52 protein-coding genes (2 of these 52 cut by a window edge) are annotated in these 57136 nt (G+C 64.3%); 25 read left to right on the top strand and 27 right to left on the bottom strand.

All coding sequences use genetic code 11. From position 1 onward, the window contains the following. Positions 1 to 978, top strand: the 3' portion of a protein-coding gene (locus SPICUR_RS02505) for a DEAD/DEAH box helicase (protein ID WP_023365729.1). 333 nt of this gene lie to the left of the window's left edge; only the last 978 of its 1311 coding nucleotides appear in the window; its start codon lies beyond the left edge, outside the window; the stop codon is at positions 976 to 978. Here the strand turns inward: SPICUR_RS02505 and SPICUR_RS02500 are convergent. Genes SPICUR_RS02500 through SPICUR_RS02490 form a run of 3 tightly spaced genes read right to left on the bottom strand, consistent with a single transcriptional unit; the run spans position 969 to position 6117 of the window. Next, on the bottom strand, positions 969 to 3974 hold the full coding sequence (locus SPICUR_RS02500) for a translocation/assembly module TamB domain-containing protein (RefSeq protein ID WP_023365727.1): 3006 nt from the start codon (positions 3972 to 3974) through the stop codon (positions 969 to 971). The two genes, SPICUR_RS02505 and SPICUR_RS02500, sit on opposite strands and share 10 nt — an antisense overlap. After that, positions 3974 to 5707, bottom strand: coding sequence for an autotransporter assembly complex protein TamA (locus SPICUR_RS02495; RefSeq protein ID WP_023365725.1), 1734 nt, complete (start codon positions 5705 to 5707; stop codon positions 3974 to 3976). Before SPICUR_RS02495 ends, SPICUR_RS02500 begins: the two co-directional genes overlap by 1 nt. 14 nt (positions 5708 to 5721) lie before the next feature. Then, the gene (locus SPICUR_RS02490) at positions 5722 to 6117 is read right to left on the bottom strand and encodes a TraR/DksA family transcriptional regulator (protein ID WP_023365723.1); all 396 of its coding nucleotides are present in this window, start codon (positions 6115 to 6117) and stop codon (positions 5722 to 5724) included. Between the two features lie 68 nt (positions 6118 to 6185). Here SPICUR_RS02490 and SPICUR_RS02485 point away from each other — a divergent pair, with 68 nt between their 5' ends. After that, a complete protein-coding gene (locus tag SPICUR_RS02485) occupies positions 6186 to 7730 on the top strand; it encodes a bifunctional GNAT family N-acetyltransferase/carbon-nitrogen hydrolase family protein (protein WP_023365721.1) in 1545 nt (514 codons plus the stop codon). Here the strand turns inward: SPICUR_RS02485 and SPICUR_RS02480 are convergent, their stop codons facing one another. Further along, positions 7731 to 8936, bottom strand: coding sequence for a pyridoxal phosphate-dependent aminotransferase (locus SPICUR_RS02480; RefSeq protein ID WP_023365719.1), 1206 nt, complete (start codon positions 8934 to 8936; stop codon positions 7731 to 7733). Positions 8937 to 9107: 171 nt separating this feature from the next. On the opposite strand from SPICUR_RS02480, the gene SPICUR_RS02475 reads away from it, so the two are divergent. Both SPICUR_RS02475 and SPICUR_RS02470 read left to right on the top strand, forming a co-directional pair. Then, positions 9108 to 10088, top strand: coding sequence for a D-2-hydroxyacid dehydrogenase (locus SPICUR_RS02475; RefSeq protein WP_023365717.1), 981 nt, complete (start codon positions 9108 to 9110; stop codon positions 10086 to 10088). Between the two features lie 33 nt (positions 10089 to 10121). Further along, positions 10122 to 11561 (top strand): NAD-dependent succinate-semialdehyde dehydrogenase, encoded by a 1440-nt coding sequence (locus tag SPICUR_RS02470; protein ID WP_023365715.1) that lies wholly within the window; start codon positions 10122 to 10124, stop codon positions 11559 to 11561. On the opposite strand, the gene SPICUR_RS02465 is transcribed toward SPICUR_RS02470, so the two are convergent. Next, positions 11530 to 12798 (bottom strand): MFS transporter, encoded by a 1269-nt coding sequence (locus SPICUR_RS02465; RefSeq protein ID WP_023365713.1) that lies wholly within the window; start codon positions 12796 to 12798, stop codon positions 11530 to 11532. The two genes, SPICUR_RS02470 and SPICUR_RS02465, sit on opposite strands and share 32 nt — an antisense overlap. Before the next feature lie 75 nt (positions 12799 to 12873). Then, positions 12874 to 14175, bottom strand: coding sequence for an aspartate aminotransferase family protein (locus SPICUR_RS02460; RefSeq protein WP_023365711.1), 1302 nt, complete (start codon positions 14173 to 14175; stop codon positions 12874 to 12876). 127 nt (positions 14176 to 14302) lie between these two features. Between SPICUR_RS02460 and sufT the strand changes: the two genes are divergently transcribed. Then, complete coding sequence (gene sufT, locus SPICUR_RS02455) at positions 14303 to 14854, top strand: putative Fe-S cluster assembly protein SufT (RefSeq protein WP_023365709.1); 552 nt, start codon at positions 14303 to 14305, stop codon at positions 14852 to 14854. Between the two features lie 10 nt (positions 14855 to 14864). Here sufT and fnr read toward each other — a convergent pair whose 3' ends face one another. From fnr to glyA, 9 genes are all read right to left on the bottom strand, one after another. Continuing rightward, positions 14865 to 15617, bottom strand: coding sequence for a fumarate/nitrate reduction transcriptional regulator Fnr (gene fnr / locus SPICUR_RS02450; RefSeq protein WP_023365707.1), 753 nt, complete (start codon positions 15615 to 15617; stop codon positions 14865 to 14867). 65 nt (positions 15618 to 15682) lie between these two features. Next, complete coding sequence (thiL, locus tag SPICUR_RS02445) at positions 15683 to 16642, bottom strand: thiamine-phosphate kinase (RefSeq protein WP_023365705.1); 960 nt, start codon at positions 16640 to 16642, stop codon at positions 15683 to 15685. An 11-nt stretch (positions 16643 to 16653) separates the two neighbouring features. Then, the gene (gene nusB, locus SPICUR_RS02440) at positions 16654 to 17106 is read right to left on the bottom strand and encodes a transcription antitermination factor NusB (protein WP_076742128.1); all 453 of its coding nucleotides are present in this window, start codon (positions 17104 to 17106) and stop codon (positions 16654 to 16656) included. Then, positions 17103 to 17564, bottom strand: a complete 462-nt coding sequence (gene ribH, locus SPICUR_RS02435) for a 6,7-dimethyl-8-ribityllumazine synthase (RefSeq protein ID WP_023365701.1) — start codon at positions 17562 to 17564, stop codon at positions 17103 to 17105. The genes nusB and ribH overlap by 4 nt, the downstream gene beginning before the upstream one ends. Positions 17565 to 17632: 68 nt before the next feature. After that, positions 17633 to 18787 (bottom strand): bifunctional 3,4-dihydroxy-2-butanone-4-phosphate synthase/GTP cyclohydrolase II, encoded by a 1155-nt coding sequence (locus tag SPICUR_RS02430; RefSeq protein ID WP_023365699.1) that lies wholly within the window; start codon positions 18785 to 18787, stop codon positions 17633 to 17635. 2 nt (positions 18788 to 18789) lie between these two features. Then, positions 18790 to 19446 carry a riboflavin synthase gene (locus SPICUR_RS02425; RefSeq protein ID WP_023365697.1) on the bottom strand — a complete coding sequence of 219 codons (657 nt, stop codon included), beginning with the start codon at positions 19444 to 19446 and terminating at the stop codon, positions 18790 to 18792. Beyond that, the gene (gene ribD / locus SPICUR_RS02420; protein ID WP_023365696.1) at positions 19447 to 20565 is read right to left on the bottom strand and encodes a bifunctional diaminohydroxyphosphoribosylaminopyrimidine deaminase/5-amino-6-(5-phosphoribosylamino)uracil reductase RibD; all 1119 of its coding nucleotides are present in this window, start codon (positions 20563 to 20565) and stop codon (positions 19447 to 19449) included. Next, the gene (gene nrdR, locus SPICUR_RS02415) at positions 20562 to 21047 is read right to left on the bottom strand and encodes a transcriptional regulator NrdR (protein ID WP_023365694.1); all 486 of its coding nucleotides are present in this window, start codon (positions 21045 to 21047) and stop codon (positions 20562 to 20564) included. Before nrdR ends, ribD begins: the two co-directional genes overlap by 4 nt. Before the next feature lie 9 nt (positions 21048 to 21056). Further along, positions 21057 to 22322 carry a serine hydroxymethyltransferase gene (gene glyA / locus SPICUR_RS02410; protein WP_023365692.1) on the bottom strand — a complete coding sequence of 422 codons (1266 nt, stop codon included), beginning with the start codon at positions 22320 to 22322 and terminating at the stop codon, positions 21057 to 21059. A 115-nt stretch (positions 22323 to 22437) separates the two neighbouring features. Here glyA and ettA point away from each other — a divergent pair, with 115 nt between their 5' ends. Continuing rightward, on the top strand, positions 22438 to 24105 hold the full coding sequence (gene ettA, locus SPICUR_RS02405) for an energy-dependent translational throttle protein EttA (RefSeq protein WP_041381602.1): 1668 nt from the start codon (positions 22438 to 22440) through the stop codon (positions 24103 to 24105). Next, complete coding sequence (purU, locus tag SPICUR_RS02400) at positions 24105 to 24974, top strand: formyltetrahydrofolate deformylase (protein ID WP_023365688.1); 870 nt, start codon at positions 24105 to 24107, stop codon at positions 24972 to 24974. Before ettA ends, purU begins: the two co-directional genes overlap by 1 nt. On the opposite strand, the gene SPICUR_RS02395 is transcribed toward purU, so the two are convergent. Together SPICUR_RS02395 and SPICUR_RS02390 are read right to left on the bottom strand one after the other, a co-directional pair. Further along, positions 24967 to 25770: a M48 family metallopeptidase gene (locus SPICUR_RS02395; RefSeq protein ID WP_041381600.1), complete on the bottom strand. Its 804-nt coding sequence runs from the start codon at positions 25768 to 25770 to the stop codon at positions 24967 to 24969. The genes purU and SPICUR_RS02395 overlap by 8 nt on opposite strands. Next, the gene (locus SPICUR_RS02390) at positions 25760 to 26119 is read right to left on the bottom strand and encodes a hypothetical protein (protein WP_023365684.1); all 360 of its coding nucleotides are present in this window, start codon (positions 26117 to 26119) and stop codon (positions 25760 to 25762) included. The genes SPICUR_RS02395 and SPICUR_RS02390 overlap by 11 nt, the downstream gene beginning before the upstream one ends. Positions 26120 to 26184: 65 nt before the next feature. Between SPICUR_RS02390 and metH the strand changes: the two genes are divergently transcribed. From metH to SPICUR_RS02360, 5 genes are all read left to right on the top strand, one after another. After that, positions 26185 to 29886 (top strand): methionine synthase, encoded by a 3702-nt coding sequence (metH, locus tag SPICUR_RS02385; RefSeq protein WP_023365682.1) that lies wholly within the window; start codon positions 26185 to 26187, stop codon positions 29884 to 29886. A 62-nt stretch (positions 29887 to 29948) separates the two neighbouring features. Next, positions 29949 to 30530 carry an invasion associated locus B family protein gene (locus tag SPICUR_RS02380; protein ID WP_023365680.1) on the top strand — a complete coding sequence of 194 codons (582 nt, stop codon included), beginning with the start codon at positions 29949 to 29951 and terminating at the stop codon, positions 30528 to 30530. 41 nt (positions 30531 to 30571) lie between these two features. Then, positions 30572 to 30892, top strand: coding sequence for an HPF/RaiA family ribosome-associated protein (locus SPICUR_RS02375; protein ID WP_023365678.1), 321 nt, complete (start codon positions 30572 to 30574; stop codon positions 30890 to 30892). Continuing rightward, positions 30893 to 33148 (top strand): sulfotransferase, encoded by a 2256-nt coding sequence (locus tag SPICUR_RS09855; RefSeq protein WP_023365676.1) that lies wholly within the window; start codon positions 30893 to 30895, stop codon positions 33146 to 33148. It abuts the gene before it with no gap. Next, complete coding sequence (locus tag SPICUR_RS02360) at positions 33145 to 33834, top strand: DUF2334 domain-containing protein (protein WP_023365674.1); 690 nt, start codon at positions 33145 to 33147, stop codon at positions 33832 to 33834. Before SPICUR_RS09855 ends, SPICUR_RS02360 begins: the two co-directional genes overlap by 4 nt. On the opposite strand, the gene SPICUR_RS02355 is transcribed toward SPICUR_RS02360, so the two are convergent. After that, positions 33806 to 34411: a superoxide dismutase gene (locus SPICUR_RS02355; RefSeq protein ID WP_023365672.1), complete on the bottom strand. Its 606-nt coding sequence runs from the start codon at positions 34409 to 34411 to the stop codon at positions 33806 to 33808. The two genes, SPICUR_RS02360 and SPICUR_RS02355, sit on opposite strands and share 29 nt — an antisense overlap. Positions 34412 to 34571: 160 nt before the next feature. On the opposite strand from SPICUR_RS02355, the gene SPICUR_RS02350 reads away from it, so the two are divergent. The 3 genes from SPICUR_RS02350 to SPICUR_RS02340 are packed head-to-tail and all read left to right on the top strand — an operon-like array spanning position 34572 to position 36619. Continuing rightward, positions 34572 to 35144, top strand: coding sequence for an SHOCT domain-containing protein (locus SPICUR_RS02350; RefSeq protein WP_023365670.1), 573 nt, complete (start codon positions 34572 to 34574; stop codon positions 35142 to 35144). A 9-nt stretch (positions 35145 to 35153) separates the two neighbouring features. Continuing rightward, positions 35154 to 36053, top strand: coding sequence for a DMT family transporter (locus SPICUR_RS02345; RefSeq protein WP_023365668.1), 900 nt, complete (start codon positions 35154 to 35156; stop codon positions 36051 to 36053). A 32-nt stretch (positions 36054 to 36085) separates the two neighbouring features. Further along, positions 36086 to 36619 carry a DUF2058 family protein gene (locus SPICUR_RS02340; protein ID WP_023365666.1) on the top strand — a complete coding sequence of 178 codons (534 nt, stop codon included), beginning with the start codon at positions 36086 to 36088 and terminating at the stop codon, positions 36617 to 36619. 30 nt (positions 36620 to 36649) lie between these two features. Here the strand turns inward: SPICUR_RS02340 and SPICUR_RS02335 are convergent, their stop codons facing one another. Beyond that, positions 36650 to 38752: a S9 family peptidase gene (locus SPICUR_RS02335; RefSeq protein ID WP_041381598.1), complete on the bottom strand. Its 2103-nt coding sequence runs from the start codon at positions 38750 to 38752 to the stop codon at positions 36650 to 36652. Next, positions 38752 to 39645, bottom strand: a complete 894-nt coding sequence (locus tag SPICUR_RS02330; protein WP_237220346.1) for a DMT family transporter — start codon at positions 39643 to 39645, stop codon at positions 38752 to 38754. Before SPICUR_RS02330 ends, SPICUR_RS02335 begins: the two co-directional genes overlap by 1 nt. Positions 39646 to 39783: 138 nt before the next feature. Between SPICUR_RS02330 and SPICUR_RS02325 the strand changes: the two genes are divergently transcribed. From SPICUR_RS02325 to SPICUR_RS02305, 5 genes are read left to right on the top strand one after another with little or no spacing between them, the layout of a single operon-like run. Continuing rightward, a complete protein-coding gene (locus SPICUR_RS02325) occupies positions 39784 to 40263 on the top strand; it encodes an FKBP-type peptidyl-prolyl cis-trans isomerase (RefSeq protein ID WP_023365660.1) in 480 nt (159 codons plus the stop codon). A gap of 14 nt (positions 40264 to 40277) precedes the next feature. After that, on the top strand, positions 40278 to 41063 hold the full coding sequence (locus tag SPICUR_RS02320) for an ABC transporter ATP-binding protein (RefSeq protein WP_023365658.1): 786 nt from the start codon (positions 40278 to 40280) through the stop codon (positions 41061 to 41063). After that, positions 41060 to 41764, top strand: coding sequence for an ABC transporter ATP-binding protein (locus SPICUR_RS02315; protein WP_023365656.1), 705 nt, complete (start codon positions 41060 to 41062; stop codon positions 41762 to 41764). The genes SPICUR_RS02320 and SPICUR_RS02315 overlap by 4 nt, the downstream gene beginning before the upstream one ends. A gap of 6 nt (positions 41765 to 41770) precedes the next feature. Further along, entirely contained in the window at positions 41771 to 42631 is an 861-nt protein-coding gene (locus SPICUR_RS02310) for a branched-chain amino acid ABC transporter permease (protein WP_023365654.1), read from the top strand. Then, a complete protein-coding gene (locus tag SPICUR_RS02305; RefSeq protein WP_023365652.1) occupies positions 42631 to 43566 on the top strand; it encodes a branched-chain amino acid ABC transporter permease in 936 nt (311 codons plus the stop codon). The genes SPICUR_RS02310 and SPICUR_RS02305 overlap by 1 nt, the downstream gene beginning before the upstream one ends. A gap of 66 nt (positions 43567 to 43632) precedes the next feature. On the opposite strand, the gene SPICUR_RS02300 is transcribed toward SPICUR_RS02305, so the two are convergent. The 3 genes from SPICUR_RS02300 to SPICUR_RS02290 all read right to left on the bottom strand — a co-directional run bounded on the left by SPICUR_RS02300 (position 43633) and on the right by SPICUR_RS02290 (position 47221). Continuing rightward, positions 43633 to 44844: an ABC transporter substrate-binding protein gene (locus SPICUR_RS02300; RefSeq protein ID WP_023365650.1), complete on the bottom strand. Its 1212-nt coding sequence runs from the start codon at positions 44842 to 44844 to the stop codon at positions 43633 to 43635. Between the two features lie 83 nt (positions 44845 to 44927). Continuing rightward, on the bottom strand, positions 44928 to 46892 hold the full coding sequence (locus tag SPICUR_RS02295) for an ATP-binding cassette domain-containing protein (protein WP_023365648.1): 1965 nt from the start codon (positions 46890 to 46892) through the stop codon (positions 44928 to 44930). After that, on the bottom strand, positions 46889 to 47221 hold the full coding sequence (locus SPICUR_RS02290) for a putative signal transducing protein (RefSeq protein ID WP_023365646.1): 333 nt from the start codon (positions 47219 to 47221) through the stop codon (positions 46889 to 46891). The genes SPICUR_RS02295 and SPICUR_RS02290 overlap by 4 nt, the downstream gene beginning before the upstream one ends. A gap of 22 nt (positions 47222 to 47243) precedes the next feature. On the opposite strand from SPICUR_RS02290, the gene SPICUR_RS02285 reads away from it, so the two are divergent. Further along, positions 47244 to 48125 (top strand): ATP-binding protein, encoded by an 882-nt coding sequence (locus SPICUR_RS02285; protein ID WP_023365644.1) that lies wholly within the window; start codon positions 47244 to 47246, stop codon positions 48123 to 48125. Positions 48126 to 48129: 4 nt separating this feature from the next. On the opposite strand, the gene purL is transcribed toward SPICUR_RS02285, so the two are convergent. The 3 genes from purL to dapA are packed head-to-tail and all read right to left on the bottom strand — an operon-like array spanning position 48130 to position 53467. Next, entirely contained in the window at positions 48130 to 52014 is a 3885-nt protein-coding gene (purL, locus tag SPICUR_RS02280; protein ID WP_023365642.1) for a phosphoribosylformylglycinamidine synthase, read from the bottom strand. Between the two features lie 5 nt (positions 52015 to 52019). Then, a complete protein-coding gene (bamC, locus tag SPICUR_RS02275; RefSeq protein WP_023365640.1) occupies positions 52020 to 52595 on the bottom strand; it encodes an outer membrane protein assembly factor BamC in 576 nt (191 codons plus the stop codon). Beyond that, positions 52592 to 53467 carry a 4-hydroxy-tetrahydrodipicolinate synthase gene (dapA, locus tag SPICUR_RS02270; RefSeq protein ID WP_023365638.1) on the bottom strand — a complete coding sequence of 292 codons (876 nt, stop codon included), beginning with the start codon at positions 53465 to 53467 and terminating at the stop codon, positions 52592 to 52594. Before dapA ends, bamC begins: the two co-directional genes overlap by 4 nt. A gap of 137 nt (positions 53468 to 53604) precedes the next feature. On the opposite strand from dapA, the gene SPICUR_RS02265 reads away from it, so the two are divergent. Genes SPICUR_RS02265 through SPICUR_RS02255 form a run of 3 tightly spaced genes read left to right on the top strand, consistent with a single transcriptional unit; the run spans position 53605 to position 55908 of the window. After that, positions 53605 to 54138, top strand: coding sequence for a glycine cleavage system transcriptional repressor (locus SPICUR_RS02265; protein ID WP_023365636.1), 534 nt, complete (start codon positions 53605 to 53607; stop codon positions 54136 to 54138). 4 nt (positions 54139 to 54142) lie between these two features. Next, the gene (locus SPICUR_RS02260) at positions 54143 to 54619 is read left to right on the top strand and encodes a peroxiredoxin (RefSeq protein ID WP_076742127.1); all 477 of its coding nucleotides are present in this window, start codon (positions 54143 to 54145) and stop codon (positions 54617 to 54619) included. 8 nt (positions 54620 to 54627) lie between these two features. Continuing rightward, complete coding sequence (locus SPICUR_RS02255; protein ID WP_023365632.1) at positions 54628 to 55908, top strand: PhoH family protein; 1281 nt, start codon at positions 54628 to 54630, stop codon at positions 55906 to 55908. Positions 55909 to 55917: 9 nt separating this feature from the next. Here SPICUR_RS02255 and SPICUR_RS02250 read toward each other — a convergent pair whose 3' ends face one another. Further along, on the bottom strand, positions 55918 to 57018 hold the full coding sequence (locus tag SPICUR_RS02250) for an AI-2E family transporter (protein WP_023365630.1): 1101 nt from the start codon (positions 57016 to 57018) through the stop codon (positions 55918 to 55920). Positions 57019 to 57087: 69 nt separating this feature from the next. On the opposite strand from SPICUR_RS02250, the gene SPICUR_RS02245 reads away from it, so the two are divergent. Continuing rightward, positions 57088 to 57136, top strand: the 5' portion of a protein-coding gene (locus SPICUR_RS02245) for a M48 family metalloprotease (RefSeq protein WP_077176306.1). The gene runs 1442 nt beyond the window's last position; the window shows 49 of its 1491 coding nt (coding positions 1-49); its start codon is at positions 57088 to 57090; its stop codon lies beyond the right edge, outside the window.

Genomic DNA, 57136 nt, shown 5'->3' with positions numbered 1-57136 from the left:
GACTTCGCCTGTATTTACGGCGGCACGGGTTATGAGAGCCAGCGCAAGGCGCTGGAGCGCGGCACTGATATCATCATCGGTACGCCGGGTCGGGTCATCGATTTCTACAAGCAGGGCGTGTTCAGCCTCGATAACATCGAGGTCTGCGTGCTCGATGAGGCCGACCGCATGTTCGACATGGGCTTCATCGCCGACATCCGCTACCTGCTGCGGCGCATGCCAGCGCCGGACCAGCGCCTCAATATGCTGTTCTCGGCAACGCTCTCCGAGCGGGTCCGCGAGCTCGCTTACGAGCACATGAACGAGCCCGAGTCGGTCCAGATCGAATCCGACACGATCACCGCCGACCGCGTCCGCCAGACCCTCTATCATGTCGAGAACGATCAGAAGATCGGTCTGCTGATCGGTGTCCTGCGCGAGCAGGCACCGACCCGGACGCTGCTGTTCGTCAACACCAAGCGTGACGCCGACAAGGTGGCCGCCTATCTGATCGGTAACGACATCAAGGCGGCGGTCATTTCCGGTGATATCCCGCAGAACAAGCGCGAGCAGTTGCTGGAGAAATTCCAGGGGGGCGACCTGCCAATCCTCGTCGCCACTGATGTAGCGGCCCGTGGCCTGCATATCCCCGAGGTCAGTCACGTCATCAACTACGACCTGCCCCAGGATGCAGAGGACTATGTCCACCGCATCGGCCGGACGGCCCGGGCCGGCGCTGCCGGGGATGCGATCAGCTTCGCCTGCGAGACCTATGTCTACTCGCTGCCGGATATCGAGGGCTACATCGACCAGAAAATCCCCGCGGAAATGGCGCCTGCCGAGCTCATCGTCGAGGACCTCAAACCCGCGGCACGGACGAACAATCGCCGCAGTGGCAACGGCGCAAACCGCAGCCGCTCGGGCGGGAATGGCGGACGCCGGAGCGGCGGCAGTCGCAAGCGCAATGACTCAGCGCCCTCCGACGGCGATCAGTCGTAGTCGAACGAGTAGAAGACATCGAAGGCGGTCTCAGCGCCGCTGACCGCCTCCAGATACAGCTGGCTGGTGAGGTAGTAGCGCAGACTGACGGTGTTCTCCGGCTCGAAGACACCAACGCCGTAGCGCACCATCAGGTTGGGTGATAGATAGCCACTGACCGACACCTGGGCGTCGCCGCCCTGGCCGCTGGCCTCGAGCTGGAAGTCCTCGACGCCCAGATCCTCGGCCAGCGATTCACCCAGACGCCCGCCACCGAATACACCCAACGACAGGGCCGCATTGTTCAACAGCTCCTCCTCATCCGGGGAGGCCTGACCGGGTGGCCGCCCGGTCAGGAGCACCGAGAGGATGTCGGCCTGTGCCATCGCCGGGCGTGAGAACAGCTGCACCTGAGGATCATTGACCCGTCCCGTTACCCGAAGCCCGGCGACGATATCCGGTGCCTCCCGGATCGCTTCGATATCCAGCCGCGGTCGCGCCAGTGGACCGGCAAAGATCAGTCGACCCCGACGCACCTGCAACGACTGGCCATACGCTTCGTAGCTCGCGTCGATCAGGTTCAGCACGCCCTCCGCCTCGGCACCCGCGGTGCCGATCTGACGAAGACGCAGCGCGCCATCCAGCCGCCCCGTGGCACCGCGCACCGAGAATTCCACCGCATCCCCCAGCACCAGTCGCAGATCCGTCTCAAGGCTCCGGCCGCCGTCATTCGCTGCCGATGTGAGGGGCTGGCCATCGTCTCCCACCCGGACGGCATCGGGCGAGCGCCGGATGGCGCCGGCCGACGATCCGGTGGGCTCGATCCGAGCCGATGGAATGGTGACCGAGCCGGTCAGCCTCAGCGTATCCGGATTGATGGCGAGGGTGATGTCCGGCGTCACCGCCAGGCGGGCCAGGGTCCCGATACGCACATCGAGCGCCTCGCCGGTCAGGTCAACGGCGCCGTCCAGGGCGCCGGTCTGCCAGTCAAGCCGTCCATCAATAGCCCCCTGACCGTCGCCCGCCCGGAAGCCACCCTCGAGGGCTGCTACCTGGCCATCGATGTCGGCGCTGACGTTGATCTGCTCAAGCGGCAGCGCCAACGCCGCGGGAAGCAGGACGCCATCGCGCAGCCCGACCGATCCGCGAAAACGCGGCGCAGTCAGCGTGCCATCGACCGCCCCCTGGGCGCTGAGCAGCCCCTCGACACGGCGCAGTTGCGGTAGCGCCCCCGCCAGCGGCGCAATCGAGAGTCCATCGAGCCAGACCGTTCCCGTCAGGGGACGCTGCGCATCGCGCGGATCGGTCGCCACCGCAAAGCCGCCATCGCCGATCGCCGGAGACGCCAGCCCGACCCGCAGGCGTGCATTCGTCGGTCGCAGATCAGCATCGACCACGATCCGGTCATAGCGCAGCGTCAGTGGTTCATCGGCCTCGCGCTGCGGCACCTCGATGTGACTGGCCGGACTGACCAGGGTCACCCGGGCGGCGGGCCCCGTCTCGGCCTGCCACTCCAGCGTTGCTGTGCCCGTCACTGATCCGGGCAGGCGAAACCCGGCCGGCAGCCGGGGCTGCAACAGCGCGAGGGGCAACGCCGAGAGGCTGACCCGCAGTTGTGCCGCTTCCGGGCTGGCCACCAGTGGCTCGGTACAGGCGCGAACGTCCTCCCATACCCAGCAGTGACTTCCCAGACGCAGGGCATCGCGACTGACCGACAGTGATGGCGCACCCACCAGCCGAGCCTGCTCACCGTCCACGGAGACACGGGCGTCGCTCACTGCCCCCTGCCAGGCGGGTATCGCTGCATCCAGCGCACCGGTCAGATCGAGCTGCATTGAGGCCGATTCGCTATCCACGGCCAGCTCAATCCGATGATCATCGGGGCGTCCATCGATCGCGATGCGTGCGTTGCCAAGCGCCTCACCATCACGTCGCAGTCCGTCGGCCTCGAGGCTGGCCTGCCCGCCCTGACGGGTGGCCCAATCGGCTTCGAGCCGAGCACGGGTCAGTCCAATGCCTGCATATTCAATGGTATCGGCCGATACCGACGCCGTTACCGACGGCCGCAATGGATGGCCGGTGACACGGAAGCGACCCGTGAGTTCGCCACTCAGACCGGGCCAGAAGGCATCCAGCGCCGGCGCCTGCAGATCGCCCTCTACATCGATGGCATCATCGATTCGGGCATTGAGAGCAAGATGGCCCCCCGAGGCTTCAAACCGCGCATCCAGCCGCCGGGGGGCAGCCAACGCCGACAGCTCGAGCGCGAAATCCACCGAACGGGCGCCGGAGACCGAACCACTCATGGCGAGATCAGCGATCGATCCCCGCACGCGCCCCTCAACGCTCACAGCCTCGCCCGCCGTCAGCGAGGCAGCGGGACTCGCCTGCCAATCCGCGTCGACCGGCCAGTTGGCATTCAGGGTGACATCGGCCCGGAGCTCGGCCGTCCCCGCCTCACCCGCCAGGGCCAGGCGCTCAACAGTCAGTTGTTGGCCCACCAGACGGGCGCTGAGTGCGATCGAGGAGAGGCCGGCGGCCAGCGGCTGATCGCCACGCCGCAGCGCCAGGCCATTGATCGTGACACGATCGAGGCTAACGTCGACGGGGGATTGCACGACCGGCAGCGGGATATCCGCCGGGATCGCCTCAAGGGGATTGGCCTTCGGCGCCGGATCGGCGCTGGGAGGCCTGGCGTCAACCGCTGGCAGATCGAGCCGGACCCCCTCAACCGCCAACTCGTCGACACAGACACGCCAGCGCAGCAGGCACCCGGGCGTCCAGTCCAGCCTCAACGAATCCACGGCGATCTGGCGGCTGTCGCTCGCCCAACGCAGATCGGTGATCGAGACACCCTCCCACAGGCTGCCCGAGGTCACCGTGACCTGGAGAGCCGGCACCATCGCCTCGGCGCGCGCGGCAAGCCAGCGGGCGCCATCGGTGGTACTGATCAGCCAGGCGCCAGACAGTGCGGCAACCAGGACGAGCGTGATCAAAAGACTGCGTAGACGCGGCATCAGAAGGGTGGACCGATGGACAGATGGATGCGGAATGGGACGTCTTCACGGCTGACGCCCCAGGCGAAGTCGAGCCGCAGCGGACCGACCGGCGACGACCAGCGCACGCCAAACCCGGTACCGACCTCTGGATCAAAGGCATCAATCGCCTCGTAGGCGTTACCGCTATCGACAAAGCCAGCCAGCCGCCACTGCCCAGTGATCGCGTAGCTGTACTCGGCACTGGCTGTGGTGAGATAGCGGCCGCCGGTCACCTCGCCACTGGCGTCTTCCGGTCCCAGACTGCGATAGGCGAACCCGCGCACACTCTGGTCACCGCCGGCGAAAAAGCGCAGTGAGGTGGGTGTCTGGGTAAAGTCGCTGGTCGCCATGCCACCCAGATCGGCGCTCACCTCGAATCGATGGACGTCGCGCAGCGTCCGCAGCCAGGTGTTGCCCAACCGCAACCGGGCGATGTCCACATCCGAGAGCAGGTCCTCGCTGGCGACTTCCAGCGAATAGCGTTGATGATCGCCCCAGTCGGGATCGACACCGCCCCGGGAGCGGGTCCGCGAAAAGCGGATGCCCGGCAGCAGCAGGCGGCTGCGCCCGGTATCGAGGCCTGCGGTGAAACGCTCGGAGAGCGCGCGCAGCGACTGGGTCCGCGTCCAGCCGGAGGTGAATGTCTGGCGGCGCCCGACACGCAGACTGTAGCGCTCACTGCGGCTGTCCTCGATGTCCTCGTTCTGCCAGGCGGTTGTCACCGACAAGTGATCGTTGACCGGATCCGCCAGCGGGATCTCATAACGGGCGTTCAGGCCCTGACGGGCCGAAGACAGGCGAAGCTCACTGCTCAGTCGATGCCCCCGATTGTTGACATAGTGACGCTCGTAACCGAACCGCAGGCGCGGTCCCTCGTCAGTGGAGAAACCCAGTCCGGTGGTGACGGTATTGCGCTCACCGGTCACCACCTCGGCGCGGACCGGTATCCGTCCCTCGGAAGCCGCCTGACGCTGGGTCTCCACGACCGCGTCCTCGAAATAACCGCTCTCGAACAGCCGCTGGTTGAAGTCAGCCACCGCCTCGGCGGTGTAGGGCGTACCGGGCCGGAATGGCACCAGCCGCTCCAGAAACTGGCGCCGAAACGGTGAGGGTGAGAAGGTGACTTCCCCCAGCGCGTAGCGGCGGCCGGAATCCATCGCCAGGGTGGCATCCGCCCAGCCCCCGTCGGCATTGACGGCGAGCCGGGCCGTGGTAAACCGGTAATCAAAGAAGCCCCGCTGCAGCGCCTCATTGGCCATCGCCCGCTTGCTCGCCTCGTAGTCGGCATGATTGAGCGCCTCACCGCTGTGCAACGGCACGATCCCGCGGATCCGCGCCAGGCCCGGATCGTCGGCCCCTGCGCCGGTCACCTGCAGGCTGACATCACGCACCTCAACCCGTGGCCCCGGTGTCACGGTGACTGACAGGGCCCAGCCAGCGTCCACCCGGCGCAGCGTCACGTCGGCCTCCGCCTGGTAATACCCCAGTGCCTCGGCCGCGTTCTGCACCTGTTCGATGACCTTATCCCGATATAAACGCCCCGCCAGCTCCGAGTCGATGACGGTTTCAGTATCGATGTGTGCGCGGATGTTATCGGCAAGCTGACCCTCCGCCCCGGAGAGGGTGAGCTCGATCGCCGCATGGGCCGACCCGATGGTCATCATCACGCCCATCAGCACCGCAGCCAGGGTTTGATTCCGGGGCAGGAACATCCGCCCGATTCGGCTCAGAGACGTGGCGGCGGGCCTCCTGCCTGATCTTCACGAATGGCCTCGCAATCCACGCAGCGGGACGCCGAAGGCAGAGCCTGCAGTCGGGCAAAGGGGATCGGATCACCACAGTCGGCGCACCAACCGTAACCGCCCTGATGCCAGGCCCGCAGCGCCGCCTCATTGGTCCGAAGTGCCTCAATATGGCGATCGATATCGGCGTACTCGATATCGGCAAGCAGATCCACGACGGATTCGTCACCCGGATCGCGGACCCGATCGGCGATCTCCTCGGAGCGATGCAGGTCGGCGGCCAGTACCTCCCGACGGATCTCGGCCCGCAGCTCCGCCTGCTGCTGTTCCAGCGCCTCGCGGAGTTCGCGCCGCTGCTCTGCTGTCAGGTAATCGTCCATTTCCTCACTCCTCTTTCCATGGTCGCTAAGCGCTCTATCCGACACCTGTGAAATGGTATCCTCTTGCCATGAGTGAACAGGATACAAACACCGAAGAACACCACTTGCGTCTTCGCCATCTGCGGCTCTCGGATTACCCCGACGTCAAGCACATCATGGACGCCGTCTACCCGGATCTGGGCGGCGCCTGGACACGCAAGCAGTTCTCGGCGCAGATCAACCGCTTCGCCGAGGGCCAGATCTGCATCGAGGACAATGGCCGGGTCGTCGCTGGCGCCATTGCGATGATTGTCGATTACGACCGCTATGGCGACCGTCATCAGTACGACGACATCATCGGCAACGGCTATCTGACCAACCACGACCCCAACGGCGACGTGCTCTATGGCGTCGACATCTTCGTCGACCCGGAATATCGCGGCATCCGTCTCGGGCGCCGGCTCTACGATGCCCGTAAAGAGCTCTGCCGCAGCCTCAATCTACGCGCCATCGTCGCCGGTGGCCGTATGCCTGGCTACCGCTCTCATGCCAGCGACATGAAGCCGGAAGAATATATCGATCTGGTCCGGCGACGCGAGCTCTACGATCCGATCCTGTCATTCCAGCTCGCCAACGACTTTCATGTCCGTCGGGTCATCACCGCCTATCTGCCGGAGGACCAGGACTCTGAGGCCTTTGCGACACTCCTGCAGTGGGACAATATCTTCTACGAGAATGAGCGGGCGTCGCTGATCGGCGGCCGCAAGTCGACAGTGCGGGTCGGCACCGTACAGTGGCAGATGCGCCGGGTGACCAACTTCGAGGATCTGATGTCGAACATCGAGTTCTTCGTGGATGCCATGGCCGGCTACAACTCTGACTTCATCCTCTTCCCAGAGCTGTTCAATGCGCCGCTGCTCGCGCAGTTCAACCAGGAGGATCCGGCCGAAGCAATGCGCGGGCTGGCCCAGTACACCACCGAGATCGCCGATGCGATGAGCCGGATGGCAGTGTCCTACAACATCAATATCATCGCCGGCTCGATGCCGGTCTATCACGACAACACGCTTTATAATGTGGCCTACCTGTGCCGTCGCGACGGCACGATGGACACCCACTACAAACTGCATGCCACGCCGGACGAACGCTTCTACTGGGGTGTTCAGGGCGGCAATGCCCTCAAGGCCTTTGATACCGACGTCGGCCGGATCGGTATTCTCGTATGCTATGACGTCGAATTCCCCGAGGCCTGCCGGCTACTCGCCGATCAGGGCATGGAGATCCTGTTCGTACCGTTCTGGACGGATACCAAGAACGCCTACCTTCGGGTCCGGCGTTGTGCGCAGGCCCGCGCCATCGAGAACGAATGCTATGTTGCCATCACCGGCAGCGTCGGCAACCTGCCACGGGTGGAGAATATCGAGATCCAGTACTCCCAGGCGGCGGTTTTCTCACCCTCTGACTTTGCATTCCCCCATGACGGTATCGTCAGCGAGACGACTCCGAATACCGAGATGACGGTGGTGGTGGACCTGGATATGGACAAGCTCACCCAGCTCAGGGCCGAAGGGTCGGTCCAGAACGCCCGCGACCGGCGCCTGGACCTCTACCGTGTGCAGTGGCTCGACGACTGATCAGAAACTCTGTTTCGCCAGCCATGGCTGCATGCGGGCGAATGCCTCTTCGATGTTTTCCATCGAGTTGGAGAAACTGATCCGGATGGCGTTGCTGCAGGTATCCCCGAAGGCATCGCCCGGGATCACGCACACCCCGGTCTCCTCAAGCATCCGCAACGACAGATCGGTGGCGTCGGTATGCGGCGGCAGCGACGGGAAGATGTAGAACGCGCCCTGAGGAACGTACCCCGTGAGGTGCGGTGTCTCGCTGACCAGTTCCACCACCCGGTCACGACGGCGGCGATACTCCGCGTTCATGTCATCCACACAGGCCATATTGCCCTGGAGCGCGGCCACTCCAGCCCACTGCGCCGGCGTGCTTGCCACCGTGGTTGTAAACATATGGTAGCGGCGCAGCTTTTTGATCGCGCCCTGGCTGGAGATCATCCAGCCGATCCGGAAGCCCGCCATGCTGAATGTTTTCGAGAAGCTCGACACCGACATGACATGGTCGAGATCAGAGGCGCAGTTGATGACGCTGGGAAACTCCATTCCCTCATCGAGCAGGATGTGATCGTAGACCTCGTCGGCGAACACATAGACACCGCGATACGCTGCCTCCTGGACGATCGCCTCGATGGTCTCGCGCGGATAGACGGCCCCGCTCGGATTGCTCGGGGAGTTGAGCACGATCGCGAATGTGCGCATGCCAATCGCGTCGATCACCTCCTGCGGGTCGACCTGATGACCATGCTCCGGGCGCGTCGGAATCACCTTGACCTCGCCGCCGTTCATGCGGATCAGCGGCGCATACAGCAGGAACGTCGGGTCGGTGACGATGAATTGGCGACCCGGCGCCGCGGTTGCCGTCAGCGCCAGGTACATTGCCTCTGTCGCTCCCGTGGTGACGAGGAAATTATCCTCGGTCAGCGGCCGGTCATAGCGCTCACCGTAGTAGCGGGCCAGCTCACTGAGCAGTTCCGGCAGACCTGCATCCATCGTATACCCAGTCTTACCCTCGCGCAGCGCGTCGATGTTGGCATCAACGATGTGCTGCGGCGTCGGAAAGTCGGGCTGACCGATGGACAGATGGATAACGTCATCCATGCCCGCAGCGGTATTGATCATCCGCCGGATCCCGGGCATCGGAATCGCCTGCAGAGACGGACTGAAAAGCGGCGCCTCGGCCTGATCACCCTGCTCCATCTCAACCGGATTCACCATATCCCGATCCCCTTTTGCTGCGGTCTGGAAAACGTTGGACAACACACCGAAGCTATTCTTCGTCGATAGGTCGGTCAAGCCCCCTGTGGCGGCCATTTCGGGCGCAGTTGACCCGCTTGGGACCGGTGTATACCGTCCGTGCAATACGACGCTTTCGGAAAGGATCCGCGCATGACCGAGCCGCAGACACGAATTGTCGTTCTGACCGCCCCCGGCGAGGGGCTGCCGGCGGGTATGGAGCCGCTTGAGAATGAGGCCGAATTGCGCGTCGCGGAAGACATGGCCGGTCTTGAATCGGCACTGCCCGGTGCCAGAGTGCTGTGCGTGACCGACTTCCGCACCGACGCCCTTGCCGAGGCGTGGCCCGCCGCCGATCGCCTGGAGTGGATCCATGCCACCAGCGCCGGCGTTGATGCGCTCATGATTCCAGCGGTGCGTGACAGTGACATCCCCGTCACCAATGCGCGCGGTATTTTCGATCGCTGCATCGCCGAATATGTGCTCGGCCAGGTGATTGCCTTCTGCAAGGACTTTGCCGGCAACTGGCAGCTTCAGCAGGCTCATCGCTGGCAGCACCGCGAGACCGAGCCCGTGGCCGGTCAGCGGATGCTGGTCGTCGGCGCGGGGGCTATTGGGCGACGGATCGCGCGCACCTGTGGCGCCATCGGCATTGAATGCGATGGCGTCGGCCGCCGGGCACGGGCTGGTGACGAGGACTTCGCTGCCATTTATGCCCAGGCCGATCTGCTCTCGCTCCTGCCCGACTATGATTTCGTCGTCATTGCCGCGCCCCTTACCGAAGCCACCCGCGGTCTGTTCGGTGCGGCGGAGTTTGATGCCATGGCCGGGCATGCCCGACTGATCAACATCGGTCGTGGCCCGATCGTGCGGACCGAAGCGCTGGTGGACGCGCTACGGGACGGCGCGATCGACGGGGCTGCTCTGGATGTGTTCGAAGAGGAACCGCTGCCCGCGGACCATCCGCTCTGGGATCTGCCCAACGTCCACCTGTCCGCGCACATGGCTGGCGATTTCATCGGCTGGAAGAAAGCGCTGTCGGCGCAGTTTCTCGACAATTTCCGCCGCTGGCAGCGTGGCGAGGCCCTGAACAATACGGTGGACAAGGCCCAGGGCTTTGTCCCTGGAACCTGACACAGCGAACGAATCGAAACAGCGAGGCAGTTCATGATCGACTCTCACCTCCTCACCGTCTCTGGCGGCTACATCAATGGCGAATGGCAGATGGCGGACGACGGCCGGACCCTCGCCGTGACCAACCCGGTCGATCACGGCCACCTGGCGGACGTCGCTGCAATGGGGACCGATGAGACCCGACGCGCGATCGCGGCCGCCGAGGCCGCCCTGGCCCAGCCAGCCGATCTCGAGCAGCGCCGCTACTGGCTGGAGGCGATTGCCGAGGCGCTGACCCGGCATCGCGAGGAGATCGGCCGGATCCTGTGTCTCGAGCACGGCAAGCCACTGGCCGAGGCGCAGGGTGAGGCGGACTATGCCGCCGGATTTTTCCGTTATGCCGCCAGTCATATCGATGCGCTGGCCTCGCACACGCTGGATGAGCAGCCCCGCAACTGCCGCTGGCATATCCACCATCGGCCGGCGGGCGTGGTGGGACTGATCACGCCCTGGAACTTCCCCATCGGCATGATCGCCAAGAAACTCTCCTCTGCCCTCGCTGCCGACTGCGCCAGCGTGATCAAGCCGTCATCAAAGACCCCACTCACAATGATCGCACTGTTCACGCTGCTCGACCGCGAGGTCGGGCTGCCAGCCGGAAAGGCCAATCTGGTCCTCGGCTCCGCCGGTCCCGTTACCGATACGCTGTTTGATGCCGCATCGGTGCGTGTGATCAGTTTCACCGGATCCACTGAGGTGGGGCGGACGCTCATCGAGCAATCAGCGCCGGGGATCAAACGGCTGACACTGGAACTGGGCGGTAATGCCCCGTATATCATCTTCGACGACGCGGATCTTGATCATGCCGCCGATCAGCTCGTCAGCAACAAATTCCGCGGCGGCGGTCAGACCTGCGTGTGCGCCAACCGCATCTTCGTCCACCGCGATGTCTCGGCCGCCTTCGCTGAACGACTCGCCGAGCGGGTCAAGACACTGGCGATCGGTGATGGAATGGCGGCGGGCACCCAGCTGGGTCCGCTCATCGATGAGAATGCCGTGGCGAAGGTTCGCCGGCATGTCGACGATGCCCTCGCCAGGGGCGCCACACCGGTATTCCAGGGCGATGCCAGTGGACTGCCCGGGACCTTCTATCCGCCGACGGTACTGCTCGACGTGCCGGCGAATGCCGCCTGCTATCGCGAGGAGACGTTCGGGCCACTGGTCCCCATCATCACCTTTGGCGATGAGCGCGAGGTGGTCGAGATGGCCAACGACACCGATTTCGGTCTCGCTGCCTATGTCTTTACCGGCGACGAGACCCGCGGCCACCAGGTCATCAGCCGCCTTCGCTTCGGCCACGCCGCCCTCAATACCGGCAGCGGCCCTACCCCCGAGGCGCCGTTCGGCGGCATGAAACAGTCCGGCTTTGGCCGTGAAGGTGGACTCGAGGGGCTGTTCGAGTTCACCGAGACGCAGACGGTGCCGGTCGGTTAGCGGCCGCAGCCACCGGCCGCACCAGCAGGATCGCGACGGATATATAGGCCATCATCATTAGCGCAAGGGTTGGAACGTTCATACCGATATCAAGTAGAAAACCGATCAACACGGGGCCAGCGGCAGTGCCAAGCACCATCGCCCCGTGCGCCATCGCGCGGATGCCGCCCAGATGCCGGAGGCCATAGAGCTCCGGCCACAGGGCGCCCATAAGGGTCCCGGCCGTGCCGATGCACAACCCGGCGAGCCCCAGATACAGCGGTGCCGCCCAGACACCGGGGACGAACCCCACCACCGCCAGGGCAAAAAGCAGCGGCAATAGATAAAAGCCAAGCAAGCGCTGTGCACCGATTCGGTCGACCAACGGGCCACTCAGCAGCAGGGAGAGGACGTGCGTACTGGCGAATGCCGTAAACGCCGTTGAAACCAGCTCCAGGCTCCACCCCTTAGCCTCGGCGATGGGTACCTGATGGAAAAACAACGCTGTGATCAGGATAGGCGGTGCCAGCAACGCGGGCAGAATACGATAGAAGCGGCTATCGCGCAGGACCTCGGCCCGAGTCCAGTCCCGCCGTCCTGGCGCCGCGTCGAAAGACTCTTCCTCACCGGCAAGCGCATCCCCGGATCCCCTATCGCGGGACGAGTGGATCGAACGCCCCTCCATCCGGAGCAACGCGAGCGCGAGGGGCAAGGCAACAATGACGAGAACCAATGCCAGCAGCAGCCAGCTCCCGCGCCAGCCGAAGGACGCGATCAGCGCCACCACCACCATGGGCATCACCGCTTCAGCCGTCGGGAAACCAACCGTCACCATGCTGATCGCCGTGCCCCGGCCCGCCTCGATACGGCGGCCCACCGTGGTCTGCGCGACATGCACCATCAGCCCCTGCCCGCATAGGCGAAGCAGCAGAAAAGCCGGCACCAGCACCCAGGCCAACGGCGCCAGCGCAAGCAGCAGACCGCCCGCGGCTGCCCCCAGGATCACCCCAGCGGTAAACACGGGCAGCGGCAACCGATCAACGCCCCGGCCAACGCTGATCACCAGAAGCCCGCTCATGAGGGTAGCGAGCGAGTAGAGCCCGCCAAACTCGGCATTGCTGAGATCGAAGGTCGCGCGCAGCTCACCGCCGTAGAGCGAGATCAGAAACGTCTGACCATGCCCCGATAGGAAAACCATTAAAAAGCCGAACAACAGCAGGTATCGGTGGGTTCCAAGCCCCCGAACGGCCGAAATCATGCGCTAACTCCAAATGAAAAGGCCCGGGCAAAAGCCCGGGCCTGAGTTCGTGGGCTGGGATGAGCCCTGGGGTGTCTAGCCGGTATTGCGGATGGCTGCGTTCTGTTCACCGCCACCGGTCTCGACCAGTGCCGCCTCGAACTGATCCACTGCCCAGTCGATCTCCTCGGCGGTGACGATCAGCGGCGGAACCCAGCGAACCACATTACCGCCCCATGGACCGCAACGGATCATCAGCAGTCCCCGGTGCTCGCAGGCCTTGAGCATCTTCGCGCCGCGATCGCCATCCGGCTTGCCGTGGGCGTCGACGAGGTGAGTGCCGATCATCAGTCCCCGGCCGGTGATATTACCAATCTCCGGATGCCGTGACTGGACCTCTTCGAGCCGCTTGACCAGCTGCTTGCCACGATCCGCGGCGTTATCGACCAGCTTCTCGTCACGAATGACGTCAAGGGTCGCCAGGCCAGCCGCACAGGCGACCGCGTTACCGCCATAGGTCCCGCCCTGCGAGCCCGGCAGTGCCTTGCTCATCAGTTCGGCTGGCGCAGCCATGAACGACAGCTGGAAGCCACTGGCAACACCCTTGGCGGAGACCACCACGTCGGGCTCAACGCCGAAGTGCTCATAGCCCCACATCAATCCACTCCGGCCATTGCCGGACTGCACCTCATCCATGATCAAGAGGATGCCATGCTTGTTACAGCGCTCTTGCAGGCCCTGCATGAACTTGGTGTTGCCGGGGATGTAACCCGCCTCACCCTGAATGGGTTCGATGAGCATCGCCGCAGTCTCCATGGGCACGCTCTGGACCTGCAGGATGTAATCGAGTTCGCGCAGCGCGAAATCCGCCGCTTCATCCTCGCTGATGCCATACCAGTTGGTATCCGGGAACGGCGCCGTCACCACCCCACCCATCAACGGCTGGACGCCCTGACGGACGGCCGCGCTCGAGCTGGTGGTGGCCAGCGACCCCATGGTCCGACCATGGAAACAGCCCCTGAAGGCAATGATATTGGGCTTGCCGGTCGCCTGACGGGCCAGACGGATCGAGGCCTCGACCGCCTCCGTGCCCGCGTTGGAGAAGAACACGCTGTCGATGGAGTCAGGCAGCAGCTCAACGAGGCGATCGGAGAGATCCAGAATCGGCTGATGTTTCATGATCGCGTACTGGGCGTGCACGACCCGATCGATCTGATCCTTCGCCGCCTCCACCACGCGGGGGTGGCAGTGGCCGGTGCTCAACACGCCGATGCCCGACGCGAAGTCCATGTACTTGCTGCCATCCTCGGCGTAGACGTACATCCCTTGCGCGCGCTCGACCAGAATGTCACTGGACTGGCGCAGCAGCGGGGAGAGATGGTGGACGTTGTCATTCATGACACAGCCTCCTGGCTAATTAATTCATCATTCACAATACGCGAACTGGAAAACGATTTCCTCCTGGGTCGGACAGCGTCACGAGCAGTGGTATCCTCAAGCGCAGTAAAGGTAATGCGATCGGGAGATGGCGATGCAGAGTAATGAGCCGGTGATTTTCGAGCGTGACTGCGAAGCAGCACTGATTCCGGCGGGTGATAACGGCATCATCCCCCAGGGTGCCGAAGGCATGATCACGCAGGCCCTTGGCGGCAGTTATACCGTCTATATCCAGGGCAATCTGTTCCGCGTGGATGGCAAGGATGCCGATGCCATCGGCAAGGATCCCGAGCCGGCGCCGGAGTTACCGGAGAATGCCTCCGCCGACGATGTCGAACAGCTGGTCTGGGACCAGATGCGGCGCTGCTTTGATCCCGAGATCCCCATCAATGTGGTCGAGCTGGGACTCGTCTACCGCTGCGATGTCACCCTCAACGATGACGGCACGCGGTCGGTGGAGATTGACATGACGCTGACGGCGCCGGGCTGCGGCATGGGGGACATCCTTGCCTACGATGTTCGCGAGAAGGTCAAGCAGATCCCCACCATCGAGGCCGTCAGCGTGGAGATCGTCTTCGACCCGCCGTGGAGCTTCGAGATGATGTCGGAGGCGGCCAAGCTTCAGACGGGAATGATGTAACCCGCGCTGCTCAGCCCGCCTTCTGGGAGTCGCTGGCCGATCGCCCCGCCAGCGACTCAAGCGCGTCCACAGCCAGCAGCTCTACTTCGCGGCCCTCGGCGCGGATCCAGCCCTGATCCTGAAATCGCCGGAAAATCCGGCTCATCGTCTCCGGGGCGAGACCCAGATAGTTACCCAGATCACCCCGCGCCATGGAGAGTCGGAAACGGGTCGCCGACAGTCCCCGTTGACCAAACCGCTCGGAGAGGCTGAGGAGCAGAATGGCCAGACGCTCGTCAGCATTCCTGCGCGCCATTGTCAGGAGCATGTCCTGGTCGTCAGCGATCTCGCGTGACATCAACCGCAGCAGCTGGCGCTGCAGCCCAGGGATATCGGCCGCAAGATGCTCGAGCTGTTCGAAAGGCAGCTCACAGACACTGGTGGTCTCGAGGGACACCGCAGAGCACGGATGGGTCCAGCGATTGATGGCATTCAGCCCGACCAGCTCACCGGGCAGATGGAAGCCCGTCACCTGCTGATCACCGGACTCGGTCGTCGTGTAGGTCTTGAGCGACCCGGCACGGACCGCGTACAGCGCGCGGAACGCGTTACCTTCCTGATAGAGATGGGCACCGCGCTGCAGGACGGGCTGATGCTGGACGATACCATCAAGCATGCCGATATCCGCGTCGTCCAGAGACACCGGCAGGCAGAGCTGGCTCAGGCTACAGCCGGTGCAGGTCTGCTGCTGTCGGGTTACCGAGCTGTCAACCCGATCAAACATACTGGATACTCACTTTGCCCATGAGGAAGATGCTACACCCGGCTAATCGTCGTTGCCACAGCCTATCAGCGCTCGAAATGGCGATATCCAGTGGCCGCATCAGCAATCGGATGACCATCGCAGGTCATGCCCGCGCCGATGCCCACACCGCCAATGCGGCGGACCGGTGTCCGGCTGCGTCGTGCGGCGGATAATACGGCGTCGTCGGCGCTTGCGGGGGCCGTAAAGCATAGCTCGTAGTCATCGCCACCGCCGAGCTGTGCATCCACCGCCGGCGCCTCGCCAAGCCACTGGCGAAGCCGGGAGGAAGGGCGGCAGGCGAGCGTCGACAGATCGATCGCCACGTCACTGCGATCGGCAATATGGCCGGCATCGGCCGCCAGCCCATCGGAAATATCGATCGCCGCTGTGGCGATTCCCGTCAGGGCCTGCCCCAGTGCCACGCGTGGCTGCGGAGCGAGGAAGGCGCGTCGCAGTCCCCGCCAGCGCGCCTGATGGCGGTGGACTGCACTCTGCCAGACGCTCAGGCCGCCCATCGCATCACCGGGGTGTCCTGATACCCAGACCCGGTCACCGTCACGGGCTCCATCCCGGCGCAGCGGCGTGGCAGGTGCCCGACCGGTTATCTGAACACTGATGCTGAGCGGACCACGGGTGACATCGCCACCCACCACAGCCACTCCGTGGCGTGCCGCTAACGCGCCGAGACCATCGGCGAAGGCCGACACCCAGGCCTCATCGACATCCGGCAGGGTCAGGCTCAGTAACGCCCAGCATGGCTCGCCGCCCATGGCGGCGATATCGCTGAGGTTGACGGCAAGCGCACGATGACCGACCCAGTACGCACTCAGGTCACTCGGGAAATGCACGCCGTCAACGAGGGTATCGAGGGCCATGAGCAACGATTGACCCTGTGCCACCACCACGGCCGCGTCGTCACCAACGCCCAGCGTGACATCGCGCCGGTTCGCGCCGAGATGACTGAGATAGTGCCTGATCAGCGCGAACTCCGAGCGCTCGGCCATGGCTGTACCGCTCAGCGCCGGCGGCGCTTGCGCTCCTCCGCTCTCAGCGGTTGATCGCGGGCGACACGATCGAGCACACCATTGATGTATTTATGGCTCTGCTCAGCGCCGAACCCCTTGGCGAGTTCCACGGCCTGATCGATGCAGACTCGATAGGGCACCTCGAGCCGCTCCCGAAGCTCGTAGCTGCCCAGGCGCAGCAATGCCAGTTCCACGGGATCGAGGTTGGCGGCAGGACGATCCAGATAACCATCAAAGGCCGCGTCAAGCGATTCCACCTGCTCGGTCACTCCGCGGAACACTTCAGTGAAGTAATCCAGATCCATACGCCCGAGGCGATGTTCGCTGAAGAACTGACGCTGGACATCCGCCGGCTCACTACCGGTCATCTGCCACTGGTAAAGGGCCTGGAGGATGCGTCGACGCGCCCTCGCCCGCGGTCGATTCGCCTTCGGACGACTCACAGTTTACGCAGCAGGCTGACCATCTCGAGCATTGCCATCGCGGCCTCAGCGCCCTTGTTACCGGCCTTTGTGCCCGCACGCTCAATGGCCTGCTCGATGCTGTCGGTGGTCAGTACACCGAAGGACACCGGGATGTCCCGCTGCTGGCTCACCTGCCCCAGACCCTTGGTGCATTCACTGGCCACGTACTCGAAATGAGGCGTACCGCCGCGGATGACACAACCAAGCGCCACGATCCCGTCGTAGTGACCAGACCGCGCGAGGCGATCGGTGACCAGCGGCAATTCCCACGAGCCGGGCGCACGGACCAGGGTCAGCGATGCATCGTCAACCCCGTGGCGTACCAGGGTGTCGCGCGCACCGCTCACCAGAGAGTCGACGATAAAGTCATTGAATCGGGTAGCCACCAGCGCAATCCGCGCGTTGCTGGCCGTGAAATCGCCTTCGAGGGTCTTCATGCTGATTCCATTGTTTTTATCCGGGGACGCAAGCGTATACCGCCGCACGCCGACTGCAAACCGCTTCGCTATGTGGAAGTACCGCACTCGTCCGCGGTCTGGACATAGTCCACGACCTCCATGCCGAAGCCGGACAGCCCATACATGATTTTCGGCGAGGAGAGAACGCGCATCCGCCGGATCCCCAGATCAGTGAGGATCTGCGCACCGACCCCGTAGGTCCGAAGCGCTTCGCTCTCGTCTGTAACCGGCCGTGGCTCGGGAGTGATCTCGCCGCTCTGCGAGAGCACCTGGAATTCGCGCATCCGTGTCAGCACCTCCGACCGGTCGCTGGCACTGCGCAGCATGAGCAGGCAGGCCGGATCACTGCGACTGCCGGCGATTTCATCGAGCGACTGACGCAGCGACCAGGTCTGGTCAGGCGCGATCGCGCCGAACAGATCCGAGAGGGTGTTCTCAATCTGCACCCGCACCAGCGCCGGCTCTTCCGGATCGGTCTGCCCCCGCAGTAGCGCGAAATGCAGCGCCCCATCCACCACGTCCTGATACGCGTAGAGGTGGAAACGCCCATGTTCCGTGGGCAATTCACAGTCGGCGACACGCTCGACCGTGCGCTCATTATGAATCCGGTAGGCAATCAGATCGGCAACCGTACCAATCTTGATGCCATGCGCCTGCGCGAACTCCACCAGGTCATCGCGGCGGGCCATGGTGCCATCCTCATTCAGCACTTCGACAATCACTGCCGCCGGTTCAAAGCCCGCCAGACGCGCCAGATCGCAGCCCGCCTCGGTATGCCCGGCCCGCGTGAGCACGCCCCCGGGCTGGGCCATGAGCGGAAAGATATGCCCAGGCTGGACGATGTCCTCGGGCTTTGCCTGAGGTGCCACCGCTGTCTGGATCGTACGCGCCCGATCAGCCGCTGAAATCCCTGTGGTGACCCCCTGCGCGGCTTCGATGCTAAGGGTGAACTGCGTCCCCTGATGATCGCTTGAGCCGGTCACCATCAACGGCAGCCGCAACTGCTCACAGCGCTCGCGACTGAGGGTCAGGCAGATCAGCCCGCGCCCGTAGCGCGCCATGAAATTGACATCATCCGGCCGCACCATCGAAGCGGCCATCAGCAGATCACCCTCGTTCTCGCGATCCTCATCATCGAGCATCAGCACCATGCGGCCGGCACTGATATCGGCAACGATTTCATCGATGCTGTTGAACGCCATGACTAGTCCCTCAGAAACCCATTACGCCGCAGCAGGGCCTCGCTGACCCCGCCAGTGGATGCCGCCCCGCTGCCCTGCAGCAGGCGCTCGAGGTAGCGCGCCAGCAGATCGACTTCGAGGTTGACCGGCTGTCCCGCCTGATAGGCCCCGAACGTTGTGACCGCCGAGGTATGCGGGACGATATTGACATCGAACTCGGCACCGTCGACGCCATTGACCGTGAGACTGATCCCCTCGATGGCGATCGAGCCCTTCTCGGCAATGTAGTGCGCGATCGCCGCCGGTGCTCGAAAGCGCCAGCGCTCCGAGCGTCCATCCGGCGTCCGCGAGACCACCTCACCGACACCGTCGATATGGCCGCTGACCAGATGACCACCAAGCGGCGTGGACAGTGTCAGGGCCGGCTCCAGATTGACGCGGTCGCCGGTCTTCAGCCGCCCAAGTGTGGTGCGCTCCAGGCTCTCGACGGATACGTCCGCCGCAAACCCATCGGCGTCGATCTCCACCGCCGTCAGACAGCAGCCATTGACCGCCATGCTGTCGCCGATCTGCAACGCGGTCAGATCAAGCCCGTCGACCGCAAAGCGCATGCGCCGGTCGGCCCCTGTCTCTCGGCTTTCCCGTAGCGTGCCCACGGCCTGAATGATGCCTGTAAACATTTACCCTTCCTCTGCGTCGTCGCGCATGGCCATCGTCAGTCGCAGATCATGACCCACCCGCCGGGTGTCCAGCCACTTCAACGCGATGCGATCGCTCATTGCATCAAGCCCCGGCAATGTCAGTAGCGGTTGACCCTGATGCCCCATCACATGAGGGGCCACATAGATCATCAGCTCATCGACCAGACCAGCCTGCAGCCAAGCCCCCGCGAGTCGTGAGCCAGCCTCGAGCCACACCTCATTGATATCGGCACTGGCCAGGGCCTCGAGGACAGCCTTCGGGCTGACATGACCATCCGCCCCCAGTGCGACCTGCCATAGCTCAGCACCGGCGTGGATCCGATCGGCCTCGCGCGCCGGCATGGTTCCGCCATGGACCAGCACGACACCGCGCTCATCGGCGAGAAGCCCGGCATCCGGTGGCGTGCGCAGATCGGTATCGACCACAATCCGCCGCGGCGCCACGAAGTCGCCGTCCACGTCGCGGACGGTGAGCGCCGGATCATCGGCGATGACGGTGTCCACACCGGTGACGATCGCGCCACTACCCGCCCGCCAGCGGTGGACATCGCGGCGGGCGTCCGCACCAGTGATCCAGCGGCTTTCACCGGACGCCATCGCTGTTCGGCCATCCACACTGGCGGCGAGTTTGGCGCGGACATAGGGTCGGCCAACCCGCATGCGCCGAAAGAAACCCGCGTTGAGCCGTTCGCTCTCGGCAGCCATCAGGCCAACGGCCACCGCCACACCGGAGGCACGCAGGCGATCGAGGCCGCACCCCGACACGCGCGGATTGGGATCGGAGGCACCCGCCACGACCCGCGCAATACCCGCCTCGATCAGGGCGTCCGCGCAGGGCGGTGTGCGGCCGTAATGGCTGCATGGTTCGAGGGTGACATAGGCGGTGGCGCCAGCGGTGTCATCCCCGGCGGCGCGTAGCGCAAGCACCTCGGCATGCGGCTCGCCCGCGCGCACGTGCCATGCCTCGCCGAGGCACACCCCATCGCGAACCAGTACACAACCCACCCGCGGGTTCGGGTCAGCCGTCCAGCGCCCGCGTTCGGCGAGCTGCAGCGCTCGGGCCATCCAGGCATGATCGGCGGCACTGAAGTCGCTCACGACGAGGAGCCATTATCCGCCAATCGGGCATCGCGATCCTCAAGACCTTCGATCACCTCGCGGAACGCGCTGACATCCTGGAAACTGCGATAGACCGAGGCGAAGCGGACATAGGCCACTTCGTCGAGCTCGCGGAGCTCTTCCATGACCCAGTCACCGATGGTGCTGGCATTCACTTCGCCATCCCCGAGAGCCTGCACGCGCTGGCGAATGCGGCTGAGGGCGGCCTCGACCGCTTCGGTGGCGACCGGACGCTTCTCCAGCGCCCGCATCATCCCATTCCGCAGCCGCTGCTCGTCGAACTGCACGCGTGTCCCGTCACGCTTGACGACCCGCGGCAGCAGCAGCTCCGCGGACTCATAGGTGGTGAAGCGCTCACTGCAGCCGCCACATTCGCGGCGCCGACGCACCTGATCACCCTCGCTGGCGAGGCGCGAATCGATCACCCGCGTGTCCTGCGTCTGACAGAAAGGACAGCGCATGCCGTGCGCTCAGGCCTGCAGGGCTTCGTAGACCGGGAATCGCCGACAGATGTCGGTTACCTGGTCGCGGACGCGGTCACGCACCGACTCGTCGTTCATATGGTCCAGCACATCGCAGATCCACCCCGCGAGCTCACGACTCTCGGCCTCCCGGAACCCCCGGGTGGTGATCGCCGGCGTGCCGATCCGCAGCCCTGACGTCACGAACGGCGACTGCGGATCATTGGGCACCGTGTTCTTGTTGACCGTGATATGGGCATCCTCCAGCGCCGCATCCGCCTCCTTGCCGGTCAGCCCCTTATTGACCAGATCCAGCAGAAGGAGGTGGTTATCCGTGCCGCCGGAGACCACATCATAGCCACGCGCCATCACCGTTTCGGCCATCGCCCGGGCATTGGCGATGACCTGTTCCTGGTAGCCGCGGAACCCCGGATCCTGCGCCTCGAGAAACGCGACCGCCTTGCCGGCGATTGCATGCATCAGCGGCCCCCCCTGGGTACCCGGGAAAATCAGCGACTGCAGCTTTTTGGTGACGTCGGGATTCTCCCGCGCCAGGATCAGCCCTCCACGGGGACCACGCAGGCTTTTATGAGTCGTCGTCGTCACCGCATCGGCGTACGGCACCGGACTCGGGTAGACGCCCGCTGCGACCAGTCCCGCGATATGCGCCATGTCCGCAACCAGCCACGCACCCACTGCATCGGCAATCGCGCGGAAGCGCGACCAGTCGATGACCCGGGAGTAGGCAGAGAAGCCGGCGACGATGATCTTCGGCTGATGCTCGTGCGCCAGCCGCTCGACCTGCTCATAGTCGATCTCACCGGTATCCGAGGTCACGCCATACTGGACGGGGCTGTAGATCTTCCCCGAGAAATTGGGCTTGGCCCCGTGGGTGAGATGCCCACCATGATCGAGGCTCAGGCCAAGCAGGGTATCGCCGGGCTTCGCCAGCGCCATGAACACCGCCAGATTGGCGCTCGAACCGGAGTGCGGCTGAACGTTGGCGTAGGCCGCACCAAAGAGTGTCTTCGCCCGCTCGATCGCCAGGTTCTCGGCGATGTCCACGTACTGGCAGCCACCATAGTAGCGCTTACCCGGGTAGCCCTCGGCATACTTGTTGGTCAGGACACTGCCCTGCATCTCCAGCACCCGCGGGCTGGCGTAATTCTCCGAGGCGATGAGCTCGATGTGCGTCTCCTGCCGGTCGCGCTCCTTATCGATGGCGGCGGCCAGCTCCGGATCGAAACCGGCAACGGTCATGTCGGTGGAATACATGCCTTTCCTCGTCGTGATAGGTAACGGGTTAGAACCGCATATCGTAGCGAAATTCCACGTTCCATGCATTGATCGGGTGCTTCTCTCAACGGCCGAGAGTTCGTAGACTGACGCGATGGCACAATATATCTACACAATGAATCAGGTGGGCAAGGTCGTCCCGCCGAAAAAACATATCCTCCGCGATATCTCTTTATCATTCTTCCCCGGTGCAAAGATCGGCGTACTGGGCCTCAATGGCTCAGGCAAATCGACGCTTCTGCGCATCATGGCCGGACTCGACACCGAGATCGAGGGTGAGGCGCGGGCTCAGACCGGGACGCATATTGGTTATCTCTCCCAGGAACCCGAGCTCGACCCGGCGAAGGATGTTCGCGGCAACGTCGAAGAGGGCGTCGCCGACACCAAGGCCCTGATCGATCGCTTCAACGCGGTCTCCGCCCAGTTCGCCGACCCCGATGCCGACTTCGAGGCCCTGATGGCCGAACAGGGCAGACTGCAGGATCAGATTGATGCCGCCGATGCCTGGGATCTGGATCGCAAGCTCGATCAGGCCGCCGAGGCACTGCGACTGCCGCCATGGGAGGCCAATGTCGACAAGCTCTCCGGCGGAGAGCGCCGCCGCGTCGCCCTGTGCCGGCTGCTGCTCTCCAACCCGGACATGCTCCTGCTCGACGAGCCCACCAACCACCTCGACGCCGAGTCGGTGGCCTGGCTGGAGCGTTTCCTGGCCGAATTCCCGGGGACCGTGGTGGCTGTCACCCATGACCGCTACTTCCTCGATAACGTCGCGGGCTGGATCCTTGAACTCGACCGCGGCCACGGGATTCCCTGGCAGGGCAACTACTCATCGTGGCTGGAGCAAAAGGACAAGCGCCTTGCCCAGGAGGCGCGCGAGCAGGCGGCGCACCGCAAGGCGATGCAGGCTGAACTGGAATGGGTGCGCAGTAACCCCAAGGGGCGCCAGTCGAAGAACAAGGCCCGACTGAAGCAGTTTGACGAGCTCCAGTCACAGGAATTCCAGGCGCGTAACGAGACTAACGAGATCTATATCCCACCGGGTCCGCGGCTCGGTAATGTCGTGGTCGAGGCGAACGGCATCCGCAAAGGATTCGGCGACACCCTGCTGGTGGATGACCTGTCCTTCTCGCTGCCCCCTGGCGGCATCTGCGGCATTATTGGTCCGAACGGCGCCGGTAAGACGACGCTGTTCCGCATGATCATCGGTGCCGAGGAACCGGATGCCGGTGATCTGCGACGCGGCGAGACCGTTGATCTTGCCTATGTCGATCAGAGCCGTGATCACCTCGATGACAGTCGAACCGTCTGGGAGGAGGTTTCCGATGGTCACGACATCCTTCAGGTCGGCCGATACGAGGTGAACTCCCGTGCCTATGTCGGGCGTTTCAACTTCAAGGGCCAGGATCAGCAAAAGCGCATCGGCGAGCTCTCCGGGGGGGAGCGCAACCGTGTCCATCTCGCCAAGCTGCTGCAGCGTGGTGGCAACCTGCTGCTGCTCGACGAGCCCACCAATGACCTCGACGTCGAGACGCTGCGGGCGTTGGAAGAGGCGCTGCTGGTCTTCCCCGGATCGGCCATGGTGATCTCCCATGACCGCTGGTTCCTCGACCGGATCGCCACCCATATTCTTGCCTTCGAGGGCGACAGCCAGGTTAATTTCTTCGAGGGTAACTACCAGGAATACGAGGCCGATCGCCGGCGCCGGCTCGGTGATGAGGCGATGAACCCGCACCGGATCAAGTATCGGCGGCTCGCCGGCTGATGGCGGCCGATCATCCGCGCACAGCCACGCTGCTCATGCACTGCCCGGACCAGCCGGGCGTGGTGGCGGCCGTGACCCGGTTTCTGGCCGGCCACGGCGCCAATATTGTTGACCTCGACCAGCATGTAGACCGCGCTGACGGTGTCTTTTTCATGCGGGTACGCTGGGAGCTTGAGGGCTTCACCCTCGATGCCGGGGCTTTTTCACAGGCCTTTCAGACCACCATCGCCGATCCATTTCAGGCGGTCTGGCAGCTGCATGACAACGCCCGTCCTCTGCGGATGGCACTGTTTGTCTCGAAAATGTCGCACTGCCTCTATGACCTGCTGTCACGCTGGCAGTCGGGTGAGTGGCGCGTCGAGATCCCGCTGATCATCAGTAATCACGACACGCTTCGTCCGGTGGCCGAGCAGTTCGGCATCCCCTTCCACTGCTTCCCGATCAGCGCCGATAACCGGGCCGACCAGGAAGCCGCGGAGGTCGAGCTACTGACGCGCCATGAGGTCGATCTTGTGGTGCTGGCGCGCTATATGCAGATCGTCGGACCAACGCTGATCGATGCCTTCCCGCAACGCATCATCAACATTCACCACTCGTTCCTTCCCGCGTTCGCCGGCGCCAGACCCTATCATGCGGCCCACGCACGGGGCGTGAAGATCATCGGCGCCACCAGTCACTACGTCACCCTGGATCTCGACGCCGGCCCGATCATTGAGCAGGATGTGACCCGGATCACCCATCGGGATTCAGTCAAGGCATTGGTGCGCAAGGGGCAGGATCTGGAAAAGCTCGTTCTCGCCCGCGGTATCTGGGCCCATCTCCAGCGCCAGACGCTGGTCTATCAAAACCGCACGATCGTATTCAGCTAGTGCAATCGGGCTCGCGACCGGCTGCGACTGCCTGCTCGTAGCGGTAAACCGCGGTCGGCATGGCCGATCGCAGATCCTCGATGCGGGTCGAGCGTGACGGATGCGTAGACAGAAACTCCGGCGGTGCCTCGCCGGCGGTCTGGCTCATATTCTTCCATAGCTGGATGCTGGCGCGGGGATCAAAACCCGAATCGGCCATCAGCCCCAGCCCGATCTCATCCGCCTCTGACTCATGGGTCCGGCTGAATGGAAGGATAATCCCGACCTGCGCGCCAACGCCAAGCGCAGCCATCGCCCGCTGGCGCTCGGGATCGTCACCGGCAGCGACCTGCAACGCACCCAATCCCAGCGCCGTGGCAACCTCAGTCGACATCCGCTCATTGGAGTGCTGCGCCATTACATGGGCGATCTCGTGGGCAATCACCGCGGCCAGCTGATCCGCATTCTCGGTAATCTCCAATAGCCCCGTGTAGACCCCCATTTTGCCACCCGGCAGTGCAAAGGCATTGGCCTGCCCGCTATCGAACAGCGTCACCTCCCAGCCCTCCTCGGCGTATTCGCTGGGCACCTGGGGGGTGATCGCGGCCGTCACACACTCGACATAATCGACCTGTCGTCCGGCATCGATGGTGGGTTCGGTCTCTTTTATCTGGCTATAGGCATCGAGCCCCATGGTCCGGATCTGCGAATCAGGCATGAACTGCAGCTGTGGGCGCCCAGTGGGGGAGGTCGCACAGGCGGCCAACACCAGCACTCCGGCCATCAGCACCAGCGACCGCAGACGCCTAGCGCTCATCATCGTCCCCGGGACGCGGGAATTCCACCGGTGGCTCTATGGGCGGTGGACCGACCCGACCCTGGGCAAGGATCTGGCGCGCGATGGTCGCCATACCCACCACCAGCGCGAACAGCCCGACCATGCCGAGCGGCGCGGACGACACGAACGGTGTGTTGAAGACGAACCAGAGCCCGGCCCCGAGCGCGAACCAGCGTGCCGCGAACCGGCCACAGTTGTCGCGACACCAGCGCGCCCGTTCATCGGCTGTCGCCGTCGCCAGTGGCGGCTGGCGCAGGTTCCAGATCACCGACGCATAAGCGAGTATTGAACGGATCCAGTGGTTCATGTCTGTATTATGCATCGCCATTGGCTGGGGTAAAGCGTCCAATGTCGTATACTTGGGGTTCATCCTTGATCTGCGGAGAAGATTTGATGCCGGATCGCGTCCAGCGACTGCGGGAAGCGCTTGCCGAGCGCATTCACCTCCTTGACTGTGCCATGGGCACCATGATCCAGTCCCACGCGCTCTCGGAACCGGACTTCCGTGGCGAGCGGTTCGTCGATCATCCAAAGGATCTGAACGGCAACAATGACCTGCTCGTTCTGACCCAGCCCGATATCATCGACCAGATCCATCGCGATAATCTGGCCGCCGGCTCGGATATCGTTGAAACCAACACCTTCTCGGCGACCACCATCGCTCAGGCCGATTACGGTCTCGAGCATCTGGCCCGGGAGATCAACGTCGAGGCCGCCCGCATCGCCCGAGAGGCCTGCGATGCCTTCGAGGCCGAGAATCCACGCCGACCCCGGCTGGTCGCGGGTGCGATTGGCCCCACCAACCGCACCGCCTCGATCTCCCCGGATGTCAACGACCCGGGTAAGCGTAACGTCAGCTTCGATGAGCTCGTCGTTGCCTATCGCGAGGCAGCCGAGGGGCTGATCGAGGGCGGAGCTGATCTGCTGCTGATCGAGACCATCTTCGACACCCTGAATGCCAAGGCGGTTATATACGCCCTCGAGCAACTCTTCGCCGATCGCGGCGAGCGCTGGCCGGTCATGATCTCCGGGACCATCACCGACGCCTCCGGTCGCACCCTCTCGGGCCAGACCACCGAGGCGTTCTGGAATTCGGTCCGTCACGCCCAGCCCTTCACGGTGGGTCTCAACTGCGCACTGGGTGCCGATCTGATGCGTCCCTTCGTCAAGGAGATCAGCCGGGTCGCCGACACCTTCGTCACCATCTACCCCAACGCGGGGCTGCCCAACGAGTTCGGCGAATACGATCACTCCGCCGAGTTCATGGCCGGGATCATGAAAGAGTTCGCCGAGAGTGGCTTCGTCAACATCATCGGCGGCTGCTGCGGCACCACGCCCGAGCACATCCGCGCCCTCTCCCGGGCCGTGGAGGGCATTCCGCCACGCCCGATCCCGGCGCCGGAGAAGGCGATGCGCCTCTCCGGCCTTGAACCCTGCAATATCGGTGACGACGCCCTGTTCGTGAATATCGGCGAGCGCACCAACGTCACCGGATCGGCGCGCTTCAAGCGACTGATCATGGAAGGCGATCACGACACCGCGCTGGAGGTCGCGCGGGATCAGGTTGAGGGTGGCGCCCAGATCATCGACGTCAACATGGACGAGGGCATGCTCGATGCCACTGAGGCCATGGAGACCTATCTCAAACTGGTCGCGACCGAGCCCGAGATCGCCCGCGTGCCGGTGATGGTCGACTCGTCGAAATGGGATGCGATGCTGGCGGGGCTCAAGTGGATCCAGGGCAAGTCGGTGGTCAACTCCATCTCGCTCAAGGAGGGCGAGACACCGTTTCTCGAGCAGGCGACCGATCTCAAGCGCCACGGTGCCGCCGTGGTGGTCATGGCCTTTGACGAACAGGGTCAGGCGGATACCTACGAGCGCCGCATCATGATCTGCGAGCGAGCCTACCGGCTGCTCACCGAGCGGATCGGGTTCCCGGCGGAGGATATTATATTCGACCCGAACATCTTCCCCGTTGCCACCGGTATCGCCGATCACGATCGCTATGCGGTCGACTTCATCAACGCCACGCGCTGGATCAAGGACAATCTCCCCCACGCCAAGGTGAGCGGCGGGCTCTCCAATCTGTCGTTCTCGTTCCGCGGCAACAATGCGGTGCGCGAGGCCATGCATTCGGTGTTCCTCTACCACTCGATCCGCGCCGGTCTGGACATGGCGATCGTCAATGCCGGTCAGCTCGAGGTGTATGACGACATCGATCCCGAGCTCCGCGATCATGTCGAGGACGTCGTACTGGCGCGACGCGAGGATGCCACCGAGCGCCTGCTGGATCTGGCCGAGCGCTACAAGGGCCAGGGCGGTCGGAAAAAGGAAGAGGACCTCGCCTGGCGGGAGCAGCCGGTCGAAAAGCGCCTCGAGCACGCGCTGGTGAAGGGTATCGCCGATTACACCGACGACGACGTCGAAGAGGCCCGTCAGCAGGTCAAGCGCCCCATCGAGGTGATCGAGGGACCGCTGATGGATGGCATGAACGTTGTCGGTGATCTGTTCGGGGAGGGCAAGATGTTCCTCCCGCAGGTCGTGAAATCGGCCCGCGTCATGAAAAAGGCAGTCGCCTATCTGCTGCCATATATCGAAGAGGAGAAGGCGGCGAACGGCGGCGGCGATGACGAACCCGCCGGCCGGATCCTGCTGGCAACGGTCAAGGGCGATGTCCATGATATCGGCAAGAACATTGTCGGCGTTGTGCTGCAGTGCAATAACTTCGAGGTGACGGATCTCGGGGTAATGGTTCCCGCCGAGCAGATCCTCGACACCGCCGTTGAGAAGAACGTCGATGTGATCGGTCTCTCGGGGCTGATCACGCCATCGCTGGACGAGATGGTGAACGTCGCCAAGGAAATGCAGCGCCGCGGCATGTCCACCCCGCTATTGATCGGCGGTGCCACTACCTCGCGCGTCCATACGGCGGTCAAGATCGACCCGCGCTATGACCAGGACGTCATCTACGTCAAAGATGCTTCGCGGGCGGTGGGCGTGGCCAGCAACCTGGTCAGCGACACCCGCTATGAGGCGTTTGCCGCCGACCTCCGCAGCGAATACGAGCGGGTCCGGAAACAGCACGCTAATCGCCGCCAGCGTCAGCAATGGCTGGGCATCGAAGCGGCCCGCGCCAACCGCACACCCATCGAGTGGACGGACTACCAGCCAATCCGCCCCAATCAGCCCGGTATCCACGAAATCCAACCCTCGCTCGAGGAGCTGGTCGACTATATCGACTGGACACCGTTCTTCCACGCCTGGGAGCTTGCCGGCTCTTACCCGAAGATCCTCGACGACGAAATCGTGGGCGAGGAGGCGCGGAAGGTGCATGCCGATGCGGTCGCGATGCTCGAGCAGCTGGTCGACGAAAAGTGGCTCACCGCGCGCGGTGTGTATGGCCTGTTCCCCGCCAATGCAGTGGGCGATGACACCGAGATCTATGCCGACGAGGATCGCAGCCAGGTCATCACTACGCTGCATCATCTACGCCAGCAGAATGAAAAGCCCGATGGCCGGCCCAACCAGTCGCTGGCCGATTTTGTCGCCCCCCGCGAAACCGGTCAGACGGACTGGATCGGAGCCTTTGCGGTCACGACGGGGCTGGGCATTGATGCCCCGGTTGCGCGCTTCGAGGCAGACCATGACGATTACAATTCGATCATGGTCAAGGCGCTGGCTGACCGGCTGGCGGAGGCCTTTACCGAAATGCTTCACCAGCGGGTGCGCCGTGAGTTCTGGGGTTATCAGCCGGACGAGGCCCTCGACAACGCCGATCTGATTGCCGAGCGGTATCACGGCATCCGTCCTGCGCCGGGCTATCCAGCCTGCCCGGATCACACCGAAAAAGACCGCCTCTGGTCGCTGCTGGACGTCGAGAACCGCATCGGTCTGAAACTCACGGAAAGCCGTGCGATGTATCCCACAGCAGCGGTCTCGGGCTGGTATTTCGGGCATCCGGACAGCCGCTATTTCGGCATCGGGCGGATCTATCGCGATCAGGTCGAAGACTATGCCCGGCGCAAGGGCATGCCGGTCGCGGAAGTGGAGCGCTGGCTCGCGCCCAACCTCGGGTATGAACCGATACAGGACTGATTTGCATCATTGGTGCAGTTCGGCAGACTGGAATGACTTTGAACGCAGAATCGAGGCTGATCATGACCCCACAGACTGCCCCCCGGGCGCTGGCTGCCGCCCTGTTCCTCGCGATGTCGCTGCTCATGGGTGGCATCGCCAGTGCTCAGAGCGGCAATACCGACCCTGCCCTGGAGCCACAGGCCGAGCGCCCCCAGGCGGAGGTCAAGGCCCGCCACGAGGACTGGATCGTGCGCTGCCAGCCGGCACCCGAGGATGCCTTCGGCGCTGAAGAGTTCTGCGAGATGTATCAGCAGGTGAGTGAGCAGGAGAACGATCAGACGGTGCTCGAGGCGGTCATCGGCTTCCCGCCGGATGCAGAGCGCCCGGTGGCGCTATTCAATCTGCCCCTCGGGATGCTTTTGCCACCGGGTGTTCAGCTGCGCATCGACGATGGCGAAGCGGAACGCTTCCCGGTGCAGATCTGCCTGCAGGCCGGTTGCCGCTCAAGCATCGAGCTCACCGATGATCTGGTCAGCCAGATGCGGGCTGGCGAACGGGCCACCCTCACCATCGCTGATCCGCAGAATCGCGATGTCGAGATCCCGCTGTCACTGCTTGGCTTCAGCGCCGCGCTCGATGAAGTCAGCGCCAGCGGCCGATAGACCCACACATTTCGTCCAACGACCAGGAGTTCAAGACAACCATGGAATTGATCATCAATCCCGGTGACGGCGTTCACCTCTCGGATGCCCTTCGCGAGCACGTGCAGCACAAGCTCGAGCCCGTGGAGCGCAAGCACGGTGAGCGTGTGACCCGTATTGAAGCCCACTTCAAGGATGACAATGGCGATAAGGGCGGCCGCGATGTCCACTGCGTCCTCGAGGCCCATCCCCAGGGTCGCCAGCCTCTGGTGGCCGAAGCCGTTGCCGAGGATGCCTATACCGCGGCTCACCAGGCCGCGGGCAAGCTCGATCGCAGTCTCGCCCATCACTTCGGCAAGGACGATCGCGTCCGGCGGCACTGAGTGTTCCGCGTTATCGCCGACTGGCTCGGGCTTGTCAGCTCGGGCCTCATCCCGCGTCGTGATGGCCTGTTGCGCAACGGGCCACGACGCTGGGCAGTCAGCCTCGGCCTCGGGCTGCTCCTTCCCTTTGCCCTGGCCTACTACTGGGCAGGACTGGGGCTCGACGAGCTTCTCTTCCGGGGCTATCGACGACGACCCATCAAACGCCCGGTCTTCATCCTCGGCGTTCCGCGCAGTGGCACGACGGCACTGCACGAGGCCCTCGCCCAGGACCCACAGTTCACCACCCAGCGCACCTGGGAGTGCCTGCTCGCCCCATCGGTCAGCCATCGCTATCTGTGGCGTGGACTGGCGCGGCTTGACCGGTTTGCCGGTGGGCCACTGCATCGCCTTGCAGGCTGGATCAACCGCCGCTGGCTCGCGCCACTGACCGGTGCCCATCCACTCTCAGCGCGTGCGCCGGAAGAGGACTACCTCAGCCTTCTGCCGCACCTCTCGGCGTTCATCCTTGTGGTGGCGTTTCCTGACAGTCACCGGCTCTGGCGTCTTGGCCGCGGTGATGCTGCCCTGACACAGACCGAGCGGGATCGGCTCATGACCCGTTACCGGCGGAGCATCCAGCGGCATCTCCATTTCCATGCCACCGACCAGACCTATCTGGCCAAGAACGCCAGTCATGCGACGCTGGTCGCAACGCTGCAACACGCCTTCCCGGAGGCGCGTTTCATCGCCTGCCTCCGTGATCCCGCAGAGGTCGTGTCATCACAGCTCTCGAGTCTGACGCCGGGGCTCGAGGCCCTCCACGGCCGAATCGACCGGGACGCGCTCAGCCAACGAATGCTCCGTCAGCTACATTTCGGCTATACGGACCTGCTCTCAGTACTGCCCGCACAACCACCCGGACGGGCGGTTTTCGTTCCTCTCCCCGCCCAACGCAACGGGCTCGCCGATACCATCCGTGAGGTCTACTCAACGCTGGACCTGGCCCTTGCGGACGCATTTGCGCAACGCCTCGCCACACTCGACCGCCAGGCCCGCGAGCACCGGTCAGGGCATCGGCACTCGCTCAATGACTATCGCCTCGATGCCGGGCGGATCGCCGAGCGATTCGCCGATGTCGGCGCGGCATTCGACTTCGCCCGCGCCCAACCAGTCAGCGCTGCCGACATCCAGGCACTCGAACCGCAACAGCGGGTGGTTGTCGTGTCGGATGCCGCGCCCCGTCGCAACGGCGTTGGCACCTACTACAGCGACCTGATCGATCACCTGCGTGATGAGGTCGAGACGATCCGCCTGATCGCCGCCGGAGACCCTGATCAGCCGATGCGTCACTGGTATGAGGCGGGGCTACCCGGTGATGATACCCAGCGCGTCGCGCTGCCCTCGCCGTTCGAGCTGCATCGCGCCATCGCCGACGCCCGGCCGGATGTTCTGATCGTCGCGACCCCGGGGCCCTACGGTGTGCTCGCCGGACTGATGGCGAAGGGCCTGGGGGCGCGCCTGATCTTCGGTCTGCATACCGACTACGAGGCCCTTGCGACGCTCTACTGGGGCAGGCTGCGGGGCCCCATCAACCGCTGGTTCATGGCCCGCATCAACGGACTGCTGTTCCGTCGGGCGGCCGTAGTGGTCAGTAATTCAGCGCACATGCATCGGCTCGCCGCGGACAAGGGTGCGCAGCGGGTGGAGCGGGTCCACACCCCGATCCCGCGTGATTTCCTCGACACCGAGCCCGCTGCGCTGGAGCTGCCCCCCGAACGGATCCTGTTTGTCGGTCGGCTGGCCGCGGAAAAACGCGTCGGGACGGTCATCGCGGCGGCCGAGGCACATCCTCAGTGCCAGTTCGAGATTGTGGGCGAAGGCCCAGAGCGCGAGACGGTCAGGGCCGCCGCGGAGCGCCTCGACAATCTGACCGACCGCGGCTGGCTGGACCGCTGTCAGCTGCGTGACGCACTGGATGCGAGCGATCTGCTGATCCTGCCATCGCGCGTTGAGGCGTTCGGGACCGTCGCCCTCGAGGCGATGGTGCGGGGACGGCTCGCACTGGTCTCGCCAGGTTGCGGGATCGCCGACTGGCCGGAGTTTGCGGACGGGCTGCTGGTAATGGAGCAGGACGAGACTGTCACCCAGGCCCTCGATCGCATCCTCGAGCAGTCGCCAACGGTGCTCGCCGAGTGCGGCGCCACGGCGCGCCGCCAGGCCGCTGCAATGACCCGTCGCTGTGTCCATGAGTGGCTTTCGTTAATCCACCCATGAGCCGGCCCGATGTCCATCTCAGCATCCACGATGTCATGCCCTCGACCCTCGGCGCCGTCAGGACACTCATCGACCGCTGTCGGGCTCATGGCTGGCCGCCGCCGGTGCTACTCATCGTCCCTGGCCTGGAATGGGACTGCGAGGGGCTCGCACAACTGCACCGCTGGCAGGCCGATGGCCATCCGCTGGCGGGACATGGCTGGCGACATGGCATCCGCACGTTCGGCGGACTCTGGCATCGACTCCACGGCGCACTCATCTCGAGGCGGGTCGCCGAACACCTCTGCCTGGACGCAGACGGCATTCTTGCACTCATGCGTCGATGCCACGAATGGTTCGGTACCCAGGGGCTGACGCCCAATGGTCTCTATGTGCCCCCGGCCTGGGCACTGGGTGCGGTTCCGCGTCGGCGGCTCAACGAGCAACCATTCTCAAGTGTGGAAACGATCAGGGGGATCTATTCGCTGGCTGACCAGCGCTGGCATTACCGGGCACTGCTCGGCTATGAGGCGGGCAACGGTTTTCAGCAACGGATGCTGTCGGTGAGCAATGCTCTCAACCGGCGACGCCCGCCGGCGGCGGGGCTGCGCATCGGGCTCCATCCCCACGATGCCCAGCTCCCGCTGGCGAACGCCATGGAGCGGGATCTGGCGCGGTTCAGCCCGCGTCCGCCAGAAGGCGGTTGACCTCGTCCCAGTTCACCACGTCCCAGAACGCCTCGACGTAGTCCGGCCGGCGGTTCTGATAGCGCAGGTAATAGGCGTGCTCCCACACATCAATGCCCAGCACCGGCTTACCGCGGTCCTCGGCGACATCCATGAGCGGATTGTCCTGATTGGGCGTGGAGGTGACCTTAAGCCCTTCCGGCGTGTGGATCAGCCAGGCCCAGCCAGAGCCGAAGCGGCCCAGCGCGGCGTTGGTGAAGGTCTCGCGGAACGTGTCGAACGATCCGAAGGCCTGGGTGATGGCATCGGCCACTGCCCCGGTGGGTGCGCCACCGCCGTTGGGCGAGAGCATTTTCCAGAACATCGAGTGGTTATAGTGACCGCCACCGTTGTTACGCACTGCCGTCGGTAGCGCGGACACTCCGGTCAGCAGATCCTCGAGCGGCTTCCCGGCGTGATCGGTCCCGTCCACCGCCGCGTTGAGCTTGGTGACGTAGGTGTTGTGATGCTTGGTGTGGTGGATCTCCATGGTGCGGGCATCAATAGAGCGATCCAGTGCGTCATAGTCATAGGGCAAATCCGGTAGCGTAAAGGCCATGTGGATCTCCTTTGGTGGTTTTCAGTGATTGGGCCTGTTGGCCCCGACCCGGAAATCGTACTCGTGCAGTCCATTTTTGGCCAGCCGCGGGCTGGCCAAATCCCTTCCACATCGGCAATACTCAATGGTTTAACGATACTGCCCCAATCGGAGCCCGATCATGGTATTTCCCAAAACCCTGCCGATCCTCGCGGCCTGCCTCAGCCTGACTGCCTGCGGCATGATACCCGGCAATACCGACAGCGACACGGCCACTTCCTCCGATTCCAGCGAACCGGTTTCGGGGTTCATCGACACCCTCAGCACGCCAGCGCTGACGGTCGGCACCAGTGCGCCCGACAGCGGCTACCGCAAGGTCGATCAGCTCACCCGCTATGCCCAGGTCAACTGCAATATCGCGTCGGAGCGTGATGCCGGCGTTGAAGAGATCGCCACGCGCCTTCGTGATGAGGCGGCGGATACCGATGCCGATTACCTGCGCATCCTTGGGACGGGGTCGCTCTATAGTCGTGGCATCTGTGACGAGCGCCAGCTGCAGATGACCGGTGCGACCTATCGACGCTATCAGGCATCGGGCGACACCGCCGCGCCGGCCGATGATACCGGGTCAGCGCCCACGACAGACTCCCTTTCCAGCCGGCTCGAGGAGCTCGACGGGCTGCGTGATCGCGGCCTGCTCGACCAGGCCGAGTATGAACAGCTCCGCGAGCGGGTGCTCGACGAGGCCTACTAGGCCCCGTCCATGCGCAATCTGCCGGAGTGGGCCTGGGCACTGGCCCTGCCCGCGTCATTCGTCATGCTCTGGAGCACGGGATTTATCGGCGCCCGACTCGGGCTGCCGTACATCGAGCCAATGACCTTCCTGGCGATCCGCATGCTGCTCGCCACGGGGCTGCTGTTCGCGGTGGCCCTGCTCACTCACGCACCCTGGCCGGGCAGCGCCCGGGCCGTCGCCCATACCGCCATCGCCGGGCTGCTGGTGCATGGCTGCTACCTCGGCGGCGTTTTCTGGGCAATCGACCGCGGTCAGGCTGCCGGGGTCACCGCCATCTTTGTTGCCCTGCAGCCTCTGCTCACGGCCACCCTGGCGGGGCCCCTGCTCGGCGAGCGGGTCAGCCGCGGCCAGTGGCTTGGCCTGCTGCTTGGCTTCGCCGGGGTTTCGCTGGTCGTTTCCTCCCGACTGCAGGAGGGCACCGCTGGCTCCGCCACGCTCATCAGCACCACCGTGGCCCTGCTCGGCATCACCCTGGGCACGCTGTACCAAAAGCGGTTCTGTCCTGTGACGGATCTGCGCACCGGCGGTGCGATTCAGTTTGCCGCGACGGGCCTGGTCTTTACAGGCATCGCCGCAGCCACGGAGACCGGCCGGATCACCTGGACCGGGGAGCTCGTCTTTGCGCTGGCCTGGCTGGTGCTGGTGCTCTCGGTCGGCGCCATCGGCCTGCTTTTCCTGCTCATCCAGCACGGCGCGGCCTCCCGCGTGGCCGCCTTGTTCTACCTGGCGCCACCGCTGACCGTGGTGATGGCCTGGGGCCTCTTCGATGAGCGTCTCGCCCCCAGCGCCCTCGCCGGCCTGGTCGTCGTGGTCATCGGCGTCGCCCTGGTCCAGCGCGCCCGCCCCGCGCCGGCGGCGCAGGGGTAGTCAGCCCGCCTGCGGCTGCTTATCCTGTCCCCATGAGCGACAGTCTCCGCGATCAACTCCTGAAATCCGGCCTTGCCGATGAACAGTCGGTTAAAAAGACCCGCAGCAACAAACGCAAGAAGCGGCGCCGCGGTGAGACCGATACCGAACAGGCAGCGGCGAGCGAGGCCGCCGCCCAGCGCGAAGCCGATCGCCGGGCGCGCGATCGCACGCTCAATGCCCGCCGCCAGGAAGCGCGCCAGCAGCAGGCGGAGGAACAGGCCGCTCGGCAGATGGTCATCGATCGAGAGATCGGCCACGACGGTGACGAGCGTTTCCAGTTCAGCCATAACGGCAGAATCCGTCCAATCCGCGTGAGTGCCGCGCAACGCGGCGATCTCGCCGCGGGACGCCTCGCCATTGCGCGCACCCGGGGACGCTATCGGCTGATCCCCGGGGACATCGTTGAATTCGTGCAGTCCCGGGCACCGTTCCTCATCGCCTGGAGCGCCGCGGACAGCGGCGGCGCCGATGATGAGGATGATGCCTATGCCGATTTCCCGGTGCCTGATGATCTGATGTGGTGAGCCCGGGCGGCCTATGGCCGCCCGGACCGCTCAGTGATCCGCGGATGCCAGCCCATAAGCCCACAACAGGAATGCATAGCGGTAGGCCACTTCTTCGAGAAACTGAAAACGCCCGCCCGGGCCACCATGGCCCGCACTCATGTTGGTATGCAGCAGGACGGTACTTGATGGCTGGCCCTCACTGCGCAGTCTTGCCACCCATTTCGCCGGCTCCCAGTAAGTGACCCGCGGATCGGACACCCCCGCCGTCACCAGCAGATGCGGGTAGTCCCGCGACGCGACGTTGTCGTACGGAGAGTAGCCGGCGATATCGGCATAGGCCCGGGCATCCTCGATCGGATTGCCCCACTCCGGCCATTCCGGCGGCGTCAGCGGCAGATCGGGATCGAGCATGGTGTTGAGCACATCGACAAAAGGCACATCGGCGATTGCGGCCCGGAACAGCGTCGGTTGCTGATTGAGGACCGCGCCCACCAGCATGCCACCGGCACTGCCGCCATGGGCGGCAATCTGCCCCGTGCCGGTGTAGCCCGCCTCGATCAGCGCCTGGGCACAGGCGATATAGTCACTGAAAGTATGGTTTTTGTCTGACAGACGGCCCTGACGGTACCAGCGATAGCCACGCTCCTTGCCACCCCGCACATGGGCGATGGCGTAGACGAACCCGCGATCCACCAGTGACAGGCGATTGGGGCTGAAGCCCGGCAGGTCGCTGATGCCGTAGGCGCCGTAACCATAGAGCAGCAGCGGCGTCCGCGCATCCGGGACGAGATCGCGACGGTGGAATAGCGAGACCGGCACCCGCTCGCCATCCGGCGCCGTCGCCATCAGGCGTCGCGAGACATACGCCTCCGGGTCGTGGCCGGAGGGAACCGTCTGGGTCTTGCGCAGCACCCGCTGGCCGGTGCGCATGTCGTAATCAAACACCTGTGCCGGCTGCGCAAAGCCGCTGACGACGAACCGCAGCTGATCGGTGTGGTACTCCAGCCCCCCGATGAGGCCCACCTCCACGCAGGGATCGGGCTGATCGATGGTGTGCTCCTCGCCCGTCCCCAGGGCGCGGATCACGAGCCGCGACTCGGCATCCTCAAGCTCCTGGCGGACCAGCCAGTCGGCGTACACCCGCATCCCCTCAATCAGCCGCCCGGCCTGGTGAGTCACCACAGGCGTCCAGTCGCGGCGATCCGTGGCGCCGATCGGCGCGCGGGCGATCATGAAATCCTCCGCCTCGCCGGCGTTGGTATGAATCAGCCAGTCATCGCCATGATCACTCACCGAATACTCGATCCCACGCTCGCGAGCCGCGATCAGACGGGGTTCGGCGGTGGGCGACTCCGCTGGCAGCCAGCGCACCTCCGAGGTCGTGTGGTCATGGCTGTCAATGACCAGAAAGCGTCCGCTTTCCGTGCGATCCACACCCAGGAAGAATCCCGCATCCTCTTCGGTGTAGACGCACACATCCGCCGCCGCCGGTGTTCCCAGTTCATGCGCATAGATCCAGCGCGGCCGGTGCTCGTCGTCAATCACCGTGTAGAGGAACGTTCTGCCGTCGTTCGCCCACGCAATATCACCGCGCGCCGGTTGAATGACCTCGGCCAGGTCACGGCCCTCATCGAGATCGCGGATCCGCAGACTGAACGACTCTGCACCGGCCCGGTCCTCGGCGAAGACGAGATGGCGGTGATCGGGACTATGGGCGGCGCCGCCCAGCTGGAAGTAATCCGCCCCCTCGGCCTCGGCATCGCCGTCAAGCAAAATCTGCTCATCGCCGCCGTCACGTGGACGCCGGCAGAGCAGGACATGCTGTCCGCCCTCGCGATAGCGCGAATAATAGGCCCATGGCCCATCCGGCGAAGGCACACTGCTGTCGTCTTCGCGAATCCGCCCGCGCAGCTCCCTCACCAGTGATTCACGCAAGGACTCGAGTGGCGCCATGACCGAATCGGCATAGGCATTCTCGGCCTCCAGATAGTCGCGGATCGCCGGATCCAGACGCTCCGGCTCTACCATCGCTTCACGCCAGTTCGGATCGCGCAGCCAGGCGTAGGGATCGGTTCGGGTCACGCCATGGCGGGTATCGGTGACCGGCTGGCGCATCGCCATGGGCGGGTGGGACGGTGGCGTCGTGGCCATCAGGTTTTCTCCTCTCTCAAGGCGAGCATCGCATGCACGGCCACAGTCATTAGAATCAGCGCACCGCCCACGGCAGTCAGCGGTGGCACGGCCTCACCCAGTACCCACCACACCCAGATCGGGGCCAGCACGGTCTCGAGCAGCAGCGCCAGGCTGACCTCGGGAGAGGGCAGATAACGCGTTGCCACCGCCAGCATGACAGTCGCGAGGGGCATCTGGGCAACGCCCATCACCGCAATCACCGCATAGCTCTGCGCACTCAGCGACAGCGGGTTGGCGAATGCCAGAGCGGTGAGCGCCGCAAGCACCCCGGACAGACAGATCAGCGGCAGGCGCGGCACCGCCGGAAACCGCCGCAGGATCGTCAGGTGCCCGCCGACGGTCACGGCCAGTGTCATCGCGAAGAAATCGCCCAGTGCGGTTCCACCACGCATGCCGCCACCGAACACGACAATCACGCCCGCCATCGCCGTGGCAATCGCCAGCCAGGTCCGCAGTGGGACCCGTTCGCGCAGAAAAAGCGCTGAGAACAGGGCCGCAAAGAACGGCGAGGCGGCAAGAATCACCACGGTGTTCGCCGCCGCGGTGTAGGAGACCGATAGCACGAACAGCGTCGTATTCCCGGACAGCATGATGACGCTGAGCACGATCAACCATCGATCGCGACGTCCCGCAGGCATATGCAGGCGCTGCCCGGATACGAGCATCCACACCGCCAGCGTGATGGCGATCAGGGTCCCCCGCCAGAGCACGATATCCCAGTGCGGGGCATCGGCGAGTCGCACCAACAGCGCGTCGAAGCTGATCAGCAACACCGCGCCAGCGGCCAGCATCAGACCGCGGGCGTGATCACTTGTCGGGCCTAGTCGCGCGCCCGAGGTGGGAACGGCCAAGATAGGATCTCCCAAGCGTCTTCCAATAAACCGCAGAGGCTATCGCCCCGACGCATCAATGGCCAGTCACCGCGGTTTGTCCGCCGATTGGTGGGCGTTTACACTAGGCGCTTTCAGTCAATTGATGCAGAGGATTCCATGCAGATCGAAAAGAACGCGGTAGTCGCCATCGACTATACCCTGCGCGACACCGAGGGCGAGGTGCTCGACGCATCCCCCGAAGGCCAGCCACTGCAGTATCTGCATGGCGCCGGCAACATCATCCCCGGGCTCGAGAATGCGCTCGAGGGCAAGGCCGCGGGTGACGATATCGACGTCAGCATTCCACCGGAGGAAGGCTACGGTGAGCGCGACGACCGGCTCCAGCAGGATGTGCCCAAAAGCATGTTTGAGGGCGTCGATTCCGTCGAGGCCGGCATGCGTTTCCAGGCCCAGACCCAGTCGGGCACGCAGGTCGTTACCGTTGCCGCCGTGAGTGGCGACAACGTAACCGTCGATGCCAACCACCCCCTCGCCGGCCAGACCCTGAATTTCAAGGTCAAGGTCTCCGAGGTTCGTGAAGCATCGAACGAGGAGCTCGAGCACGGCCACGTCCACGACGGCGAGCAGACCGAATAGCCTAGGGGCACATCGTGATTGAAATCGAGCGGATTTCCCGGGCATTCGGTGGCCTGCAGGCAGTGCGGTCGGTTTCCTTCACGGTCGCCGAAGGCAGCGTGACAGGGCTGATCGGCCCCAACGGCGCCGGCAAATCGACGCTTTTCAGCATCATTGCCGGCGCACTGCCGCCTGACAGTGGCGTCATCCGCCTGCGCGGTGAAGATATCACCGGGCTCCCCACCCATCAGCTCTTTCACAAGGGGCTGGTGCGGACTTTCCAGATCCCTCACGAATTCTCACGCATGACCGTTCGCGAGAACCTCATGGTCGTGCCGGCCCGACAGCGCGGCGAGAACCTTCTCCAGAGCTGGCTACGCTGGCCGACAGTGGTAAGGGAGGATCGCGAGATCCTGCGCAAGGCGGATGAGGTCCTCGAGTTCCTCGAGATCGATCATCTGCGCGACGAGCTGGCGGGCAATCTGTCCGGTGGACAGAAGAAACTGCTCGACCTCGGCCGGACGATGATGACCGATGCCAAGGCGGTACTACTTGATGAGCCTGGCGCGGGCGTCAACCGGACCCTGCTCGGCAAGCTGGCCGATGCCATCGAGCGCCTCAACCGTGAGCGCGGTTATACCTTCTGCGTGATCGAGCACGACATGGACCTCATCGCCCGACTCTGCGATCCGGTAATGGTCATGGCCAATGGCGAGTTGATTGCTCATGGCGACATGGCGACGCTGCGTGAGAATCCACAGGTCCGTGAGGCCTACCTTGGGACTGGCGGAAGCGGCGATCAGGGGGCCGCTACATCATGAGCCTGCTTAACGCTGAGGGCCTCTACGCGGGTTATGGTGGTGTCGATATCCTGCGCAATACGCATCTGCACGTTGGTGCGGACGAGATCGTCGTCATCGTTGGTCCCAATGGAGCGGGCAAATCAACGGCCATGAAGGCGGTCTTCGGGCTGGTCCCCATTCGCACCGGGCGCGTGACCTATCGCGGCGACGACATCACCAATCACCCCCCTGAGCAGATGGTCGGGCGCGGTATTGCCTATGTCCCGCAGGAGGCCAATGTCTTTCCGTCGCTGAGCGTGGTGGAGAATCTGGAGCTCGGTGCCTACGTCCTGCGCGGGCCAAACGCTCCGCGGATGGAGAAGGTCTTCGAGATCTTCCCCCGCCTCAAAGAGCGTCGCCACCAGCAGGCCGGGGTGATGTCTGGTGGCGAGCGCCAGATGGTGGCCATGGGCCGTGCATTGATGGTTGAGCCGAGCCTGCTCATGCTCGACGAACCGACAGCGGGCCTGTCTCCCCGGCTGATCGACGAGACCTTCGAGCGCATCAAGGGCATCAACCAGCTCGGTATCGGTGTGCTGATGGTCGAACAGAATGCTCGCCAGGCGCTCGCCGCCGCGGATCGGGGTTATGTCCTGGCCACCGGCGAGAATCGCTATGAAGACACCGGCCCTGGGCTCCTCGCGAATCCCGAGGTCGCGGAAATGTTCCTGGGCGGATAACGGCAAATGATCGAGGTCATCCAGCTTCTCATCAATGGCATCCTGCTCGGCAGCATCCTCGCGCTCGGCGCAGTCGGTGCCACCATGATCTTTGGCGTGCTGCGCTTTGCGCATTTCGCGCATGGCGATTTCATGGCGATCGGCGCGTACTTCGCGCTGACGGTGGTGACCGTCTTCAACCTCCCGGTGCTGGCCGCCCTGCCGGTCGCCATGGGACTGACAGCGCTGCTTGCGATCGCGATCGACCAGATCGTCTATCGACGCATCCGCCGTGTCCAACCGGTTATCCTGCTCATCTCATCATTCGCCACAGCGCTGGTGCTGCGCTCTGTCATCCAGATGGTCTGGGGTGGCAGCAACCAGGTGTACCAATCCGGTATCCAGCTGCCATGGCGAATCGGACCACTCACGCTCAAACCCGATCATCTTCTGATCTTCGCCGCCGCGGCCGGTCTGGTCTTCGCCGTCCATCTGTTCCTGACCCGCACCCGCATGGGTAAGGCGATGCGGGCGATGAGCGACAACATGGACCTGGCACTGGTGACCGGGATCCCCGCCAACCGGGTGATCATCTGGACCTGGGCCATCGGCGGCGCCCTCGCGGCGGCGGCCGGTGTGTTCCTGGGCATGGACACACGACTGCACCCGGTCATGGGCTGGACGCTGCTACTCCCCATCTTCGCGGCAACCATCCTCGGCGGGATCGGGCGCCCCTATGGCGCCATCCTCGGTGGGCTGGTCATCGGCTGCGCCATGGAGCTTTCCACCCTGGTGATCCCGGGGGCCTACAAGCCCGCCGTGGCCTTCGCCATCATGGTCACGACGCTGGTGTTCCGGCCGCAGGGCATCATCAAGGGGAATGCGTAATGGATATCGTGGGACTGGCCGCCTATGCGGTCTTCTTCCTCAACCTGGTGGGCATCTACGCCATCATGGCCCTCGGGCTGAACATGCAATGGGGAATGACCGGGCAGTTCAACATCGGTATCGCCGGATTTTTTGCGGTGGGCGCCTATGCGACGGCGATCCTCACCACCGGCCCGGCGGATCAGCGCATCGGCGGCTTTGATCTGCCATTTCTCGTGGGGCTGGCGGGATCGATCATCGTCTGTCTGCCCATCGCCTGGGTAGTCGGCCGTATCACCGCACGGCTGCGCACGGACTATCTGGCGATCGCCACCATCGGCATTGCCGAGATCATCCGCTTGTTCTTCGTCAATGAGGGCTGGCTCAGTAACGGGACCCGTGGGATTCCCGGCATCGATACACCGTTCGACATCAGCAACGAGGGCTATCTGCTGGTCATCGCCGCCTTCGTGGCACTGACCTGGTTACTCGTAGAGATCGCCCGCCGCTCCCCCTGGGGGCGCGTCCTGCGGGCCATCCGCGATAACGAGGCGGCGACCGAGGCAGCCGGCAAGGATGTCGCCCGATTCCGGTTGCAGGCCTTCGTCGTCGGCTCATGCATCATGGCGCTGGGCGGTGGGCTCTACGCGCATTTTGTTGGCTTTGTCAGCCCGGAGGCGTTCCGCCCGCTCTACGGGACCTTTCTGGTCTGGGTCATGCTGATCGCCGGCGGTAGTGGCAACAACATGGGCGCGATGCTCGGCGCGCTGGTGGTCTGGTTGATCTGGTCGTCCACGGAGATGATCGCGGGGCTCGTCCCCACCGCGCTGATCGGCAGCGAAAGTGCGTTCCGGGTGTTCCTGATCGGGGTGCTGCTGCAGATCATTCTGGTGAGTCGGCCGCAGGGATTGCTACCGGAGAAGCGACCACCGATGCCGGGCAAGGAAACCCGCTGAACGCCCCGAGCATATCGGGGCGTTTGCGGGACACACACCGGTGGAATCGGCGGATGATGCGGGCGATTACATCGACGGCTCGAAGACGCGGATGGTCTTGTACTCGCCATTCTGGATTTCCCAGTGACCAAACGTACCGGCCACATCACCGTTGGCATCGTAGTTGACACTGCCCGAAGCGCCTTCATAGTTCACGGCTTCGCCGGCATTCAATAGATCCGCGGCTTCAGCGAAATCGCCGGGACCGACAACCTCGCCGTCAGGGTCATTGATCGCGCGGAGGTGATCACGGATGTCCACCGGATCCGTGCTGTCAGCGGCTACCGCGGCCAGCGCGATGGTATAGACCGCATCGTAGGCGGTGTCGATGTAGGGTACCGGCGGCAGCTCGCCATAGTTCGCCTCATAGGCGTCACGGAAGTGCTGCGCGGCATCGGTGTCGTCACGGGCCTGGGGCACGGTGCCGGCGCTGCCGTTGAGGTACTGGGCACCCAGGTTTTCCACAATCTGTGGTGACTTCATCCCGTCAGTGAACAGGAATTCGCTGAAGTGCGCGCCCTCAAGCGCCTGCCGCAGGATGGTCTGGCCGTTTTCCGGATAACCAATCAGCAACAGCGGCGATTCACCATCGGAGACCTGACTGAGTTCACCGCGATAGGAGGAAAGCCCTGGCTCATAGCCGGTGCGACCCACCACTTCACCACCGGCCGCCTCGAATGAGTCGGTGAAGGCATCGGCAAGGCCCTCGCCATAATCGTTGTTGATATACAGGATGCCGACACTGTCCATGTCCTTATCCGCTGCCACTTCGGCGAGCGCGGTGCCCTGGAACGCATCCGAGGGTGTGGTGCGGAAGAGGAAGTCATTGTCCTCGAGGTCTGTCATCACTGGCGAGGTGGAGGCGCCGGAAATCTGCGGGATGCCCTCGCTCGCTGAGACGCTGCTTGCCACCGGGATGGTCACACCACTGGAGAGTGCGCCGACGATCGCCGAGACGCCCTGCACGGAGACCAGACGCTGGGCGGCGTCGACACCGGACTGCGGTTCGGTCTGTGTGTCGGCGATTTCGATGACCATCGGCTCGCCGAGAACGCCGCCGGCATCATTGATTTCACTGGCCGCGAGGTTGATACCGTTGCGCGAGCTCTCACCATAAGCCTGCAGATCACCGGTGAGCGGGAGCAGCGCCCCGACTTTCAGCTCGGCCTGCGCGCCGCCGGCGGCGACCGCCAGGGACAGGGCGCCAAACGCACCTGCTAGTTTGCCATTGATTCTCATGTCCAACACTCCGCTGGAAGGTTACAAATGGGTTCAACCTCGAGAATACGCAGGCGCGCGGCCAGAGGCAAAGGCCGGCGGCATCAGGCGGTCTGGCCGACTCCGGCATCAACCCGTGCCGTCTCAAGCGCCTCTTCAGCCGCCATCCATTCGGCCTCGGCATCGGCTTTGGTCTGCTGGAGCTGGCGCTGTTCACTCAACAAGTCATTCAGCGACTCGCCCGCATCAGCGGCATAGAGGGCCGGATCCGCCAACTGCTCTTCCAGCTCACTGAGTCGGGTATCAATCCGTTCGACGGTGGTTTCCGCCTGGCGGACCCGCTTTTCCAGCGGCCGCAGTAAAGCCTTGGTCTGTGCTGCCGTCTTTGGCGCCGGCGCAGATGCTGCGGCCGGTTTCACCGAGGTGGCAGTCGGCGCCGGCTCAGCGGCCATCCCGGTGCCGGTCTCAGCGGCATGACGCGCGGCGCGCCGATTGTCCCGATCGTCGCGGGCCAGCCAGCGCCGATAGTCGTTGAGGTCGCCCTTGAATTCGGTCACGCTCCCGCCGGCGACCAGCCAGTAATCAGCCACCGTACTCTCGAGCAGGTAGCGATCATGAGAGACCACCACGACGGCGCCTTCAAACGCCTGTAGCGCCAGATTCAGGGCATGGCGCATTTCCAGATCGAGATGGTTGGTCGGCTCGTCGAGGAGTAGCAGATTGGGGGCCTGCCAGACCAGTATCGCAAGTACGAGCCGTGCCTTCTCCCCCCCGGAGAACGGCGCCACGGGGTCCAGCGCCTGGTTGCCGCGGAAGTCGAAACCACCAAGGAAATCCCGCAGTTTCTGTGGTTCTGCCTTCGGCGAGATACGCTGAAGATGGACGACCGGACTGGCGTTTGGATCGAGCTGCTCGAGCTGATGCTGCGCGAAATAGCCGACGCGCAGATTCCGGGCGCGCTGGATGCGGCCGGTCAGTGGCTCGAGATCGCCGGCCAGGGCGCGGATCAGCGTCGACTTGCCGGCGCCATTACGCCCCAGCAGTCCAATCCGGTCGCCAGGCGCCAGCGTCTGACGCAGACCGCTGAGAATCGGCTGATCGGCATACCCCAGACTCATATCCTCGAACCCGATCAGGGGATTCCCCGCATCCGGCGCCGGCGGAAACTGGAAATGGAACGGCGAGTCGACATGGGCAGGTGCCACCGTCTCCATACGCTCCAACGCCTTGATCCGGCTCTGCGCAGCGCGGGCCTTGGTCGCCTTGGCCCGGAAGCGGTTGATGAACTGCTCCATGTGCGAGATCTCGCGCTGCTGGCGCTCATAGAGGGCCTGCTGTTGGGCCAGCCGCTCCGCACGCTGGTGCTCGAAGGCACTGTAGCCGCCGTTATACTGATGCAGGCGGCGATGCTCGATATGGATGACGCCTTCCGCCACGGCATCGAGGAAATCGCGGTCATGGGCAATGAGGATCAGTGTGCCCTGATAGCCCTGCAGCCACTGCTCAAGCCAGATCACCGTTTCCAGATCGAGATGGTTGGTGGGCTCGTCGAGCAGCAACAGATCCGAAGGCGCCATCAGCGCCCGCGCAAGGTTGAGCCGCACTCGCCAGCCACCGGAGAAGTCGCTGACCGGGCGCTCCTGCACCGAGGGTTCAAAGCCCAGACCATGCAGCAGCATGCCCGCGCGGGCCCGGGCATCATACCCATCAGCGGCACCGAAATCGGCGTGGGCATAGGCGATCCGCTCACCATCACCACTGGCCTCCGCCGCCTCGACTTCCGCCTCGGCGGCACGCAGCGCCTCATCGCCGTCGAGCACATACTCGATGGCTGGCCGCGGCAGTCCCGGTGTCTCCTGCGCCATCCAGGCGATACGCCAGTCATTGGGCAGTGAGACATCGCCGGCATCCACCGACAGCTCGCCCCGCAACAATGCGAACAGCGTCGACTTGCCGGTGCCATTGGCGCCGACCAGTCCCAGCTTGCTGCCGGCGTGAACGGTCAGGCGGGCCGCTTCCAGTAGCGGGTCCGGGCCGAGCCGGAGCGTTACATCGCGTAGCTGAATCATTCGGGGCGCCCTCCGCAGCGCCAGCATTCCGCAAACTGCCCCTCGATGGTCTCGCCACAGTCGGGGCACTGCCAGTCATTACCCACCGGGGCATCCGGTGGACCGACCACTTCATCGATCAGGCGTTGAGACACGGCCTCGTCCTCGGCCGCCACCCAGACCTCCGGCCACGCCTCCAACGGCGGTATCTCGCCGGCCGCGCCGGTCAGAAATCGGTTACGCACAAAGCAGTGAATACCGCGTTCAGTGAGGATCGTCTCGATGTGGCCGGCGATCAGCGGGTCGGCGACAGTGTAGACACGCTTTAGATTGCCCGCTGCCTTTTCCATCCGGAGAGGCTAACATAGGCGTATGGATCGACTGGACCATATCGCCGATCGGATTGAAGCACTGCTCGACCGGGTGGAGCCACTGCTGCCCACGCGCACCGCTGGTGTGGACTGGACGCAGGCGACGGCCGCGCGGTGGATTGGTCATGCCGGGGGAGGTGGCCTCGAGCCCGTGGCGAACATCCATCCCATTCGCCTCGGCGAGCTCCAGCACATCGATCGCGCCCGCGACGCCGCTGACCGCAACACCCGTCAGTTCCTTGCCGGTCTGCCCGCCAACAATCTGCTGTTGTCCGGCGCCCGCGGTACTGGCAAATCATCGCTCATCAAGGCGCTGCTCAACGAATATGCGACCGACGGGCTGCGCCTGATTGAGGTGCAGCCCAGTGATCTGGTCGCCCTGCCACGGATCATCGCCGCCATCCATGGCCGGCCGGAGTGGTTCATTCTGTTCTGCGATGATCTATCGTTCGAAGCCGACGACCCAAGCTACAAGGCGCTTAAGGCCGCCCTCGACGGTTCGGTATCGGCACCGCCGGAGAATCTGCTGATCTACGCCACCTCCAACCGACGCCATCTCCTTCCGGAGTACTTCTCTGAAAACGAACAGGCGCGATCGGTGGATGGCGAGATCCATCCCGGCGAAGCGGTGGAAGAGAAGATCTCGTTGTCCGAGCGCTTCGGACTCTGGCTGTCGTTCCAACCCTTCGATCAGACGCGTTATCTGGATATCTGCGCATGCTGGGTCCGGCAGTTACACCCGACGCCCGTACCGGATCGCTCAGAATGGCGGGAGGACGCACTCCGGTTCGCACTGGAGCGCGGTTCCCGGAGCGGCCGGATCGCCTGGCAGTTCGCCCGCGACTGGGTCGGCGCCCGAGGCCTCCCCGCACCGCGCGGCTAGCCGTTCAACCCAACGCCCGACGGGCGTTGCGGAACAGCCGCATCCAGGCCCCCTCCTCACCCCATTCCGCTGGACACCACGAGTGCTGGATACCGCGAAACACCCGCTCGGGGTGCGGCATCATGATCGTGATCCGACCGTCGGCGTTGCAGAGGCCGGTGATCCCGTCCGGGGAGCCATTAGGGTTGGCCGGATACCGATCGGCCGCTGCGTCCGCCGCGTCGATGTAGCGCATGCCGACGAGGCTGGCGGCCTGGGCCTGCGCTGCGCCCGTCGCGGTGGGGAATACCGCCCGCCCCTCGCCATGAGCGACTACGATGGGCAGGCTTGAACCAGCCATATCGCCGAGCACGAGTGAGCGCGAGGGCAGGACTTCCACCTGCGAGAGACGCGCCTCGTACTGACGCGAGCGGTTGCCCTGGAAATCCGGCCATAAGGTCGTTCCCGGTATGATATCCCGCAGCGCCGAGAGCATCTGGCAGCCATTGCAGACACCCAGCGCCAGCGTGTCCGGCCGCGCAAAGAAACCCTCAAAGGCGCGACGAAGGCGCTCATTGAACAGGATCGTCCGCGCCCACCCCTTACCGGCGCCGAGCACATCGCCGTAGGAAAAGCCGCCACAGGCCACCAGGGCCTGGCAGTCCGAGAGACGCGTGGGATCGGCCATCAGATCGGTGGTATGCAGATCCACCGGCTCGAAGCCGGCACGCTCGAACGCCGCTGCCATCTCGATGTGGCTATTGATGCCCTGCTCGCGCAGGACCGCCACCCGCGGCGCGACACCGGTGTTGATGAACGGCGCAGCGACATCATCTGTCGGATCAAAACTCAGCGCCGCCCGCAGTCCTGGATCGCCACGATCCGCCAGCGCCTCGTGCGCCTCATCGGCGCAGTCGGGATCATCACGCAGCGCCTGCATGTGATGACTGGTCTCGTGCCAGACCGACTCAAGCGCCGCCAGTGATTCATCGAACACAACCGCTCCATGGTGGCGGATCAGAAGATGCTCCGAGTCGGTTGGTCGACCGATGCGGCGCAGCCGGACATCGAGTCCCGCCGCATCGAAAGCGGCTTCCACCGCCGGACGATCGGCGTCAGTGATCTGCAGCACAGCGCCTATCTCCTCGGCGAAGACCGCCGCCATGGGATCATCGCCGAGAACGGAGACATCCACTGCGACACCGGTACGCGCCGCGAACCCCATCTCCGCGAGCGTGACCAGCAATCCGCCATCAGAGACGTCATGCAGGGCCTTGATACGGCCCTCGGCCAGCAGATCCTGAACGGTATCGAAACCAGCGGCGAAAGCGCCCGGATCATCCAGATCGGGGGGCGTGTCACCGAGCTGGCCATAGACCTGTGCCAGTGCCGATCCGCCCAGCCGGCGCCCGCCCCCCAGATCGAGCAGGTAGAGATGACTCGCGGGATCGGCCTCGAGCATCGGAGTGACGGCCCGTCGGGCATCCGCCACCGGCGCGAAGGCAGAGACGACGAGGGTCAGCGGGGAGATCACCGCATGCGCCTCGCCATCCGATTCCCAGACGGTTTTCATCGACAGTGAGTCCTTACCCACCGGGATGCTGATGCCCAGCTCCGGACACAGCGAGCGACCAACGGCCGCCACCGTGTCGTAGAGCCGGGCCTCCTCACCGGGGTGATTACAGGCGGCCATCCAGTTTGCGGACAGATTGACGGTGCGCAGTCGCCCGATCGCCGCCCCCATCAGGTTGGTGAGCGACTCGGCAATCGCCATACGGCCCGACGCCGGCGCATCCAGCAGCGCGACCGGACTGCGTTCACCCATGGCCATCGCCTCGCCGCGGTAGCCACGATAATCCCCCAACGTCAGCCCATAGTCCGCGACCGGAACCTGCCAGGGCCCCACCATCTGATCACGACCGGTCAGCCCGGTCACCGAGCGGTCCACGATGGTGATCAGGAATTCCTTGCTGGCGACGGTGGGCAGCCGCAGCACGCGACGGGCTGCCTCTGCAATGCTTACGCCCCTCAGCGCCAGTGGCTGGCGCGGGGGCTCGAGCCGCTCGACATCGCGGCGCATCTTCGGCGGCTTCCCCAGCAGCAGATCCATCGGGATGTCCACGGGCTGGCTGTCGAACTCCGCATCACCGAGCACCAGCTGACGGTCATCGGTCGCCTCGCCCACCAGTGCGAATGGCGCCCGCTCACGCTCGCAGATGGCCTGAAAGGTATCCTGTCGATCCACATCCAGTGCCAGCACATAGCGCTCCTGGGCCTCATTGCACCAGATCTCCAGCGGCGAGAGGCCCGCCTCGGCGCAGGGAATGGTACGCAGCTCCATGCGTCCGCCCCGGTCCGAATCGTCCAGCAGCTCCGGCAACGCGTTGGACAGTCCCCCGGCACCGACATCGTGGATGGCAATGATCGGATTCGCATCGCCGAGTCGCCAGCAGGCATCGATGACCTCCTGACAGCGCCGTTCCATTTCCGGGTTACTGCGCTGGACCGAGGCGAAATCCAGTGCCTCGGCGCTCTGGCCGCTGGCCACCGACGATGCAGCGCCACCGCCCAGACCGATCAGCATGGCGGGGCCACCAAGCACCACCAGTGGCGACCCACCCGGAGCCACTCCCTTGTCAACCTGCTCGGCGGCGATCGCACCCATCCCGCCGGCGATCATCACTGGCTTGTGATAGCCGCGGATCTCCTCACCGCCGGAGCCCGGCAGTGCCTGCTCGTAGGTCCGGAAATACCCACAGAGCTGCGGGCGTCCGAACTCGTTGCCGTAACGCGCGGCACCGATGGGGCCGTCGAGCATGATCTCCAGCGCTGACGCCAGCCGACCGGGTCGACCATGATCCACCTCCCAGGGCTGTTCCGCGCCGGGGATACGCAGGTTGGACACCGAAAACCCGGCGAGTCCGGCCTTGGTCCGCGCGCCACGACCCGTGGCCCCCTCGTCACGGATCTCACCGCCGACACCCGTGGCGGCACCGGCGAATGGCGAAATCGCGGTAGGATGATTATGGGTCTCCACCTTCATGACCAGATGCGCCGGTTCGAGGCTGTGCTGGTAGTGGCCGCTGGGAGCCGGATAGTAGCGATCAACCTCGTGACTGGCGATGACCGCCGCGTTGTCGCTGTAGGCCGAGAGCACGCCCTCAGGTCGCATGGCGTGGGTGTGCCGGATCATCGCGAACAGAGACTCGGGCTGGGTCTTGCCATCGATCACCCAGTCGGCATTAAAGATCTTGTGCCGGCAATGCTCGGAGTTGGCCTGGGCGAACATCATCAGTTCGACGTCAGTGGGATTCCGCCCCAGCGCCTGGTAGTTCTCCACCAGATAGCCGCGCTCATCGACAGACAGCGCCAGCCCCAGCTCGGCATCGGCCGCCGCCAGTGCCGCATCGCCGGCGCCCAGCACGTCCACGCGGGCCAGCGGTCGCGACGGGTGGGTGGCGAAGAGCCCATCGCCCTCGTCCACCGCGGTGAGGACCGACTCGGTCATCCGGTCATGCAACGCGGCGTGGAGCGCCGGCCGGGTGCGCGGGTCGAGCGCCGCGCCCTCATGATCGATGCCGGTATAGGCGATCCCCCTTTCGATTCGCAGAACCGCGCTCAGACCACAGTGCTCGGCGATGTCCCCGGCCTTGCTGGCCCATGGCGAGATCGTGCCCAGCCGCGGGACGACATAGACAGCCGGATCGTCGTTGTCGGGGCTGGCTGGTGCGGCATCGAGTAACGCACCGAGGCGCGCGCGCTCTTCTGTCGTGAGGGCGCGTTCGGTATCAATGAAGTAGACCGCACGGGCAAGCAGCGAGTGGAGGGCCGGCTCGGCGGCCCGTGCGCGCTCGCGCTGGCGGGCGTCATTAACCGGCACTGCCCCGGCATGACTGGCGAATATCAGCATAGTCTTCAGGGTTTGAGCTGTTCGGAGAGAACGGAAAGAACCTGTCGCGCCGCCCCGCGGGCGACCGGATTGCCATCCGGATCCTGCACGGTGACCCGCGCCCCCGTGCCACGCTCGGCAACGGCGACCTGGTAGTTCTGGACAGCCTCATCCGGTCGGTCGCGCCAGAACGCCAGCGAGGAGAGCAATCCCTCGCCAGGAGCGGCGTCCACCTCAGAGGCAACCGAACCGTCATAGCGGATCTGGTGGGTGCCGGCGTCACGGTCTGACCCCAGGAGCTCGAATCCGACCCGGTCGATGGCCCGACCGACAACCGCCCAGGCGGCATTGAACGGCAGGCCGAGATCGAGCACCGGCTGACCGTCTACTGACCCCAGTGGGGCATCCATCGCTGCATCGGCCTGCTGTCCGGTGTCCGCGTCATCCTCGCTCGGCGACGACCCGCCCGAACGGGCGTCGGCGAGCACATCCGGCGGCTGCCTCAGACGCTCGGCGGCCTGCTCGGCGTCGTCCGGTTCGGTGCTGAACAGTCCACACCCGCTCAGTAACAGGGCAGCCAGCACAATCGTCAATCGACTCATAAGGCATCTGCCAGTTTGAGCGCCTGGCGTACCGTCTCGTGGTGCTGTGCCGATAGCGGCGTCATGGGAAGCCGCATCCCCGACTCGATCAGCTCCATTTCCTGCAGCGCCCATTTCACCGGGATCGGATTGGACTCGAGAAAGAGCGCGTTATGCAGCGCCGCCAGCCGTGCATCGAGGGCCTCGGCGGTCGCCGGGTCACCGTCGAGGACCGCCTTGCACATCCGATGCATCAGATCCGGGGCAACATTGGCGGTCACCGACACGCAACCCCTGGCGCCCGCGTTCATCAGCGCCAGATTGCGCGCATCCTCGCCACAGTAGAGATCAATCCGGTCGCCACAGCGCTCGATCACCTCCTCAGCCCGCTCGAGACTGCCCGATGCCTCTTTGATGCCGACGATGTTGGCGACATCAGCCAGACGATCGACGGTTTCTGGCAGCAGGTCCACACCGGTGCGGCCGGGGACGTTGTAGAGGATCTGAGGAATGGGGACACGATCGGCGACGTGGCGGAAATGCCGATACAGACCTTCCTGGGTCGGCTTGTTGTAGTAGGGCGTGACCAGCAGGGCGGCCTCGCAACCTACATCGAGCGCGCAGCGGGCGAGGGCCTCAGCCTCCCAGGTACTGTTCGCGCCGCAACCGCCCATCACCATGATCCGCCCATTGGCGATCTCGACGGTCCGCCGCATGACATAGTGATGCTCATCATGATCAAGCGTCGCCGATTCGCCAGTCGTGCCGACCGCGACAATGGCATCCGTTGCGTTTCGGACGTGGAATTCCACCAACCGCTCGAGGCCTGACTCATCCAGGGCCCCGTTGTCGTGCATGGGGGTTGCCATCGCAACCATGCTGCCCTGGAACATCGCCGAAATCCCCTGCGCTGTGTGAATGCGGGGATGTTAGCCCCGCGCTCCGGGACTGACAAGCCGCCAACCGGCGGCGCGTGATACACTCCGGAGCTTCACTCGCGGGGCTTCAGCGGGCAGCATCGGATAGCGTCATGCAGAAAAACTACCTCGTCGTTTCCGCACTGGGCGAAGACCGCCCTGGACTGGTGGACGCCGTCTCGCAGCTCATTCGGGATACCGGTTGCAGCGTCGGGGACAGTCGCATGAGCGTCCTCGGCGGCGATTTCGCCATGATCTTCATGGTCGAGGGTCGCTGGAACGAACTCGCCAAGCTGGAGTCTTCGCTCCCCGCCGCCGGTCGCCGGCTCGGGCTCGATGTGCAGGCCCGACGCACTCGTCCCCGGCCGCCCACCGCGGACGCGTTGCCCTACAGCGTCGAGGTGATCTGCGTCGATCACAGCGGGATCGTCCATCAACTGGGAAACTTCTTCTCCAGTCGCGACATCAACATCCGCGATCTGACAACCACGACCTACGCAGCCGCCCACACGCGAACGCCCATGTTCCAGCTGCAGATGACCATCGATGTTTCGGCATCGCTGCATATCGCACGGCTTCGCGAGGAATTCATGGATTTCTGCGACCAGCTCAACCTGGACGCCATTATCGAACCACTGAGGCACTGATCGCATGACTGGGATGACCGTCGACCAACCCGTTCCCGACTTCGAGCGCACGACCGACACCCACGAAACCTGGCGACTGGCGGATCAGCGCGGCCGCTGGGTGGTGCTTTATTTCTTCCCCAAGGCGAGCACACCCGGCTGCACCGTCGAGAGCGAGGCGTTCCGCGACCTCGATCCGCGGTTCAACGCCCTCAATGCGCAGGTGGTGGGCATCTCCCGTGATGGACCAAAGGCCCTCGCCAATTTCCGCGCCAAGCACGACTTCCCGTTCCCGCTGCTCAGTGACAAGGATGAGACAGTCTGCGGCCAGTTCGACGTTATCCGTGACAAGGTCATGTTCGGCAAGCCGGCCCGTGGCATCGAGCGCAGCACCTTCCTGATCGACCCTGAAGGCGTGCTGCGCGAGGCGTGGCGCAAGGTCAGCGTCGAGGGTCATGCCGAAGCCGTCCTCGAGACACTGTCACGACAGCACAGGGGTTAACACGCGCCATGCACCGGGCCTGCCTGCTCGACACATCCGTACTCCTGCACGATCCGGCGGCTCTGTTCCGGTTTCAGACGCAGGATATCTATCTCCCACTCGCGGTTCTGCACGGCCTCGACGCGGCGCGGCATGGCAATAGCGAGGAAGCACGAAACGCCCTGCAGGCATCACGGTTCCTCGATCAACGCCTGGCCGGCGTCTCACCCGAGGCCCTGGCGGATGGGCTGTCGCTGGGCGAGGGGCTGGGGCGGCTTTATTTCCTGACCGACACGGAAGGGAGTCATCCGGCATCCGTGCTCGCCGCAGCCCGCACGCTGGCCAACACTCACCCCGACATGCGACTCACCGTGGTGGCGCGGGACATCAATCTGCGCATCCAGGCGAGCGTGCTGGGGCTCGAGGCGAGTGATCATGAGAGCGAGGCACAGCTCGATGATCCCGACCTGCTACCCGACGGCATGCATCGGCTGCCCGCGAGTGCCGAGCCGGCAGAAACCGTACCCGCCGCGGCCACCGCCAACGAATTCCTGATCCAGGAGGACCGGGCCTGGCGACTACAGCCGACGCACGACGATGGCCTGCAGGCAACGCGGGTCGCCGACTACGGGCCTGACGGTGACTCAGTCTGGGGCATCCATGCCCGCAATCAGCAGCAGGCCCTCGCCCTCGATCTGCTCCTCGATCCGGATGTCGATCTGGTCACCCTGCTGGGACCGGCGGGTACCGGGAAGACGCTGCTGACCCTCGCCGCCGGGCTGGCGCAGACACTGGAAGCATCCCGGTATGATGAGATCCTCATGACCCGCGCCACGGTGGCCATCGGCGAGGAGATCGGCTACCTCCCCGGCACCGAGGAAGAGAAGATGTCGCCGTGGATGGGCGCGCTGATGGACAACCTTGAGGTCCTGAGTGCGCCATCAAAGGGGGCAGGCGGCGGTCATCGGTGGGGACAGGCAGCCACGCAGGACTTCCTGCAGAGCCGCATCCGCATCCGCTCGCTGAACTTCATGCGTGGCCGGACGCTCCTCAACCGCTTCATGGTGCTCGATGAGGCGCAGAACCTGACACCCCAGCAGATGCGCACCCTGATCACCCGGGCGGGACCGGGCACCAAAATCGTTTGCCTGGGCAATATCGCGCAGATCGATACGCCGTGGCTCACGCCCACCACCTCGGGGCTGACCTATCTCGTGCGGCGCTTTCGCGAGTGGCCACACAGCGGCCATCTGACACTGACACGGGGCGAGCGCTCCCGGCTTGCCGCCTACGCGAGCGATGTCCTCTAGCGGCGGTTGTCAGACGGGACGGACATCGTCCTCGGCCATCTCTTCTGCGTCCTCCTCCTCTAATCCCGGTTTGGGCCAGGCATTCATAACGGCCTGGATCAGGTTGGCGAGCGGAATCGCGAAGAACACGCCCCAGAACCCCCAGATACCGCCAAAAATCAGAATCGCGATAATGATCGCAACCGGGTGGAGGTTGACGGCCTCGGAGAACAGCAACGGCACAAGCACATTGGCGTCGATCGCCTGGATGATGGCGTAGGCGATCAGGATCCACATGAACTCGCTACTGGCGCCGAACTGGAAGTAGGCCACGATCGCGATGGGCAGTGTGACCACGATCGCGCCGACATACGGGATGATGACTGACAGGCCGACCATCAGTGCCAGCAGCATCGCGAAATCGAGCCCCAGCAAAAGAAAGGTGAGATAGCTGCCCACCCAGACAATCGCCACTTCAACAAACTTGCCCCGCACGTAGTTGCCGATCTGCAAATCCACCTCGCGCCACACCGAGTCCACTAACCCGTAGTGGCGGGGCAGAAAGCGCACCGTCCAGCCCAGAATCCGCGCCTTGTCCCAGAGGAAAAAGAAAATCAGCACCGGCAGCAGGACCGCATAGACCATCACCGTGACCACCATCACCACCGAGGCCAGGGAAAAGGACGACGCCAGCGAGCGTGCATACACAATCGCCTCGCGACGGATAGCGTCCAGCAGTGCAGCGACCTGCTCGGCAGAGAAATAGGCCGGATAGCGCTCCGGCAACTGCAGTAATGCACGCTGACCCCGCTCGAGCATGGCGGGCAGATTCTCCACCAGCTGGATGATCTGATTGACAATGGTCGGCAACAGGGCCACCAGCGTGGCCACCAGGCACAGTATGAAAAGCAGGTAGACGATCAGCACCGCCACCCCGCGCCGGACACCGTAGTGGGTCATTGCGCGGACGACACCCTCGAGCAGGTACGCCAGGACGATGGAGGCGAACACAGGCACCAGCATGCTACCGAGAAAGGTCACGACTGCCGCGCCCACGACGAGCATGACCGTAAGCCCCACCACCTGGGGATTACTGAGGTGGCGGTTAAGCCAGTTGCGGATGGGGTACATGGGCGTCGACAAGGCAACCTCCTGCAGCCGGGTTATACTGTCCCATAAACGACCGCGCGGTGGAACGCGATGGCGGCACCGTCAGTCTCTGGAGGCATGATGTGGCATAAAAGGGTCA

It is taken from the genome of Spiribacter curvatus, assembly GCF_000485905.1.
GTDB lineage: Bacteria > Pseudomonadota > Gammaproteobacteria > Nitrococcales > Nitrococcaceae > Spiribacter > Spiribacter curvatus.
Note: the sequence above shows the minus strand (reverse complement) of the source record. Positions and strands in the feature narration are given on the sequence as shown.

Bases quoted from the DNA above. Each gene is read 5' to 3' on its own strand.
- SPICUR_RS02500 (WP_023365727.1), bottom strand. From the start codon at position 3,974: ATGCCGCGTCTACGCAGTCTTTTGATCACGCTCGTCCTGGTTGCCGCA.
- SPICUR_RS02495 (WP_023365725.1), bottom strand. From the start codon at position 5,707: ATGTTCCTGCCCCGGAATCAAACCCTGGCTGCGGTGCTGATGGGCGTG.
- SPICUR_RS02490 (WP_023365723.1), bottom strand. From the start codon at position 6,117: ATGGACGATTACCTGACAGCAGAGCAGCGGCGCGAACTCCGCGAGGCG.
- SPICUR_RS02485 (WP_023365721.1), top strand. From the start codon at position 6,186: ATGAGTGAACAGGATACAAACACCGAAGAACACCACTTGCGTCTTCGC.
- SPICUR_RS02480 (WP_023365719.1), bottom strand. From the start codon at position 8,936: ATGGTGAATCCGGTTGAGATGGAGCAGGGTGATCAGGCCGAGGCGCCG.
- SPICUR_RS02475 (WP_023365717.1), top strand. From the start codon at position 9,108: ATGACCGAGCCGCAGACACGAATTGTCGTTCTGACCGCCCCCGGCGAG.
- SPICUR_RS02470 (WP_023365715.1), top strand. From the start codon at position 10,122: ATGATCGACTCTCACCTCCTCACCGTCTCTGGCGGCTACATCAATGGC.
- SPICUR_RS02465 (WP_023365713.1), bottom strand. From the start codon at position 12,798: ATGATTTCGGCCGTTCGGGGGCTTGGAACCCACCGATACCTGCTGTTG.
- SPICUR_RS02460 (WP_023365711.1), bottom strand. From the start codon at position 14,175: ATGAATGACAACGTCCACCATCTCTCCCCGCTGCTGCGCCAGTCCAGT.
- sufT (WP_023365709.1), top strand. From the start codon at position 14,303: ATGGCGATGCAGAGTAATGAGCCGGTGATTTTCGAGCGTGACTGCGAA.
- fnr (WP_023365707.1), bottom strand. From the start codon at position 15,617: ATGTTTGATCGGGTTGACAGCTCGGTAACCCGACAGCAGCAGACCTGC.
- thiL (WP_023365705.1), bottom strand. From the start codon at position 16,642: ATGGCCGAGCGCTCGGAGTTCGCGCTGATCAGGCACTATCTCAGTCAT.
- ribH (WP_023365701.1), bottom strand. From the start codon at position 17,564: ATGAAGACCCTCGAAGGCGATTTCACGGCCAGCAACGCGCGGATTGCG.
- SPICUR_RS02430 (WP_023365699.1), bottom strand. From the start codon at position 18,787: ATGGCGTTCAACAGCATCGATGAAATCGTTGCCGATATCAGTGCCGGC.
- SPICUR_RS02425 (WP_023365697.1), bottom strand. From the start codon at position 19,446: ATGTTTACAGGCATCATTCAGGCCGTGGGCACGCTACGGGAAAGCCGA.
- nrdR (WP_023365694.1), bottom strand. From the start codon at position 21,047: ATGCGCTGTCCTTTCTGTCAGACGCAGGACACGCGGGTGATCGATTCG.
- glyA (WP_023365692.1), bottom strand. From the start codon at position 22,322: ATGTATTCCACCGACATGACCGTTGCCGGTTTCGATCCGGAGCTGGCC.
- ettA (WP_041381602.1), top strand. From the start codon at position 22,438: ATGGCACAATATATCTACACAATGAATCAGGTGGGCAAGGTCGTCCCG.
- purU (WP_023365688.1), top strand. From the start codon at position 24,105: ATGGCGGCCGATCATCCGCGCACAGCCACGCTGCTCATGCACTGCCCG.
- SPICUR_RS02395 (WP_041381600.1), bottom strand. From the start codon at position 25,770: ATGAGCGCTAGGCGTCTGCGGTCGCTGGTGCTGATGGCCGGAGTGCTG.
- SPICUR_RS02390 (WP_023365684.1), bottom strand. From the start codon at position 26,119: ATGGCGATGCATAATACAGACATGAACCACTGGATCCGTTCAATACTC.
- metH (WP_023365682.1), top strand. From the start codon at position 26,185: ATGCCGGATCGCGTCCAGCGACTGCGGGAAGCGCTTGCCGAGCGCATT.
- SPICUR_RS02380 (WP_023365680.1), top strand. From the start codon at position 29,949: ATGACCCCACAGACTGCCCCCCGGGCGCTGGCTGCCGCCCTGTTCCTC.
- SPICUR_RS02375 (WP_023365678.1), top strand. From the start codon at position 30,572: ATGGAATTGATCATCAATCCCGGTGACGGCGTTCACCTCTCGGATGCC.
- SPICUR_RS02360 (WP_023365674.1), top strand. From the start codon at position 33,145: ATGAGCCGGCCCGATGTCCATCTCAGCATCCACGATGTCATGCCCTCG.
- SPICUR_RS02355 (WP_023365672.1), bottom strand. From the start codon at position 34,411: ATGGCCTTTACGCTACCGGATTTGCCCTATGACTATGACGCACTGGAT.
- SPICUR_RS02350 (WP_023365670.1), top strand. From the start codon at position 34,572: ATGGTATTTCCCAAAACCCTGCCGATCCTCGCGGCCTGCCTCAGCCTG.
- SPICUR_RS02345 (WP_023365668.1), top strand. From the start codon at position 35,154: ATGCGCAATCTGCCGGAGTGGGCCTGGGCACTGGCCCTGCCCGCGTCA.
- SPICUR_RS02340 (WP_023365666.1), top strand. From the start codon at position 36,086: ATGAGCGACAGTCTCCGCGATCAACTCCTGAAATCCGGCCTTGCCGAT.
- SPICUR_RS02335 (WP_041381598.1), bottom strand. From the start codon at position 38,752: ATGGCCACGACGCCACCGTCCCACCCGCCCATGGCGATGCGCCAGCCG.
- SPICUR_RS02325 (WP_023365660.1), top strand. From the start codon at position 39,784: ATGCAGATCGAAAAGAACGCGGTAGTCGCCATCGACTATACCCTGCGC.
- SPICUR_RS02315 (WP_023365656.1), top strand. From the start codon at position 41,060: ATGAGCCTGCTTAACGCTGAGGGCCTCTACGCGGGTTATGGTGGTGTC.
- SPICUR_RS02310 (WP_023365654.1), top strand. From the start codon at position 41,771: ATGATCGAGGTCATCCAGCTTCTCATCAATGGCATCCTGCTCGGCAGC.
- SPICUR_RS02305 (WP_023365652.1), top strand. From the start codon at position 42,631: ATGGATATCGTGGGACTGGCCGCCTATGCGGTCTTCTTCCTCAACCTG.
- SPICUR_RS02300 (WP_023365650.1), bottom strand. From the start codon at position 44,844: ATGAGAATCAATGGCAAACTAGCAGGTGCGTTTGGCGCCCTGTCCCTG.
- SPICUR_RS02295 (WP_023365648.1), bottom strand. From the start codon at position 46,892: ATGATTCAGCTACGCGATGTAACGCTCCGGCTCGGCCCGGACCCGCTA.
- SPICUR_RS02290 (WP_023365646.1), bottom strand. From the start codon at position 47,221: ATGGAAAAGGCAGCGGGCAATCTAAAGCGTGTCTACACTGTCGCCGAC.
- SPICUR_RS02285 (WP_023365644.1), top strand. From the start codon at position 47,244: ATGGATCGACTGGACCATATCGCCGATCGGATTGAAGCACTGCTCGAC.
- purL (WP_023365642.1), bottom strand. From the start codon at position 52,014: ATGCTGATATTCGCCAGTCATGCCGGGGCAGTGCCGGTTAATGACGCC.
- bamC (WP_023365640.1), bottom strand. From the start codon at position 52,595: ATGAGTCGATTGACGATTGTGCTGGCTGCCCTGTTACTGAGCGGGTGT.
- dapA (WP_023365638.1), bottom strand. From the start codon at position 53,467: ATGTTCCAGGGCAGCATGGTTGCGATGGCAACCCCCATGCACGACAAC.
- SPICUR_RS02265 (WP_023365636.1), top strand. From the start codon at position 53,605: ATGCAGAAAAACTACCTCGTCGTTTCCGCACTGGGCGAAGACCGCCCT.
- SPICUR_RS02260 (WP_076742127.1), top strand. From the start codon at position 54,143: ATGACTGGGATGACCGTCGACCAACCCGTTCCCGACTTCGAGCGCACG.
- SPICUR_RS02255 (WP_023365632.1), top strand. From the start codon at position 54,628: ATGCACCGGGCCTGCCTGCTCGACACATCCGTACTCCTGCACGATCCG.
- SPICUR_RS02250 (WP_023365630.1), bottom strand. From the start codon at position 57,018: ATGTACCCCATCCGCAACTGGCTTAACCGCCACCTCAGTAATCCCCAG.